The sequence below is a fragment of the Lutibacter sp. genome (assembly GCF_021647475.1).
Taxonomy (GTDB): Bacteria; Bacteroidota; Bacteroidia; order Flavobacteriales; family Flavobacteriaceae; genus Lutibacter.
Window position 1 is genome coordinate 1 of sequence record NZ_JAKIUR010000013.1, and the last position, 57,671, is coordinate 57,671.

At 28.5% G+C, this 57,671-nt stretch carries 46 protein-coding genes and 1 pseudogene (1 of these 47 running past the window's edge); 25 read left to right on the plus strand and 22 right to left on the minus strand.

The annotated features are described in order from the left end of the window. Positions 1 to 546: 546 nt before the first annotated feature. The 3 genes from L3J60_RS04715 to L3J60_RS04725 are packed head-to-tail and all read right to left on the minus strand — an operon-like array spanning position 547 to position 3,824. Complete coding sequence (locus L3J60_RS04715) at positions 547 to 1,737, minus strand: DUF4105 domain-containing protein (RefSeq protein ID WP_291974339.1); 1,191 nt, start codon at positions 1,735 to 1,737, stop codon at positions 547 to 549. A gap of 1 nt (position 1,738) precedes the next feature. Further along, entirely contained in the window at positions 1,739 to 2,803 is a 1,065-nt protein-coding gene (locus L3J60_RS04720) for a PorV/PorQ family protein (RefSeq protein WP_291974340.1), read from the minus strand. A gap of 49 nt (positions 2,804 to 2,852) precedes the next feature. Next, complete coding sequence (locus tag L3J60_RS04725) at positions 2,853 to 3,824, minus strand: alpha/beta fold hydrolase (RefSeq protein ID WP_291974341.1); 972 nt, start codon at positions 3,822 to 3,824, stop codon at positions 2,853 to 2,855. Between the two features lie 67 nt (positions 3,825 to 3,891). On the opposite strand from L3J60_RS04725, the gene L3J60_RS04730 reads away from it, so the two are divergent. Next, the gene (locus L3J60_RS04730; RefSeq protein WP_291974342.1) at positions 3,892 to 4,653 is read left to right on the plus strand and encodes a CDP-alcohol phosphatidyltransferase family protein; all 762 of its coding nucleotides are present in this window, start codon (positions 3,892 to 3,894) and stop codon (positions 4,651 to 4,653) included. On the opposite strand, the gene lptB is transcribed toward L3J60_RS04730, so the two are convergent. From lptB to L3J60_RS04750, 4 genes and pseudogenes are all read right to left on the minus strand, one after another. Continuing rightward, positions 4,650 to 5,384 carry an LPS export ABC transporter ATP-binding protein gene (gene lptB, locus L3J60_RS04735; RefSeq protein WP_291974343.1) on the minus strand — a complete coding sequence of 245 codons (735 nt, stop codon included), beginning with the start codon at positions 5,382 to 5,384 and terminating at the stop codon, positions 4,650 to 4,652. The genes L3J60_RS04730 and lptB overlap by 4 nt on opposite strands. A gap of 9 nt (positions 5,385 to 5,393) precedes the next feature. Next, a pseudogene (locus L3J60_RS04740) lies at positions 5,394 to 5,745 on the minus strand (carboxymuconolactone decarboxylase family protein). Next, complete coding sequence (gene tatC / locus L3J60_RS04745) at positions 5,729 to 6,568, minus strand: twin-arginine translocase subunit TatC (protein ID WP_291974344.1); 840 nt, start codon at positions 6,566 to 6,568, stop codon at positions 5,729 to 5,731. The pseudogene L3J60_RS04740 and the gene tatC overlap by 17 nt, the downstream one beginning before the upstream one ends. Then, positions 6,569 to 7,534, minus strand: a complete 966-nt coding sequence (locus L3J60_RS04750) for a KpsF/GutQ family sugar-phosphate isomerase (protein WP_291974345.1) — start codon at positions 7,532 to 7,534, stop codon at positions 6,569 to 6,571. Between the two features lie 177 nt (positions 7,535 to 7,711). On the opposite strand from L3J60_RS04750, the gene L3J60_RS04755 reads away from it, so the two are divergent. Then, positions 7,712 to 9,910: an ATP-dependent DNA helicase RecQ gene (locus L3J60_RS04755; protein WP_291974346.1), complete on the plus strand. Its 2,199-nt coding sequence runs from the start codon at positions 7,712 to 7,714 to the stop codon at positions 9,908 to 9,910. Here the strand turns inward: L3J60_RS04755 and L3J60_RS04760 are convergent. Both L3J60_RS04760 and L3J60_RS04765 read right to left on the minus strand, forming a co-directional pair. Beyond that, positions 9,907 to 10,578 (minus strand): ZIP family metal transporter, encoded by a 672-nt coding sequence (locus tag L3J60_RS04760; RefSeq protein ID WP_291974347.1) that lies wholly within the window; start codon positions 10,576 to 10,578, stop codon positions 9,907 to 9,909. The two genes, L3J60_RS04755 and L3J60_RS04760, sit on opposite strands and share 4 nt — an antisense overlap. Next, a complete protein-coding gene (locus L3J60_RS04765; RefSeq protein ID WP_291974348.1) occupies positions 10,575 to 11,303 on the minus strand; it encodes a class I SAM-dependent methyltransferase in 729 nt (242 codons plus the stop codon). Before L3J60_RS04765 ends, L3J60_RS04760 begins: the two co-directional genes overlap by 4 nt. A gap of 134 nt (positions 11,304 to 11,437) precedes the next feature. Between L3J60_RS04765 and L3J60_RS04770 the strand changes: the two genes are divergently transcribed. After that, complete coding sequence (locus L3J60_RS04770; RefSeq protein WP_291974349.1) at positions 11,438 to 12,619, plus strand: class I SAM-dependent RNA methyltransferase; 1,182 nt, start codon at positions 11,438 to 11,440, stop codon at positions 12,617 to 12,619. A 375-nt stretch (positions 12,620 to 12,994) separates the two neighbouring features. On the opposite strand, the gene L3J60_RS04775 is transcribed toward L3J60_RS04770, so the two are convergent. Further along, a complete protein-coding gene (locus L3J60_RS04775; RefSeq protein WP_291974350.1) occupies positions 12,995 to 14,056 on the minus strand; it encodes a hypothetical protein in 1,062 nt (353 codons plus the stop codon). Between the two features lie 202 nt (positions 14,057 to 14,258). On the opposite strand from L3J60_RS04775, the gene priA reads away from it, so the two are divergent. The 7 genes from priA to L3J60_RS04810 all read left to right on the plus strand — a co-directional run bounded on the left by priA (position 14,259) and on the right by L3J60_RS04810 (position 24,117). Further along, positions 14,259 to 16,700: a primosomal protein N' gene (gene priA, locus L3J60_RS04780; protein ID WP_291974383.1), complete on the plus strand. Its 2,442-nt coding sequence runs from the start codon at positions 14,259 to 14,261 to the stop codon at positions 16,698 to 16,700. Between the two features lie 260 nt (positions 16,701 to 16,960). After that, on the plus strand, positions 16,961 to 17,302 hold the full coding sequence (gene rpsF / locus L3J60_RS04785) for a 30S ribosomal protein S6 (protein ID WP_291974351.1): 342 nt from the start codon (positions 16,961 to 16,963) through the stop codon (positions 17,300 to 17,302). Positions 17,303 to 17,305: 3 nt separating this feature from the next. Continuing rightward, positions 17,306 to 17,602, plus strand: coding sequence for a 30S ribosomal protein S18 (gene rpsR / locus L3J60_RS04790; protein WP_291974352.1), 297 nt, complete (start codon positions 17,306 to 17,308; stop codon positions 17,600 to 17,602). 13 nt (positions 17,603 to 17,615) lie between these two features. After that, entirely contained in the window at positions 17,616 to 18,068 is a 453-nt protein-coding gene (gene rplI, locus L3J60_RS04795) for a 50S ribosomal protein L9 (RefSeq protein WP_291974353.1), read from the plus strand. A gap of 202 nt (positions 18,069 to 18,270) precedes the next feature. Next, on the plus strand, positions 18,271 to 20,307 hold the full coding sequence (locus L3J60_RS04800) for a M3 family metallopeptidase (protein ID WP_291974384.1): 2,037 nt from the start codon (positions 18,271 to 18,273) through the stop codon (positions 20,305 to 20,307). A 140-nt stretch (positions 20,308 to 20,447) separates the two neighbouring features. Next, positions 20,448 to 23,600 carry a carboxypeptidase regulatory-like domain-containing protein gene (locus tag L3J60_RS04805; protein ID WP_291974354.1) on the plus strand — a complete coding sequence of 1,051 codons (3,153 nt, stop codon included), beginning with the start codon at positions 20,448 to 20,450 and terminating at the stop codon, positions 23,598 to 23,600. A gap of 46 nt (positions 23,601 to 23,646) precedes the next feature. Next, entirely contained in the window at positions 23,647 to 24,117 is a 471-nt protein-coding gene (locus tag L3J60_RS04810) for a DUF6495 family protein (protein WP_291974355.1), read from the plus strand. On the opposite strand, the gene L3J60_RS04815 is transcribed toward L3J60_RS04810, so the two are convergent. Further along, complete coding sequence (locus L3J60_RS04815; protein ID WP_291974356.1) at positions 24,098 to 24,781, minus strand: NAD-dependent deacylase; 684 nt, start codon at positions 24,779 to 24,781, stop codon at positions 24,098 to 24,100. The genes L3J60_RS04810 and L3J60_RS04815 overlap by 20 nt on opposite strands. A 55-nt stretch (positions 24,782 to 24,836) precedes the next feature. On the opposite strand from L3J60_RS04815, the gene L3J60_RS04820 reads away from it, so the two are divergent. Next, entirely contained in the window at positions 24,837 to 25,514 is a 678-nt protein-coding gene (locus L3J60_RS04820; RefSeq protein ID WP_291974357.1) for an RNA methyltransferase, read from the plus strand. Here the strand turns inward: L3J60_RS04820 and L3J60_RS04825 are convergent. Genes L3J60_RS04825 through L3J60_RS04840 form a run of 4 tightly spaced genes read right to left on the minus strand, consistent with a single transcriptional unit; the run spans position 25,507 to position 29,051 of the window. Then, a complete protein-coding gene (locus L3J60_RS04825; protein ID WP_291974358.1) occupies positions 25,507 to 25,875 on the minus strand; it encodes a hypothetical protein in 369 nt (122 codons plus the stop codon). The genes L3J60_RS04820 and L3J60_RS04825 overlap by 8 nt on opposite strands. 1 nt (position 25,876) lies before the next feature. Further along, positions 25,877 to 27,079 carry an alanine dehydrogenase gene (locus L3J60_RS04830; RefSeq protein WP_291974359.1) on the minus strand — a complete coding sequence of 401 codons (1,203 nt, stop codon included), beginning with the start codon at positions 27,077 to 27,079 and terminating at the stop codon, positions 25,877 to 25,879. Beyond that, a complete protein-coding gene (gene tsaE / locus L3J60_RS04835) occupies positions 27,072 to 27,488 on the minus strand; it encodes a tRNA (adenosine(37)-N6)-threonylcarbamoyltransferase complex ATPase subunit type 1 TsaE (protein WP_291974360.1) in 417 nt (138 codons plus the stop codon). The genes L3J60_RS04830 and tsaE overlap by 8 nt, the downstream gene beginning before the upstream one ends. A gap of 12 nt (positions 27,489 to 27,500) precedes the next feature. Then, positions 27,501 to 29,051 (minus strand): bifunctional response regulator/alkaline phosphatase family protein, encoded by a 1,551-nt coding sequence (locus L3J60_RS04840; protein WP_291974361.1) that lies wholly within the window; start codon positions 29,049 to 29,051, stop codon positions 27,501 to 27,503. Positions 29,052 to 29,090: 39 nt separating this feature from the next. Between L3J60_RS04840 and L3J60_RS04845 the strand changes: the two genes are divergently transcribed. From L3J60_RS04845 to L3J60_RS04905, 13 genes are all read left to right on the plus strand, one after another. Next, a complete protein-coding gene (locus L3J60_RS04845) occupies positions 29,091 to 30,323 on the plus strand; it encodes an HD domain-containing protein (RefSeq protein WP_291974362.1) in 1,233 nt (410 codons plus the stop codon). A gap of 30 nt (positions 30,324 to 30,353) precedes the next feature. Then, on the plus strand, positions 30,354 to 31,385 hold the full coding sequence (lpxD, locus tag L3J60_RS04850) for a UDP-3-O-(3-hydroxymyristoyl)glucosamine N-acyltransferase (RefSeq protein ID WP_291974363.1): 1,032 nt from the start codon (positions 30,354 to 30,356) through the stop codon (positions 31,383 to 31,385). Position 31,386: 1 nt separating this feature from the next. Next, positions 31,387 to 32,784 carry a bifunctional UDP-3-O-[3-hydroxymyristoyl] N-acetylglucosamine deacetylase/3-hydroxyacyl-ACP dehydratase gene (locus L3J60_RS04855; protein ID WP_291974364.1) on the plus strand — a complete coding sequence of 466 codons (1,398 nt, stop codon included), beginning with the start codon at positions 31,387 to 31,389 and terminating at the stop codon, positions 32,782 to 32,784. Next, positions 32,781 to 33,563, plus strand: coding sequence for an acyl-ACP--UDP-N-acetylglucosamine O-acyltransferase (gene lpxA / locus L3J60_RS04860; protein ID WP_291974365.1), 783 nt, complete (start codon positions 32,781 to 32,783; stop codon positions 33,561 to 33,563). Before L3J60_RS04855 ends, lpxA begins: the two co-directional genes overlap by 4 nt. Before the next feature lie 50 nt (positions 33,564 to 33,613). Then, positions 33,614 to 34,180 carry an elongation factor P gene (gene efp / locus L3J60_RS04865; protein WP_291974366.1) on the plus strand — a complete coding sequence of 189 codons (567 nt, stop codon included), beginning with the start codon at positions 33,614 to 33,616 and terminating at the stop codon, positions 34,178 to 34,180. A gap of 3 nt (positions 34,181 to 34,183) precedes the next feature. Next, on the plus strand, positions 34,184 to 35,107 hold the full coding sequence (locus L3J60_RS04870; RefSeq protein ID WP_291974367.1) for a UDP-3-O-(3-hydroxymyristoyl)glucosamine N-acyltransferase: 924 nt from the start codon (positions 34,184 to 34,186) through the stop codon (positions 35,105 to 35,107). A 74-nt stretch (positions 35,108 to 35,181) separates the two neighbouring features. Beyond that, on the plus strand, positions 35,182 to 36,054 hold the full coding sequence (gene sucD / locus L3J60_RS04875) for a succinate--CoA ligase subunit alpha (protein ID WP_291974368.1): 873 nt from the start codon (positions 35,182 to 35,184) through the stop codon (positions 36,052 to 36,054). 90 nt (positions 36,055 to 36,144) lie between these two features. After that, positions 36,145 to 36,891 (plus strand): 3-oxoacyl-[acyl-carrier-protein] reductase, encoded by a 747-nt coding sequence (gene fabG / locus L3J60_RS04880; protein ID WP_291974369.1) that lies wholly within the window; start codon positions 36,145 to 36,147, stop codon positions 36,889 to 36,891. Positions 36,892 to 36,903: 12 nt separating this feature from the next. Further along, positions 36,904 to 38,928: a VWA domain-containing protein gene (locus L3J60_RS04885; RefSeq protein ID WP_291974370.1), complete on the plus strand. Its 2,025-nt coding sequence runs from the start codon at positions 36,904 to 36,906 to the stop codon at positions 38,926 to 38,928. Positions 38,929 to 39,250: 322 nt separating this feature from the next. After that, the gene (locus L3J60_RS04890) at positions 39,251 to 39,637 is read left to right on the plus strand and encodes a hypothetical protein (RefSeq protein WP_291974371.1); all 387 of its coding nucleotides are present in this window, start codon (positions 39,251 to 39,253) and stop codon (positions 39,635 to 39,637) included. A 72-nt stretch (positions 39,638 to 39,709) separates the two neighbouring features. After that, positions 39,710 to 44,038 (plus strand): CusA/CzcA family heavy metal efflux RND transporter, encoded by a 4,329-nt coding sequence (locus L3J60_RS04895; protein WP_291974372.1) that lies wholly within the window; start codon positions 39,710 to 39,712, stop codon positions 44,036 to 44,038. 4 nt (positions 44,039 to 44,042) lie between these two features. After that, positions 44,043 to 45,176: an efflux RND transporter periplasmic adaptor subunit gene (locus tag L3J60_RS04900; RefSeq protein WP_291974373.1), complete on the plus strand. Its 1,134-nt coding sequence runs from the start codon at positions 44,043 to 44,045 to the stop codon at positions 45,174 to 45,176. Positions 45,177 to 45,261: 85 nt separating this feature from the next. After that, positions 45,262 to 46,092: a prohibitin family protein gene (locus L3J60_RS04905; protein ID WP_291974385.1), complete on the plus strand. Its 831-nt coding sequence runs from the start codon at positions 45,262 to 45,264 to the stop codon at positions 46,090 to 46,092. Positions 46,093 to 46,127: 35 nt separating this feature from the next. Here the strand turns inward: L3J60_RS04905 and L3J60_RS04910 are convergent, their stop codons facing one another. The 6 genes from L3J60_RS04910 to L3J60_RS04935 form a co-directional block, all read right to left on the minus strand. Continuing rightward, entirely contained in the window at positions 46,128 to 47,258 is a 1,131-nt protein-coding gene (locus L3J60_RS04910) for a glycerate kinase (RefSeq protein ID WP_291974374.1), read from the minus strand. 14 nt (positions 47,259 to 47,272) lie between these two features. Next, positions 47,273 to 48,970, minus strand: coding sequence for a sugar phosphorylase (locus L3J60_RS04915; protein ID WP_291974375.1), 1,698 nt, complete (start codon positions 48,968 to 48,970; stop codon positions 47,273 to 47,275). Between the two features lie 23 nt (positions 48,971 to 48,993). Continuing rightward, positions 48,994 to 50,640 carry a sodium/solute symporter gene (locus L3J60_RS04920; protein WP_291974376.1) on the minus strand — a complete coding sequence of 549 codons (1,647 nt, stop codon included), beginning with the start codon at positions 50,638 to 50,640 and terminating at the stop codon, positions 48,994 to 48,996. A 19-nt stretch (positions 50,641 to 50,659) separates the two neighbouring features. Continuing rightward, complete coding sequence (locus tag L3J60_RS04925) at positions 50,660 to 51,955, minus strand: trehalase family glycosidase (RefSeq protein ID WP_291974377.1); 1,296 nt, start codon at positions 51,953 to 51,955, stop codon at positions 50,660 to 50,662. Beyond that, the gene (locus L3J60_RS04930) at positions 51,945 to 53,297 is read right to left on the minus strand and encodes a glycosyltransferase family 4 protein (protein WP_291974378.1); all 1,353 of its coding nucleotides are present in this window, start codon (positions 53,295 to 53,297) and stop codon (positions 51,945 to 51,947) included. Before L3J60_RS04930 ends, L3J60_RS04925 begins: the two co-directional genes overlap by 11 nt. Before the next feature lie 117 nt (positions 53,298 to 53,414). Continuing rightward, positions 53,415 to 56,111, minus strand: a complete 2,697-nt coding sequence (locus L3J60_RS04935; RefSeq protein ID WP_291974379.1) for a TonB-dependent receptor — start codon at positions 56,109 to 56,111, stop codon at positions 53,415 to 53,417. 162 nt (positions 56,112 to 56,273) lie between these two features. Between L3J60_RS04935 and L3J60_RS04940 the strand changes: the two genes are divergently transcribed. Further along, a complete protein-coding gene (locus L3J60_RS04940; RefSeq protein WP_291974380.1) occupies positions 56,274 to 57,296 on the plus strand; it encodes a LacI family DNA-binding transcriptional regulator in 1,023 nt (340 codons plus the stop codon). Positions 57,297 to 57,316: 20 nt separating this feature from the next. Here the strand turns inward: L3J60_RS04940 and L3J60_RS04945 are convergent, their stop codons facing one another. Then, on the minus strand, positions 57,317 to 57,671 hold the 3' end of the coding sequence (locus tag L3J60_RS04945) for a carboxypeptidase-like regulatory domain-containing protein (RefSeq protein WP_291974381.1). It continues 464 nt past the right edge of the window; only the last 355 of its 819 coding nucleotides appear in the window; its start codon lies beyond the right edge, outside the window — the gene reads right to left on this strand; the stop codon is at positions 57,317 to 57,319.

The window sequence follows — 57,671 nt, forward strand, 5'->3', positions numbered from 1 at the left end:
TTGATCTAATAAATCTAGAGGAACGATAAGTTCACTCCATTCTTTTTTTATCAAAGAAATAAAGATTCTTTGTAATTAACAATTATGTAAATTAAATGTAATATTTTAACTTTGCTAATCTAAAGGAGGAGTAATAACGACGAAGTAATCTGTCACTCTATCGCATCACGTCATTACGAAAGAGGCACGACTGAAGTAATCTCATCAATAGAGCAGCAGATTGCTTCACTACATTTCATTCCGCTCGCAATGACGTTGTTATGAGGAATTTTATACACTTTCTCACATCATTACGAGGAAGAGATAACGACGAAGTAATCTCATCAATAGAAGCAGCAGATTGCTTCACTACATTTCATTCCGCTCGCAATGACGTTGTTATGAGGAATTTTATACACTTTCTCACGTCATTGCGAGGAGTGATAACGACGAAGTAATCTCATCAATAAAAGAAACAGATTGCTTCACTACATTTCATTCCGTTCCGTTCGCAATGACGCTACTGCAGGAGTATTTCACGACAAAGTAATCCCACAACATTGTAACTTATCTTAAAAGCTTATCGAAGTATTGTTTAAAATCAATCAAAAATAAATACCTGGTAATAAGTGCAAAGATAAAAGCTATTAATGCAGTATTAAATACCTGAATTTTAAATATCCAAACAACCAAAGCAATTGCGATAAGTAATAATAAAATTTTATTATAAATAATAATCCAATTTGGTAATTTTGTTTTTAATAAATAAAACGCTATAACTAAATTTGGTGCAAAAGCCCACAAAAAATTGAGATTTTTATACGTTGCCGTGTGCGATGTGGCAAACCATAACAGTAACACCACAATCCCAATAATTCCAGTACTAAAATATAATAGAAAATCTATAATTTTAGTTCTAGTTTTATGTTTATAATTGCTGTAGGTAACAACTATAATTAGTAAACTTATTAAAAGAATGGTATTAAAAGGTGAAAATAAATTATAAGTTTCTTTGATTTTTTTGTTTGAAAGAATAGTCAAAGTTTTTTTAACCAAAGGCTCTTTTTGATTATTTTCTGTAGTAATTGTGGCATTTTTAAAAGTTTCAAAAATATAATCTGGTAAAAAATTATAATCCTTTTTAGCTGCGTTTTTATCAATTACAGAACCTAAAGCCAAGTCAATTCCAAATTTCGCCCATTTAAAATTTTGGGTGTAATCGGTAATTAAATCTCGATGCGTTTTATTAGTTTTAATATAATTATAGCTAAACGTTACTTTATTTTTTAAAACTTGTTGAATAATAGCTTCTAGTTTAGTAGCACAATTATTGTAGAAAAAATCGTATCGATAGTATTTATTCTGTGGCTTTGCATTATTTTCTAAAAAATTAAAAACCTTTTGAACATCAGCGGTTGTGAGATTTAATTCTTGTGCTTTTACCCATCTATTTTCATATTGATATTCTCGTATAAAACGAGTGAAACTAGCAGTAGAAAGTTGATAAATTAATTTACCTTTTGCAAAATTGAAATAAAAATTAGGAGCATTAAAGTCAAAAGTTCCATAGTTATAAACTTTATCTAAATGTAAAACAGGATCGTGAACTCTAAAAGCACTGTGCCCAAAAGCAGAATAAAGTTCACTACCTGGTCCGCAAGTAATAACACTAACGGTTGCACTATCCGATAATTTTTGTGCATTTAGTTGTGGAATAGCGAAACAAAGAATTAAAAGTATTAGGTATATTTTTTTCATTTTATCTAAAATAATCAAAGTCCACTTTTATAGAAAAAACATTAGAATACAACGCATTACCAACGTTTGCAATGTTTGTTAAAGCATAATCTATTTGAATACCATTATATTTAAAACCCACGCCAAAATTTGGTTGTAATACTATATTTTTGCTACCATCAAATTGTGTTTCATTTTGAAAATTACCAACACCACCACGTAAAAAAACTATATCAATGTAGGAAACCTGAAATCCAAATGCTGGATCAACGCTAACAAAACTACTTGAAATTATATCATTAGTTTTAGTAAAACGCATATTTAAATCTAGTTCAGTTAATAAATTTATATCTCGCGTAATTGCAAAATTTCTAGCAATACCAAGTTGTGCTTTAGGCAATGTTAATTCGGTAGTTTCTGGTAACTCTTGATTTTGACCAGGAATGGCATCTTTAATTTTTTCAAATTCCGTAGCATTAATACTCCAAGTATTAAAAGTGGTAGTAATATCACGTAACATTAATCCAAATTTCCAGGAATTAGTTGCATAAGTAAGTCCTGCATCAAAGCCAAAACCCCAAGAAGTTGCAAATTTTCCAATGATTCTATGAACAATTTTTGTATTAAAACCAACATTTAAACCTTCAATATGTAATTGTCTGGCATAGCTAAAATTTAAAGCATAATCTGTAGCAGAAAACAAACTAATTCGGTTGTAGTCTATATTCCCCTCACTATCAATAAGTTCTGTTGTGTTTAAAATATCATCTACGCCAAATCGTATTACTGAAATTGCAAGAGCACTTCTATCATCAATAGGCATAGCAAAACCAGCATAATCATATTTTCCTATACCTGCAAAATATTCGGAATGCATTAAAGAGCCTTGGTAATCTTCTATTCCAATTAACCCCGCAGGATTCCAATATCCAGAATTGACATCATTACTGGTTGCAACTACGGCTTTACTCATTCCAAAGGCAGCTGCATCTACACCAATATTTAAAAATTCATTAGAATATTTTCGAGTAGTTTGTGCTACAATTATGTTAGAGAGGAATAATAATAAGACAATACTTTTTTTCAAGATAATAATTTTATAAAGCGAATGTAAAAAAACTTTGTTAATAAACCTTTCAATTCTGTAAAATGCTAGTTATAAATTGTAAAATACGTTGTTCTCCCCAAGTATTATTTTTAGTTATAAACGAAGTGTTAAAACCAACGTGACCTCCATATTTTGGAGTTTCAAAAGTAACTTGTTTATTGTTTTTACATATTTTATAAGGATAACAGGTTTCTGATAAAAATACATCATCTAAAGCGTTTACTAATAGTGTAGGAGTTTTAATGTTTTTAATAAAGGGTTTACTACTGTTTTTAGAATAATAATCTTCTGCATTTTTAAAATGGAATAAAGGAGCGGTTACTGCATTGTCAAAATCTTCAAAAGTTTTTGAGTTTATAATTTTTTCTTTAGATAAATTTATAGTTGGATATTTATGAATAATTTTAAAGGTTTTATCTTTTAATGTTTTTAAAAATCGATTTAAATAGATTTTATTATGCTTAGAACTGAGAGCTTCAGCAGAACCTTTTAAATCACAAGGAACCGAAAAAGCAATACCTCCTTTAATAATTGGATTTATATTTTCCGTTTCACCTAAATATTTCAACATTATATTTCCTCCCATACTATAACCTAATAAAAATATATTTTTATAGGTATAATTTTTAATAATATAATTAATCACTAAACTCAAATCGTCCGTTTTTCCACTGTGGTAGGAGTAAGGTTGTTTATTTGGTTCACCACTGCAACCTCTAAAATTAACAGCAACAGCATCAATTCCTTGATTGTTTAAATAACTTATAGCCGAAATAATATATTTTGAGGTAGCACTTCCTTCCAAACCGTGTAAGGCAATTACACAAGTTTCAGAATTTTTAGTAGAAAAATCAAGGTCTAAAAAATCGTTATCTGGTGTTTCAATTCTTTCTCGTTTGTAATTAATTTTTTGATGATAAACTAAGGTTTTAAATGCCGTATTTATATGTTTGTTTTTAAAAATAAAGTTTGGAGTGTATTTAGATTCATTTATTGGCATGTGAGTTCTTTAAAATAAAACTGAAAAGTACAAAAAACATTTACTAAATTTACTGAAATTTTTAAAAATGACTTTAAGGAAACAAGTACCTAATTTTATTACTTTACTTAATTTATTATCAGGAAGTATTGCCGTATATTTTGCAGCAAATAATGCTTTAGTATTAGCAGCTTATTTTATATTACTAGGTATATTTTTTGATTTTTTTGATGGATTTACCGCACGTTTATTAAAAGTGCAAGGCGAATTAGGAAAACAATTAGATTCGTTAGCAGATATGGTTACAAGTGGTGTTGCACCCGGAATTGTAATGATGCAGTTACTTTTAAAAGCTTCAAAAAATGAACATTGGGATTATTCAGTACTAACAAATCAGGATGATTTTTCATTTTCCGTACCGTTTTTAATTTCATTAATAGGTTTACTAATAACTTTGGGTGCAGCTTACAGATTGGCTAAATTTAATTTAGACGAAAGACAAACAAGTTCTTTTATTGGTTTACCAACTCCTGCAGCAGCTTTAGTGGTAATTTCGTTTCCTTTAATATTGGCATATTCAGATAGCTATTTTTCAAATATGCTGATTGAAAATACTTGGTTTTTAATTGGAATAACCTTGATATTAACTTTTTTAATGAATGCTGAAATTCCTTTATTTTCGTTAAAATTTAAAAATTTTGAATGGAAGAAAGATGTAATTAAAGTCGTTTTTATTGTAATAACAATACTATTTATTATTATTATAAAATTTATGGCAATACCAATGATAATTTTGGTATATGTAATCCTTTCTTTAATTGAAAATAGTTATAAAAAATTGCATAGTTAAAACTTTTTCTTTTTAAGCTCAAAGTCTTTACCTAAATAAACACGCCTAACAGTTTCATCTTCAGCTAGTTCTTTTGGAGTGCCTTCTTTTAAAATTTCACCTTCAAACATTAAGTAGGTTCGGTCAGTTATTGCTAAAGTTTCCTGTACATTATGGTCGGTTATTAAAATACCAATATTTCTATCTTTTAAATGTGCAACAATACTTTGAATATCTTCCACTGCAATAGGATCAACCCCTGCAAAAGGTTCATCTAATAAAATAAATTTTGGATCTGATGCTAAAGCTCTGGCTATTTCTGTTCTTCTTCGTTCGCCACCAGACAATAAATCACCTCTATTTTTTCTAAAATTCCCTAAACTAAATTCATCAATTAAGGATTCTAATTTTTTCTTTTGTTCGTTTACCGATAAATTCGTGAATTGTAAAACAGATAAAATATTATCTTCTACCGATAATTTTCTAAAAACGGATGCTTCTTGTGCTAAATAACCAACACCTTCTATGGCTCTTTTATACATAGGATAAGTGGTTATTTCTTTATTATCTAAAATAATATGACCTTCATTTGGTTTAATCATACCAACAATCATATAAAAAGAAGTGGTTTTACCAGCTCCATTTGGACCAAGTAATCCCACAATTTCACCTTGTTCAACTTCTAAAGAAATTCCTTTAACTACATATTTACTACCGTATTTCTTTTTGATGTTATCTGCTTTTAAAATCATAGTTGATTTTTATTTTTTATTAGTTTCTAATAGTTCCCAAAACTCATAAGCTCTGCGTAAATGAGGTATTACAATAGTTCCGCCAACTAAAGTTGCAATAAGATAACGTTTCCATTACTTCTTCTTTGGTAACGCCTTCTTTAAAACAAGTTTCTAAATGATATTTAATACAATCATCACAACGTAAAACCGTGGAAGCTACTAACCCCATTAATTCTTTTGTTTTAACAGGTAAATGCCCTTTTTGGTAGGCATTTGTATCTAAATTAAAAATTCGTTTGATAACTTTATTATCTTCAGATAATAATTTATCATTCATTTTTTTTCGATATTCATTAAATTCGTCAAGCTGTTTCCCCATCACTTTCCTTTTTTTTACGTTCTTTTTTTAGCACAATTTTTGAAATATAAATGCTAATTTCATATAATCCCATTATTGGAATAGTAACAATTATCTGACTAATAATATCTGGAGGTGTAATAATGGCCGCTAACATTAATATCACTACTAAAGCATGCTTACGGTATGTTTTTAAAAATTCAGGAGTTACTATGCCCATTTTGGTTAAAAAATACATAACAATAGGTAATTCAAAAATTAATCCACTGGCTAAAACTGTGGAACGCATTAATGAAATATAAGAACCTATTTTAATATTTCTTGCTACTAAATCACTCACTGAATAGTTTCCTAGAAAATTAATTGATAAAGGAGTAATAATAAAATATCCAAACAAAACTCCTACAAAAAATAAAAAGGAAGAAATAATGATAAAAGTTTTGGCTCCTTTTCGTTCTTTTTCATATAAACCTGGACTAATAAATTTCCAAAATTCCCATACAATAAAAGGGAATGCTAATATAATTCCCACAGTAATTGACGTCCAAATATGAACGCTAAACTGTTCACCCATTGCTAAACTTTGAAACTTAAAAGGAATTTCAGTAATACATAAACCATCTGCACCAAAAAACTTAGATACACTACAAAAAAAGCGGTAAGTTATAAAATTAGGATTTTTTGGAGCAAATATAATGTTATCAAAAATAAAGCCTTTCATTAAAAAAGCAATAATACCGAAAACAAAAATTGCCAATGTAGAACGTACTAAATGCCAACGTAATTCTTCAACGTGATCTAAAAAGGACATTTCGTCCTTATCTTTATTTTTTTTATCTTTCATTTAAAATATTCCTTCTTTTAATAAATCGTGTAAATGTACAACACCTACAAAAACGGAATTGTCTTCTACCAAAATTTGAGTTATATTATTTTTTTCCAATGTTTTTAAAGCTTTAACAGCCATTTCATTACTATTAATAGTTTTAGGATTTTTACTCATAATATCTTTAGCTATTAAAGTGCTAATATCGGTATTACTTTCTAACATTCGCCTTAAATCACCATCTGTAATTATTCCAACAATTTTATTATTTTCAATAACCGCAGTTGTTCCTAAACGTTTTTTTGATATTTCAATAATAACATCTTTAATGGGAGTTAAAGGTTCAACTTTGGGCAATTCATTTTTATTTATTAAATCATTAACCCTCAAATAAAGTTTTTTACCTAAAGCTCCACCAGGATGATATTTAGCAAAGTCTTTACTTGAAAAGTTTTTAAGTTCCAATAGGCAAACAGCCAAAGCATCTCCTATAACTAATTGAGCTGTGGTGCTAGAAGTTGGAGCTAAATTGTTTCGGCAAGCTTCTTTTTCTACAAAAGAATTTAAAACAAAATTGGCATTTGTTCCTAAAAACGATTCTAAATTACCAGTAATTGCAATAATTTTATTTCCGTAATTTTTAATTAATGGAACCAAAACTTTAATTTCAGGAGTATTTCCGCTTTTTGAAATACAAATTACCACATCATTATTTTGAATAGTGCCAAGATCTCCATGAATAGCATCTGCAGCATGCATAAAAATAGCAGGTGTACCTGTTGAATTAAAAGTTGCTACAATTTTAGTAGCAATATTAGCACTTTTACCTATTCCGGTAACGATAACTCTTCCTTTAGAATTATAGATAAAATTTACGGCGTTTTTAAAATCGTCATTTAAAAAATTAACTAAATTTGCTATAGCTTTACTTTCTGTAAGAATTGTTTGCTTAGCATTTTCAATAATTGTATTTTTATTTTTCAAAAGTTAAGTATTTGATTTAAAAAAATGTTATACCTTTAATTAGCAAACAAAAATAAATTTATTTAACTAGATATTTGAGTAAACTACTAAAAAAAGTTAAAGTTAACTTTAAAATAAAATTAAAAACAGGACTAGCTACTAAAAAAAGTTAGTAAAAAATAATTTTTAAAAGCAAAAATGAACAGTTCGGAATTAGATTTACACGACGCTTTAAAAAAATATTTTGGATTTGATAAATTCAAAGGCTTACAAGAAAAAGTAATAAAAAGTATTTTAAACCGTAATAACACTTTCGTGGTGATGCCCACAGGAGGTGGAAAATCATTATGTTACCAATTGCCTGCTTTAATGCAAGAAGGTACGGCTATTGTAGTTTCCCCTTTAATAGCGTTAATGAAAAACCAAGTGGATGCTATTAGAGGAATATCTGAAAATCAAGGTATTGCACATGTGCTAAATTCTTCTTTGAATAAAACAGAAGTTAAAAAAGTAATGAGCGATATTGAGAATGGCGTTACCAAATTATTATATGTTGCTCCAGAATCTTTAATAAAGGAAGAATATGCTAATTTTTTAAAAAAGCAAAAAATATCATTTGTAGCTATTGATGAAGCACATTGTATTTCGGAATGGGGACATGATTTTAGACCTGAATACCGGAATTTAAAACATATAATTAAAGAAATAGATGATGTTCCTATTATTGGGCTAACGGCTACTGCAACTGAAAAAGTTCAGGAAGACATTATTAAAACGCTAGGATTAAAAGATCCAAAAACGTTTAAAGCATCATTTAATAGAGCTAATTTATTTTATGAAGTTCGTCCAAAAACTAAAAATATAGAAGCTGATATTATTAAATTTGTTCGCCAATTTCAAAATAAATCAGGTATTATTTATTGTTTAAGTAGAAAAAAAGTGGAAGAAATTGCACAAGTTTTACAAGTAAATGGTGTAAAAGCAGTTCCTTATCATGCGGGTTTAGATGCTAAAACCAGAAGTAAACATCAAGATATGTTTTTAATGGAAGATATTGATGTGGTTGTTGCTACCATTGCCTTTGGAATGGGTATTGACAAGCCCGATGTTCGATTTGTAATTCATCATGATATCCCTAAAAGTTTAGAAAGTTATTATCAAGAAACAGGTAGAGCAGGACGTGATGGAGGTGAAGGTTATTGTTTGGCATTTTATGCATATAAAGACATTGAAAAATTAGAAAAATTTTTAGCTGGAAAACCTGTGGCCGAACAAGAAATTGGAAATGCATTATTGCAAGAAGTGGTAGGATATGCTGAAACATCTATGTCTCGAAGAAAATATTTGTTACATTATTTTGGAGAAGATTTTGATGGAGTTAATGGAGAAGGAGCTTCTATGGATGATAATGTTAAAAATCCAAAGAAAAAATCCGAAGCCAAAGATGAACTTAAAACCCTATTAGAAATAGTTACTAAATCTTTTCAAAAATATAAAGCAAAAGAAGTTGTTAATGTGCTAATTGGAAAGGTTAATGCTTTATTAAAATCGCATAAATCAGATGAAAAACCATTTTTTGGATTGGGTGAAAATCATACCGATAAATATTGGATGGCTTTAATTCGTCAAGCATTAGTAGCTGGTTTTTTAAGAAAAGAAATAGAAGAATATGGAGTTATAAAAATCACGAAAAAAGGAACTGATTTTATAGAAAAGCCTTTTTCTTTTATGATGACAGAAGATCACACTTATGATGATGAAAACGACTCCTCTATTATTACCAATCAAAAATCTGGTGGTGGTGGACTAGACGATATTTTAATGAAAATGCTAAAAAATTTGCAAAAATCTGTTGCAAAAAAGAATGGTGTTCCTCCTTATGCCGTTATTCAAGAAACTTCTTTAGAAGATATGACTTTAAAATATCCGATTTCTATGGATGAATTAAAGAATATTTATGGTGTAGGAGAAGGGAAAGCTCATAAATATGGTAAACCTTTTATTGAATTAATTGCAAAGTATGTTGAAGAAAATGATATTGTTAGACCAGATGATATTGTGGTGAAAAGTACCGGAGTAAATTCTAGTTTAAAATTATTTATCATTCAAAATACAGACAAAAAACTTCCTTTAATGGATATTGCAAAATCAAAAGGTCTTAAGTTTAATGAACTTTTAGAAGAAATGCAACGAATTGTATATAGTGGCACCAAATTAAATATAAGTTATTGCATTAATGAACATTTAGATGAAGAGCAGCAAGAAGAAATATTTGATTACTTTATGGAAGCTGAATCCGATAGAATTCAAGATGCTTTAGATGAATTTGAAGGCGAATATGATGAAGATGAACTGCGATTAATGCGTATTAAATTTATTAGTGAAGTTGCTAATTAAGTTAAAAATGCAACAGCCATTCCTATTAAAATAGCTATAAATTTTAATAAATTAAATTTGTGATCTTTTGAAGATTCAAATAGTATTATAGTAGAAATATGTAAAAATATTCCTATAATAATAGCCATTATTTCAGATTTATAGCGAAGCAAAAACTGACTATTTTCTCCAATAAAACTACCTAATGGCGACATTAATGCAAAAACTAATAAAAACAATATTGCCTGTATTTTTGGAATAGAAGACTTTACAAAAAATGTTCCTAAAATAATAGCAACAGGTATTTTATGAACTACAATTGCCCAAAGTAAATGTTCGTGATGTAAATTATGAGCTAAAGGAATTCCTTCCATAAAGGCATGAATACTTAAACCAATAAATAATGCCCAAGGGAAAATACTGCTATTTTGTACATGAATATGACCATGTTCTGCTCCTTTTGAAAAAAAATCTAATACAAGTTGAAGTAATAATCCTAATAAAATGTATGCACCAATAGTCTTATTATATACGGCATAAACTTCTGGTAATAAATGTAAAATAGAAATGGCTAATAAATAAGCTCCACTAAAAGAGAGCAATAATTGTATGGTTTTATTACCGGGTTTTAAACCATAAACTATAATAATTCCTACTAAAACCGATGCTATTAATACTAAATAAGTCATTCTAAAACTAAAATTAATCTATCTGAAGTTGCTTCATTGAAATCTTCTAATTGATAATTTCCAAATTTATGTTTTATAGTGAATCCAACTGTTTTCATATAAAATTCAGCTTTTTTAAAATCAATAAGTTTAACTTTTTCAATAAACTCATGATTTTTACCATCCGCAAAAAACTTAATTTGTTTATGGACAAAACCATTTTCTATAAATCTATGCATTTTAAAAGTAATTCCGTCAATTGTTTTTTCTTCAAATGGTATTAAATTTTCATTTACTTTTTTAGCATTCATAAAATCTATAATAGCAATTCCATTTTTATTTAATCCATTTTTAATATTTTCCAATATTTTAATGTCTTCAGCATCATCTTCAAAAAAACCAAAACTGGTAAATAAATTAAAAATAGCGTCAAATTTTGATTTGAAAGGAACTCGCATATCATGTTCATAAAAGTGAAGCGTTTTGTTTTCAAATTGCTTGGCGTAAGCAATACTATTGGAAGATAAATCGGCTCCAACAACATTAAAACCTAGTGAATTCAAAAAAATAGCATGTCGTCCTTTTCCGCAACCTAAATCTAATAATTTAGCATTCTTTTTTAAATTTAAAAAAGCGACTATATTTTTCATAAATAATTGTGCTTCATCATCATCTCTATTTTTATATAAAGTGTGATAATACTTGGTGTTAAACCAAGAAACAAACCAGTCTTTAGTAGTTCCCATAAGTTAAAATTGCGTACAAAAATACTAAATTGTTTTAAGTAAAAGTCGTATTTGTTTTAGTAATATAAAGTCATTAATTATTTAAAGGTATTTTATATGATTTATAATAGTATTTTTGCAAATATTTATAAGATATGAATCACGATTTTAAAATGGTTGCTACAACATTATTCGGATTAGAAGAAGTGTTAGCCACAGAATTAAAAAATTTAGGAGCACAAAAGGTAACTATTGGGGTTAGAAGCGTTTCTTTTTTTGGAGATAAAGGCTTTATGTATAAAGCTAACTTAGCATTAAGAACTGCCATTAGAATACTTAAACCTATTAAAAGTTTTAAGGTTTTTGATGAGGATGATTTATATAAAAAATTGCAAGAAATTAATTGGGAACGAATTATGAATGTGGATACCACGTTTTCTATTGGAGCGGTGGTAAACTCTAAACATTTCACTACAAATTCACATTATATTTCATTAAAATCAAAAGATGCTATTGCCGATTATTTTAGACATAAATATCATAAAAGACCCAATGTAGATACCAAACATCCTGATGTTAAAATACATGTACATATTCAAAAAGATTATTGTACAGTTTCATTAGATAGTTCGGGGATGTCGTTACATAAAAGAGGTTATAGAACTGCTACCAATATTGCACCAATAAATGAAGTTTTAGCTGCTGGTTTAGTGTTGCTTTCTGGTTACACGGGCGATTGTAATTTTATTGACCCAATGTGTGGTTCAGGTACCATTTTAATTGAAGCAGCTATGATTGCAAATAATATTCCTGCAAATATAAACCGAGTTGAATTTGCTTTTGAAAAATGGGAGGATTATGATGAAGATTTATTTTACACCATTCAAGATTCGTTGTTGAAAAAAGCAAAAGAATCTCATTTTAAAATTATGGGATTTGACAAGGCTCCTTCTGCCGTTAGAAAAGCCAATGATAATATCAAAAATGCAAATTTAAGCGAATTTATTGGCGTACATCATGTCAACTTTTTTAACTCGGTAAAAGAAGTTTTTGGAAAAACTACCATTTTATTTAATCCACCTTATGGAGAGCGTTTATCTATTGATGTTAAAGAATTTTATAAAAAAATTGGAGATACTTTAAAACATGGTTATCCAGATTCAACAGTTTGGTTTATTACTTCAGATATGGAAGCTTTAAAGCATGTTGGTTTGCGAACTTCAAAAAGAATTCCGCTTAAAAATGCAGATTTAGATTGCCGATTTGTTAGGTATGATATGTATGAAGGAAGTAAAAAGGCTAAAAAAAGAGCTCCAGAAACAAAAGAAGATTTATAGTGAAAGTTATTTTATTTAAAGTCTAGTTAAACCTAACAGGTTTTTAAAACCTGTTAGGTTTAATAATATTTTATTGATTTTTCTTCGGAATTCATTTAAAAAACACCGATTTAGATTGCCGATTTGTACGTTACAATAAAAGCTTTACAGCTAATAATAACGTCAGGTCGAGTAATTTTTGATAAAAAATTGTATCGAGAACTATTTTTTTGACTAAATTTCTATTCTTGATACTAATTTTAAGCCTAAAAAGGCTAAAATTCACTCGAATTGACGAAATTTTATCATAATGAACAATAGATAAGAATACTGTTTTAACACAAAAGAGCTTTACATTGCTGCAAAGCTCTTTTAAAAATTAACTAATTCAAATTATTAACCTCTTCTTTTTCTTGTGTTTACAGTTTTACTATGGTTTCTTTTTAAAGGTTTTTTAATAATAGTTCTACTTATTCCTTTTCGCTCACGAAATTTAACATTATTTCGTTTTAAATTTGTTCTTTTTTTATTAATTACTGCATTAGGTTTTTTATAAGCAGTACGTTTTTTAATTACCGTATTTTTATACTTTCTAACAGGTGCTTTATGAGTATTGGTAATTGTTCGCCTAGTTACATTTCCATGGTTTGTTCGTTTAACAGCGGTATTTCTTCTAATACTATTTGAAGAGTTACTTCTTATATTTTTTCTGTTATACTCATTGTAATCTCTTTTATTACGAGTTGCTATTCGTTCATTTTTTCGTTTCGGAATTCTATTGGTTTGAAACCTTTTTCGAGTGGTATAGGTATTTCTTTTATACCTATTTGAACGATTACTTCTGTTATAATAACTGTGATTATTGTTATACTCATTTTTGTGATAAGCATATCTTGTTGGTCTATAATAATGTCTGTAAGGTTTGTAGCTTACAATTCTAAAATCAAATATTGGTCTAACAAAATAGTTGTGATATGGGTGATAAGCATAATGTCTGTTGTATCGATTTACATATCCAGAATAGTAAGAATAATATCCGTAGTTATTATAAAATACACGTAAACCACCTAACCGTACTAATCTTCCACCATTATATCGAATGTTTACATTTCCAATTTCTGTAACTCTACCATAATAGTCATAATAAATAGGAACATCTTCTACTTGAATTACAGCACCATAATCATCATATTGAACATAAGCATCATAATTATAACCAGAATTAAAACTGATATTTACGTTTCTACTTCTATAGCCAATATCAATACCACTATTTTGTTGATTTAAATAGAAATCAAATTCTCCATTTTGAAAAACGGCAAAAGTTATTCCTCGTTCTACAAATGTAAATTTATCACCATTTTCGTTATAATATCTGTATTCCGCTCCGTTAGTAGTTGCTTTAATGCTAAAGCTCGTTATTAAAAACGCTACTATTAAAAATAATTTACTTTTCATAATTCAAGGTTTTAAAGGTTACTACTATTGTTTGGCAAGTAGTTTCTGATTAGTGAATTACAAACCCCGTGCCAAAAATTAAAATTAATTTTAACGTATTGATAATCAGTATTTTTAAAAAAATAATATTTAAAACTATCATTTAAATAGGATTTAAAAAAGGGTTTTATATATTTTTGTATAACCATTTAAAAACATCGCCATTTATTTTATAAACGTAATATTACCCATTCCTCTTCAAAAGTTATTTACTTATAAAATAACAGAAGCCGAATCAGAATTTCTAAAAAAAGGAATGCGTGTTGCCGTGGAATTTGGTAAATCTAAAATATATACCGCATTAGTATTTTCTATTCATAAAGAAGCTCCTGTTGGGTATGAAGCTAAAGATATTTATCAGATATTAGATGAAAAACCTCTAGTAAATGAAATTCAGTTACAACATTGGGAGTGGATTGCCAAGTATTATATGTGTTCCTTGGGTGAAGTATTTAGAAGTGCTTTGCCTTCAGCATTTTTGTTAGAAAGTGAAACTACAATTTTATTAAATACTTCTTTTAAAAATGAAGATACTCTTTCTGAAGATGAATTCTTAATTTTTGAGGCTTTACAATTTCAATCGCAACTTTCTGTAAATCAAATCATGGAAATTTTAGGGAAGAAAACAGTTTTTCCTATTATAAAAGATTTAATTGAAAAAGAAGTGATTGTAGTAAAAGAACATATTTATGAACAATACAAACCTAAATTAGTAAAATATATTCAATTCACTCAAAAGTGGAATGATTCAGAAAAACTATCAGAATTATTAGAAATGCTTTCAAGAGCAAAAAAACAACGTGAAATCATTTTAGCCTATTTTCAATTAAAAGCTACAAAAAATGAAATAAAAGTGATTGAATTGCAAGAAGATTTTGGAGCATCTTCTGCAGGATTAAAATCATTGGTGGATAAAGGAATTTTAGAATACTATTATATTCAAACCGATAGAATTCATTTTGATGGAAAATCACAAGAAATAAAAAAGTTAACTACTTCTCAAACTACAGCTTTTAAAGCAATTAAATCTAACTTTAAAACTAAACAAACTGTTTTATTAAAAGGAATTACAAGTAGTGGAAAAACAGAAATATATGTTAAGTTAATTAAAGAATTACTTCAAAATAAAAAACAAGTACTTTATTTGTTGCCAGAAATAGCATTAACCACTCAATTAATAGAACGATTGCAATTTTATTTCGGCGAATATTTATCTGTTTTTCATTCCAAATATTCAATGAATGAACGAGTAGAAGTATGGAATAATGTTCTTGAAAAAAAACAAAAAGCACAACTAATATTAGGAGCTCGTTCTTCACTTTTTTTACCATATTCAAATTTAGGTCTTATTATAGTAGATGAAGAACATGAACCTTCTTTTAAACAATTTGATCCCGCACCACGTTACCATGCTCGTGATGCAGCCATTGTATTAGCAAACAAACATAATGCTAAAGTTTTATTAGGTTCGGCAACGCCAAGTATTGAAACTTTTTATAATGCAACTCAAGGTAAATATGGACTTGTAGAACTTAATGAACGTTTTGGTAAAGTATTATTACCTGAAATTTTTTTGGTAGATATTAAAGAAAAACATCGTAAGAAAAGAATGAAAGGTCATTTTTCTGATGATTTAATTTTACAAATTGAAGACGCTTTGAAAAATAGAGAACAAGTTATCCTTTTTCAAAACAGAAGAGGATTTGCTCCAATAGTAGAATGTGAAACTTGTGGAGAATCTCCTCAGTGTCCAAATTGCGATGTTAGTTTAACGTATCACAGTCTTAAAAACGAATTACGTTGTCATTATTGCGGTTATAAACAAGCAATGCCACACAATTGTTTTGCGTGTGGCAGTGAAAAACTAAATACTAAAGGTTTTGGTACTGAGCAAGTTGAACAGGAATTGCAACAGCTTTTTGAAAACGCCAATATTGGCAGAATGGATTTAGATACCACACGTGGTAAATATGGTTATCAAAAAATATTAGGAAAATTTAAAAATCATGAAATTGATATTTTGGTTGGTACTCAAATGTTATCCAAAGGATTAGATTTTGAAAATGTTTCTTTAGTGGGAGTTATGAATGCCGATGCTATGTTGAATTTTCCAGATTTCAGAGCTCATGAACGTAGCTATCAATTAATGGTGCAAGTTGCTGGTAGAGCAGGGCGGGCTAAAAAAAGAGGAAAAGTAATTATTCAAACCTTTAACCCATATCATCAAATATTGCAACAAGTTTCAACACATTCCTTTGAAGAAATGTATAAAGAACAATTAAATGAACGTTGGCAATATAAATATCCACCTTATTATAGAATCATAAAAGTAATTGTTAAACATAAAAATTATACTACTTTAGATGAAGGAGCTCAATGGTTGGGAAAATCATTCAATAATATTTTTAAAGAAAATGCATTAGGTCCGGCAATACCATCAATTTCAAAAATTAGGAATTTATACATTCAACAATTTATTATCAAAATTCCACCTAAACAATCTATTACCAAAACTAAAGATGCTATTTTAAAAGTTAAAAATACATTTCAAGCTATTAGAAATTTTCGTCCTATTAAATTTATAATAGATGTAGATAACTATTAATCCATTGAGTGTGATTTTCATCAGAAAAGATATTGAGCACAATAAAAATTTCATTAAAAATAATTCTCAATACATTTTTTGTTCCGTTTTTCTACATATAAACTACTCAAATTAACATTTTTAATAATTACACTTAATGAGTAAATGTTTATAATAAAACTCAAATTCGAAATGCCAAAAACTTTAATAATAGCTGTTGGTTAGTAATATTAATAATTGTATATTTGCACGCTTAAAAGTAAAACTTAAAATTATTAATTATGAATCATTACGAAACTGTTTTCATTTTGAATCCCGTTTTATCTGATACTCAGGTAAAGGAAACAGTAAAGAAGTTTGAAGACTATCTTGTTTCTAAAGGTGCCGAAGTGGTTTACAAAGAAGATTGGGGCTTAAAAAAATTAGCCTACACAATCCAAAACAAAAAAAGTGGATTTTACCACTTATTTGAATTTAAAGCTGATGGAACTGCAATTGCACCATTTGAACTAGAATTTAGAAGAGACGATAGCGTTATGCGTTATTTAACCGTTAAGTTAGATAAACATGCTGCTGCTTGGGCTGAAGTTAGAAAAGAAAGATATAAATCTGTAAAAAAATAAGCCATGGCAAACATTGAACAACAATCAAAAGGAGGAAAACAAGGCGAAGTTCGTTACTTAACTCCATTAGATATCGATACTAAAAAAGTAAAAAAATACTGTCGATTCAAAAAAAATGGCATTAAATATATTGATTATAAAGATGCTAAATTTTTATTGTATTTAGTAAATGAACAAGGTAAAATTTTACCTCGTCGTTTAACTGGAACATCTTTAAAATACCAACGCAAAGTTTCAGTAGCTATTAAAAGAGCACGTCATTTGGCATTAATGCCTTATGTAGGAGATTTGTTAAAATAAAAGAGGAACAATTATGGAAATTATATTAAAACAAGATGTTGAAACTGTAGGCTTTAAAGATGATATTGTTACTGTTAAAAATGGTTACGGACGTAATTATTTAATTCCTCAAGGATTTGCAGTATTAGCTACTACATCTGCTAAAAAAGTATTAGCAGAAACTTTAAAACAACGTGCTTTTAAAGAAGAAAAGTTAATAAAAGATGCTACTAAAATTGCTAATGCAATTAAAGAATTAGAAATTAAAATTACTGCTAAAACTGGTGATGGATCTAAATTATTTGGTTCTATAAGTAATGCTAATGTAGCTGAAGAATTGGCTAAAGCAGGACAAAAAGTTGATAAAAAATTCATTAAAGTTGAAGGTGGAACTGTTAAAAGAATTGGAAAATACAATACAACAATAAGATTACACCGTGAAGTAATTGTTGAATTGCCAATTGAAATTATTGCAGAAGTTAAATAATAGCTTTCAATTTTAAAAATATAAAAACTCACTTATTTGATAAGTGAGTTTTTTTTTGCAACAAATATTGTTGTGGAATCCTAAAAGCATTCCTAAATTTACCAAACATTTATCAAAATCTTAAAAAATGAAAAAAATATTAATATTGGCAATCCTAGCGATTACTATTTTATCGTGTACACAAAATAAAAAAAAGACCTCCATGCAAAATGACATCAGTAATAATCCATTTTTAAAAGAAAGTGTATTACCATATTACGCACCAGATTTTACTAAAATAAAAAATAAGGATTTTAAACCTGCTTTGTTAGAGGCAATGAAACAGCAATCAACGGCAATAGCTAAAATTGCTAAAAATTCTGAAAAACCTACTTTTGATAATACAATTCTAGCTTTAGAAAAAAGTAGAGCAATGTTAGATCGAGTTGGTAATATTTTTAACGCTTTAACAGGAGCAAACACAAATGACACTTTAAAAAAAGTACAAACTGAAATTTCACCTTTAGAAGCAAAACATTTTGATGAAATATATTTAAACAATCCATTATTTTCAAAAGTTAAAGTTATTTATGATAATCGTGAAAATTTAAAATTAGATGCTGAATCTTTAAAATTAGTAGATTATTATTATAAAAAATTTATTGCTGCAGGTGCAAATTTATCTGATGAAGATAAAGTAAAACTTAAAAGCATAAATGAAAAATTAGCATCACTAAGTACAAAATTCAATCAAACATTATTAGAAGCTGACGCAGCTGCAACCATTGAAATTCATGATGTTAAAAAATTAGCGGGAATGTCAGAATCGCAAATCGCAAATATTAAAGACAAAATAAAAGAAAATACTTGGTTATTGACCATTACCAATACTACGCAACAATCGCAATTACAATATTTAAAAGATAGAGCTATTAGAAAACAATTATTTGAAGCTGGTTGGAATAGAACTAATGGCGGAAAATATAATACAAAAGGTATTGTAACAAAAATGGTTGAATTAAGAGCTCAAAAAGCAAAAATACTTGGTTTTAAAAACTTTGCATCTTGGAGATTGCAAAACACCATGGCTAAAAATCCACAAGCAGTTTTAAATTTATTTGCAAAGTTAGTTCCTGCTTCAACTTCAAAAGCGAAAAGAGAAGCTGCTGAAATTCAAAAAATGATTAAAAAAGAAGGTAAAACTTTTAAATTAGAACCTTGGGATTGGAACTTTTATGCAGAAAAAGTGCGTAAAGCAAAATATAATTTAGATGAAAATGAAGTAAAACCTTACTTTGAGTTACACAATGTTTTAGAAAAAGGAGTCTTTTTTGCTGCAAATAAGTTATATGGAATTACCTTCAAAAAACGAACAGACATTCCTACTTACCAAAAAGATGTAATGACTTATGAATTGTTTGATAAAGATGGTTCTAAATTAGGATTGTTTTATGCAGATTATTATGCTCGCCCTTCTAAAAGTGGTGGAGCTTGGATGGATAATTTTGTAACACAATCAACTTTATATAACAAAAAACCAGTAATTTATAATGTTTTAAATATTGCTAAACCTGCTAAAGGAGAACCAACTTTATTAACTTTTGATGAAGTAACAACTATGTTCCATGAATTTGGACATGCATTACACGGCTTTTTTGCTAGTCAGCATTATCCAAGTTTGTCGGGAACTGCCGTATCCAGAGATTTTGTAGAGTTCCCATCTCAATTTAATGAACATTGGGCGTTATACCCTGAAGTTCTTAAAAATTATGCACTTAATTATAAGGATGGAAGTAAAATTCCTCAAGAATTAATTACTAAAATTAAAAATGCAAGTACATTTAATCAAGGATATAGTTTAACCGAAGTTTTAGCAGCTTCTAATTTAGATATGCTTTGGCATACTATTTCGGCAGATAAAAAAATTACAGATGTAAATCAGTTTGAAAATGATGCTTTAAAATCAGTTCATTTATTAATAAAAGAAGTTCCTACTAGATACCGATCTACTTATTTTGCACATATTTTTAGCGGAGGATATGCTGCAGGATATTATTCTTATTTATGGACAGAAGTTTTAAGTGATGATACTTTTCAATATTTTACAGAACATGGAGGTTTAACTAGAGAAAACGGACAACGTTTTAGAGATATGGTACTATCTCGTGGAAATACTTTAGAGTTAGAAAAAATGTATGAAAATTTTAGGGGATCTGCTCCTAAAATTGAACCCATGATAAAAGATAGAGGATTAAATTAAGTTACTAAAATTCAATAAGTTTATACCTAAAAGTTTTTAACACTATTTCGTTAATAACCTAACTATAAGCTCACCTAAATGGTGGGCTTTTTTAGTATATTTGTTTTGAACAAACAAATCTTAATTTAATTTATAATCATATGAAAAAAAGACTATTATTTTCATTTTTTATTACAGTTTTTGCTGTAATTACTGGTTTTTCTCAAGTAACAACCTCAAAAATACAAGGTATTGTTACCGATGAAAATTCAGAAGGACTTTATGGAGCAAATGTTATAGCAAAACATTTACCTACCGGAACAGTATCAGGAACCATGACACTTGAAAGTGGACGATTTTCACTTCAAAATTTACGTGTTGGTGGACCTTATACTATTACTATTAGCTATTTAGGCTACAAAACAGTTGAATATAAAGATGTATATTTATCTTTAGGAACTGCATTTGATGTTAACGCAAAAATGGTTAGTGAAAGCCAACAATTAGGTGAAGTTGTTATTACAGGTGGTAGAAATACTACATTTAATAACAATAGAACTGGAGCAGAAACTAATGTTGGAACAAGAGAATTAACTAAATTACCTTCTATTTCAAGGTCTGCTTCTGATTTTACTCGTTTAGATCCTTCAGCATCTTCTAATGGTTCTTTTGGAGGTAGAAATGATCAATATAATAACTTTACTTTAGATGGATCTATTTTTAATAATCCATTTGGACTAGATGCTGCAACACCAGGCGGGCAAACAGATGCTCAACCAATCTCACTAGATGCTATTGAACAAATTTCTGTTCAAACTGCTCCTTATGATGTAACTTTATCTGGGTTTACAGGTGCTTCAATTAACGCAGTTACCAAAAGTGGTACAAATAAAATTAAAGGTACTGTTTATGGATATTATAGAAATCAGGATTTAACAGGTAGTAAAATAAAAGGACAAAAAATATTTGTACCAAAATTGGATCAAACTCAATATGGATTTAGTGTTGGTGGTCCAATTGTTAAAAATAAACTGTTTTTTTTCACAAACTTTGAAAAAGATGATAGAACCGATCTTGGGGAAGACTGGTTGCCAAATACAGGTACAGGAGATATAAATGAATCTCGTGTTGCTTTACAAGATTTATTAGATGTGCAAACAGCTTTAAGAAATTTAGGTTATGATCCAGGGGAATTTCAAGGATTTACGCATAAATCAGAAAGTACAAAAGGAATTGTAAAATTAGATTGGAATATTAATGACAATAATAGACTAGCAATTATTTATAATTTTTTAAATGCTTCAAAAGATAAAAATGCACATCCAACAGCATTAGGATTTAGAGGTCCAAATTCACAAACGTTACAATTCCAAAATTCAGGATATCAAATTAATAACAATATTCAATCCTATTTAGCTGAATTAAATTCAACGTTGGCAGATAATGTGAGTAATAAATTTCAAATAGGTTATACTCATTTTAATGATTTTAGAAACCCAATGTCAACACCTGCTCCAATTATAAATATATATAAAGATGGTACTCCATATATTATTGCAGGTCATGAACCATTTTCAATAAACAATAAATTAGATCAGAAAGTTTTTCAATTTTCTGATAATTTAAATATTAGTAGGGGAAATCATAATTATACATTAGGGGTTTCATTTGAAAAATTCAAATTTAAAAATTCTTTCAATTTAGTTAATTATGAATCTTTTACATATGGAGTATTCCCATATTTTGGAATATTTTCACCGTATGCAAGTGTTCAAGATTTTTTAAATAATGCACAACCAGGAGGAGTTGTTAGTCAAGATTTGGCAGCAACACAAAATGTTTTTGATTCCTCAAATGCAGCTGGAGCTGGAAATGATGGAGGTTGGAAGTTAGCAGAAACAACTGTTGGTCAAATGGCATTTTATATGCAAGATGAATGGAATGTAACGGATAATTTTAAATTATCATATGGCATTAGATTTGACAAACCATTATTTTTTAATACTTCAGATTTAATTCAAAAATTTATTGATACAGATAATGGATCTACAAGAGACAATAGTATTCAATATTTTGACCCAAAAACTGGAGATGCAGTTTATTTAAATTCAACAAAAATGCCTAATAATCAATTTATTATGTCTCCAAGAATTGGTTTTAATTGGGATGTTAATAGTGATAAAAAAGTACAATTTAGAGGTGGAACAGGTATATTTACTGGTCGTTTTCCGTTTGTTTGGTTAGGAAACCAAGTAAGTGGAGCCGATGATGGTTTTTTCCAAATGATTGATCCAGACTTTAAATTTCCTACAGTATGGAGAACTAGTTTAGGATTAGATTATAAACTAGAAAATGGAGTTACATTAACTACTGATTTATCTTATACTAAAGATATAAATGGTGCTCAAGTACAAAACTGGGGATTAAAAACTCCAACAGGTTCATTAAACGGAGTGGATAACAGAGCTATTTATTTAGCTTCAGATAGAGGGGCTAATAATGCTTACGTATTTACAAATTCAGATAAAGGAAGAACTTTTAATGCAACTTTTCAAGCTAAAAAATCTTTTGAAAATGGTTTATTTGTAAGTTTAGCTTATAACTATTTAGATTCAAAAGATGTAAACTCTATTGAAGCTGAAATTACAGGTGATGCTTTTGCAGCAAATCCCGTAGTAGGTAATGCAAATACTGCAGTTTTAGGTCCATCAAAATATGGAGATAAGCATAGAATTATTGGTGTTATTTCAAAATCATGGAAATATGGAGCTAATGATAAATGGAGCACTTCTTTAGCATCTTTCTTTGAATATGCACAAGGAGGTAGATTTTCTTATACTTATGGAGGAGATATCAATAATGATGGATCTGGTTTAAATGATTTAATTTATGTTCCTACTACTTCTGAAATTAGCCAAATGACATTTTCTGGAGCAGGACAAGGAGCTGCTTTTGACCAATTTATTGCTCAAGATAATTACTTAAGTGGAAGAAGAGGAAAATATGCAGAACGTTATGGTGCAGTTTCTCCTTGGAGAGGAAAATGGGATATGAAGTTTATTCAAGAATTAAAAGTATCAAAAGATAATTCAATTCAGTTTAGTATAGATATTTTAAATATTGGAAACTTAATCAACTCTGACTGGGGATTAGTTCAACAACCAAATGCAATTCAACCTATTGGAGTGAGCGTTGACGGAACTGGGAATCCAACTTATACTTTTGATCCAAGTCTTCAAAAATCATTTGTTTATAGTAGTTCATTACTATCAAGATGGCAAATGCAATTTGGCTTAAGATATATATTTAATTAAAAATTTTATTTATTTTTGAACCGCCCAATTGGGCGGTTTTTTTATTATGAAATATAGACCATTAACCAAAGAACAACTGCTAGAATTACCTTTAGAATTTGCTAAGTTTTTAGCTACTCAACAAATTGATAAAGCAAAATGGAAACAGCTTAAAATTAATAAACCAAAAATTACTGAAGAAGAACTAGCTATTTTTAGTGATTTAGTTTGGGAAAATGTACTTAATAAAACCAATTATATTGAACATATTTCTGAACATCATCTAAACGTTTTTAAATGTAATTCAAAAGAAATAATTCGAATTTATGTAAAATGGGAGGATTCTTCAAAAAGTTTTTTAAATGAAGAAGATTTTCAATGGTTTTTAAACCATCCTTTGAATGAAAAAATAGAATATTTTAAAGCTTCAAAAAAATATACTTCTGAAAGAAATATGGAGTTATTTAAACTTATTGAAATGGGCGGACAAATAAGTGATAGTAAATTATTTGATAATCTTATTCAATTAATTGATTAACAAGTTTTGGCACACCAAAAGTTGCTTTTTTAGATATATTTATAATATTTAAATTTTGGTATTTATTTAAAACTTCATTAGGGTTTATAAAATATATTGGTATTAAAGGTTTTGTATAATGAACTAAACTTGCTGCAGGATATACTTGCATAGAAGTTCCTATAACAATTAAGATGTCTGCTGCTTTTACCATTTCTATTGCGTTTTGTAATAAAGGAACAGCTTCACCAAACCAAACAATATGCGGACGCAATTGAGTATTTTCTTCACATAAATTCCCAATATTTAAGTCCTTTTTCCAAGAATAAATTAAGTTTTTATTTTTGCTGCTTCTTACTTTTAATAATTCTCCGTGCAAATGCAAAATATTTGAACTCCCAGCACGTTCATGTAAATCATCTACATTTTGTGTTATTATTTGTACTTCAAAATATTTTTCAAGTAAAACCAATGCTTTATGAGCCTTGTTTGGTTTAACTTTTAGTAATTGTTTTCGTCGTTGGTTATAAAAATTAAGAACCAATTTTTTATTTTTATTCCAACCAATTGGTGAGGCAACTTCCATAATGTCATGTCCTTCCCATAAACCATCAGCATCTCTAAAAGTTTTAATGCCACTTTCTGCACTAATTCCTGCTCCAGTTAAAATTACTATTTTTTTCATAAAAACTAATTCTAATTCAAAAGTAAAATTTTATCTTTGATTTAATTCAATTGAAATGATAGATTATAATTTAATTACCTATTTAGAACAGTTTGTTTCAGAAAGAAGAAGGGAACTATTTAAACAAGTTTTAGAAGAAAGAACTCGGCATTTTACAGTGGCTATTGAAGATATTTATCAATCTCATAATGCAAGTGCAGTAGTTAGAAGTTGTGATGTTTTTGGAATTCAGGATGTACATATTATTGAAAATAAATATAAGTTTAGTACTTCAAAACAAGTTTCAAAAGGAGCTCAAAAATGGTTAGATTTTGAATATTACCGACAAAAAGATATAAATAATACTTTGGATTGTATTAAGAATTTAAGAAATAAAGGATATCAAATTGTTGCAACAACACCTCATAATGATTCTTGTTACTTGCAAGATTTTGATGTGTCTAAAAAATCAGCATTCTTTTTTGGAGTTGAAAAAGCTGGACTATCAAAAGAGGTACTTAATAATGCCGATGTAAATTTAAAAATACCAATGGTTGGTTTTACAGAAAGTTTAAATATATCTGTTGCCGCAGCAATAATACTACAAAGTACAACGGAAAAATTGAAAAAATCAAACATTAAATGGCAATTATCTTCTGCTGAAAAAGAAGAAGAATATTTAAAATGGCTAGAAAAATCTATAAAAAGTATTAAAAAAATTAAGGAATATTTTTACTCAAAAACAATTACTTAATACTAATTTTTTCTATATAAGCAATTGATTTGCATCTTTTTACAGATAATGTAATGTTTTTTAAACTATCTTCTCCTTGTATATTATATTTTATGCAAGAATCTAATTTAACCTTATTCCAAATATCAACATCTCCATCCTTTAAAATTTGAGCAATACTTACAGAATCTATTTTATTTGAATCTAAAAGTAGTATCACTTCTGGCGAAAATACTATAGGTTTATTTCTAATACTTTTTAAAACCCGTGCATTTGGCAAATAATCAAATTCCACCTTCTTTTTATTAAGAAAAAAAACGACAATAACAATTCCAAAAAAAAGTCCAACTAAATAATAGGGTAAACGTTGTTTAACAGTCATATTATAAAAATAGTAAATTAATATCTCTAAACGGTAAATTAAACCAATCGGCAACCGTTTTATTGGTTAATATTCCGTGGTAAAAATACATTCCATTTCTCAAAGTTTTATCAAATCGAGCTGCATTTTCAAATCCGCCTTCTTCAGCAATATTCATTAGATAAGGTGTAAAAATATTACTTATGGATACAGAGGCTGTACGTGCATATCTAGAGGGAATATTTGGGACACAATAATGTACAATTCCTAATTTTTTTATGGTTGGATTTTCGTGTGTAGTTACTTCAGAAGTTTCAAAACAACCACCACGGTCAATACTTACATCAACTATTACAGCACCATCTTTCATGTTTTCTACCATTTCTTCAGTTACAATAACTGGCGATCTAGATTTTCCTCTAATGGCTCCAATCGCAATATCGCATCTCATTAATGCTTTTATCAACGTTTTAGGCTGAATAGTGGAAGTATAAATGGGATGTTTTAAATTATTTTGTAAACAGCGTAATTTGGTAATAGAATTATCAAAAACCTTGACTCTTGCACCTAATCCTAAAGCAGTTTTGGCTGCAAATTCACCAACGGTTCCTGCTCCTAAAATAACAACATCAGTAGGAGGAACGCCACCAATATTTCCAAATAATAAGCCATTTCCTTCACTATTATTGCTCATTAATTCGGCTCCGATTAAAATAGAAGCTGTACCGGCAATTTCACTTAATGATTTCACCACTGAATAAATACCTTGTTCATCTTTAATATAATCAAAAGCTATAGCCGTAATTCTTTTTTTAGCTAAGGCTTCAAAATATTTTTTAGATTGTGTTTTTAGTTGTAAAGCAGAGAATAAAACACTTTGAGGATTTATATCTTTAATTTCATCTATAGTAGGAGGTTCAACTTTAAGTATAATTTGACATTCAAAAGTCTCTTTTGCACTGTAAGCAATTTTTGCCCCAGCTTCTGAATAATCTTTATCACTATAATTAGCTCCTTTTCCTGCATCAGTTTCAATAACAAATTGATGACCTTGTGCTGTTAAAGCAGCAACTGCATCAGGTGTTAAACAGACTCTCTTTTCTTGATAATAGATTTCTTTTGGAATTCCTATAACTAATTTCCCTTTTTGTCTAGCTATTTCTAACGTTTCTTCTTGAGGAATAAGCTGTTGTTTACTAAAGGGAGATTTTATTTTTTTACTCATTGTTTTTTAATTCGATGGTTCTTTGCTGGTTGTTGTTAATAGTAATTGTAATAAAAGTGGACTTTAAAGGTAGTAAATTTTCCACTTTATTTGGCCATTCAACTAAACACCAATTATTACTGTAAAAATATTCCTCAATTCCTATATCTAAAGCTTCCTCTTCAGATTGTATTCTGTAAAAGTCGAAATGATAAATAGTATCCATAGTTTTTGAATAATATTCATTAACCAATGAAAAAGTAGGTGAACTTACAATATCTGAAGAACCTAATTGTTTAACAATTTCTTTAATTAAAGTAGTTTTGCCAACTCCCATTTCTCCGTAAAAAAGTAAAATTTTAGAATCTGCATTTGCTATAACATCTTTAGCAATTTTTTGCAATTCATTTAAAGTGTATTTTTTTACCATATGCTTTAAATATTATTTTGGTACAAATATAGCACATGGAATTATCATTTCCTCTAATGAAATTCCTCCATGTTGAAAGGTGTTTTTATAATATTTTACAAAATGATTGAAATTGTTGGGGTATGCAAAAAAATAATCTTCTTTAGCAAAAATAAAGGAACTATTAAATGCCACAGTTGGTAATCCAATTTCTTTAGGATCTTTAACTGCAAATACATCTTTTTCATTATAAGTTAGGCTTCTTCCTGTTTTGTAACGAAGATTAGAACTTATATTTTTATCACCAATAACTTTAGAGGGTTCTTTAGCATTTATAGTTCCGTGGTCTGTAGTAATAATTAACTTTAAGCCCAGTTTTTGTGCTTTTTGAATCATTTCTAGTAGTGGAGAATTTAAAAACCAGCTTTTTGTTAATGATCTGTATGCCTTGTCATCATTAGCTAATTCTTTTATTACTTCCATTTCAGTTTTAGCATGTGAAAGCATATCTACAAAATTGTAAACTATTACGGTTAAATCATTTTCTTTAATGCTATTAAAATTATCTGCAAGTTGTTTTCCACTTCGTAAATTGGTTATTTTAAAATAGGAAGTTTTTATATTTTGATTCAATCTTTTTAATTGTGCTTCTAAAAAATCTTCTTCATATAAATTTTTACCACCTTCATCTGTGTCATTTTTCCAATAATTCGGGAATTTTTTCTCCATTTCTAAAGGCGTTAAACCTGAAAAAATAGCATTACGAGCATATTGTGTTGCTGTGGGTAAAATACTGTAATATGGTTTTTCTTCCTTTTTTTTATAATAGTTGCTAATTGTTTGCTCTAAAACATAGAATTGATCGTAACGTAAATTATCTATTACAACCAATAAAGTTCCTTTGTTTTTATCTAACTCAGGAAGCACAGCTCTTTTAAATAAAGTATTGGACATAATTGGAGCATCTTCGGTTTGCATCCAATCTGTATAATTTTTTTTAATAAATTTAAAGAATAATGAATTAGCTTCTTTTTTTTGGCTTTCCAAAATTTCTATCATTCCAATGTCGCTAATGTTTTCTAACTCTAATTCCCAATAAACTAATCTTTTATAAATATCAATCCAATCTTCATAAGTGTTAACCATGGCTAAATCCATGGCTATTTTTCTAAACTCCTGCTGATAATTAGAAGTCGTTTTTTCAGAGATTAATCTAGAATGTTCTAAGTTTTTCTTTAAGCTTAATAAAATTTGATTCGGATTTACAGGTTTAATTAAATAATCGGCTATTTTATTTCCAATAGCTTCTTCCATAATATATTCCTCTTCACTTTTAGTAATCATAACTATTGGTGTGCTAGGTTGAATTCCCTTAATCTCCAACAATGTTTCTAGCCCACTTAACCCAGGCATATTTTCATCCAAAAAAATGATATCAAAAATAGTTTCTTTACACATTTCAATAGCATCAGCACCATTTGTGCAGGGTACAACGTTATAATTTTTTTTTTCTAAAAAAAGAATATGTGGTTTTAATAAATCAATTTCATCATCTACCCATAAAATGTTTAATTTGCTATTCATATTGTTATCTTTGTTGAATTAGTTTTAAATGTAATTATTTTGACCAGAAAAAAATCAAATAAGCTTAAAATATTAAACGATCCAATATATGGCTTTATTATCATACCCAGTGCATTAATTTTTGACTTAATTGAGCATCCTTATTTTCAGCGATTAAGGCGGATTTCACAAATGGGATTATCCTATTTAGTTTACCCAGGAGCTCATCATACAAGGTTTCATCACGCTATTGGATGTATGCATTTAATGCAAAAATCAGTCCAGTTATTACGATTTAAAGGTGTTGCTATTTCAAAAGATGAAGAAACAGCCCTTTATGTTGCTATTTTATTGCACGATATTGGTCACGGTGCATTTTCACATGCTTTAGAACATAGTATTGTTTCTGGAATTAATCACGAAACTATTTCATTAAAATTTATGGAAGTTTTAAATAAAGAGTTTAATGGTAAACTTTCTTTGGCTATTGAAATTTTTAAAGGAAATCATCCAAAAAAATATTTATACCAGCTAATTTCTAGTCAGTTAGATATGGATCGATTAGATTATTTAAAACGTGACAGTTTTTATACTGGTGTTGCAGAAGGGAATATAAATTCGGAACGTTTAATAACGATGCTTAATGTGGTTGATAATCAGCTTATTATTGAAGAAAAAGGAATTTATTCTGTAGAAAAGTTTTTAATATCTCGCCGATTTATGTATTGGCAAGTCTATTTGCATAAAACTGGAGTTGTTGCAGAAAAATTATTGGAAAAGGTTTTAAAAAGAGCTAAAGAGTTGGCTTTACAAGGAGTTAAACTCCCAGCTAGCAAATCATTTTCCTATTTTTTATACAATCAGATTAATGCTGACAATTTTACAGATGAAACTTTAAAAATATTTGCGAAATTAGATAATTACGATGTGTTTTCTTCTATTAAAGAATGGATATCAAATGAAGATTTTATTCTTTCAAAACTCTCTGAAAGTTTAATTAATAGGAAGTTACCTAAAGTAATACTTCAGAATAATCCTTTTACAGATATGGAAATTGAAAATGCTAAAAATGAAGCACAAAAAAAATTAAAATTATCAGATGATGTATTAGATTATTTTGTTTTTCAAGGAAAAATAAGTAATCAAGCTTACAATACAACTGATGATGCCATAAATATTTTATTTAAAAATGGTGAAGTAGAGGATATTACAAAAGCATCCGATCAACTAGATATCCAATCTCTGTCTATTACTAAGTATAAATATTTTATGTGCTTTCCTAAAAATAGGTAGTGTACAAGTTTTTTTTTACTTTTGTAGGCAATGAAATTTACAGCAAATCAAATAGCAGAAATTTTAGAAGGTACTGTAGTTGGCGATGCTAACATAGAAGTGGATAAACTTTCTAAAATTGAAGAAGGTCAAAAAGGTTCGTTAACCTTTTTATCTAATCCAAAATACACACATTTTATTTATTCTACAAATGCTTCCATAGCAATAGTAAATAATGAATTTATTCCTGAAAAAGAAATTAAAACAACCTTAATAAAAGTTGAAGATGCTTATAAAGCATTTTCAAAATTGTTAACTTATTATAATGAAATTCGTTTAAATAAATCGGGTATTGAAAATCCACATTTTATAAGTGAATCTGCTACCTTAGGAGAGGATGTTTATATAGCAGCCTTTTCCTACATTTCTGATAATGTAAAAATTGGAAATAATGTGAAAATTTACCCCAATGCATTTATTGGAGATAATGTTCAAATAGGGGAAAACACAATAATTATGACTGGAGTAAAAATTTATTCCGATTGTATAGTTGGTGATAATTGTGTGTTACATGCTGGTATAGTTATAGGAGCAGATGGATTTGGTTTTGCCCCAAATGAAGAAGGAATTTATAGTAAAGTACCTCAAATTGGAAATGTTATCATTGAAGATAATGTAGATATTGGAGCTTGTACCACTATTGATAGAGCTACATTAGGATCAACTATAATTAGAAAAGGAGTTAAATTAGACAATCAAATTCAAATAGCTCACAATGTTGAAATTGGAGAAAATACCGTTGTTGCAGCCCAAACTGGTATTGCAGGATCAACAAAAATTGGCTCAAATTGTATGCTTGGAGGGCAAGTAGGAATAGTTGGGCATATAACTATTGGAAATAATGTTAAAATTCAAGCACAATCTGGAATTTCTAAAAATGTTAAGGATAATGAAGTTATACAAGGATCACCAGCTTTTGGTTATGGCGATTTTTATAAATCATATGTATATTTTAAAAAACTACCAGAATTAGTGGCTACTATTAATTCACTAGAAAAAGAAATTAAAAAATTAAAAGATTAAAATGAGTACCAATCAAAAAACTATTAAGTCTGAAGTTTCATTATCTGGGGTAGGACTGCATACTGGAAATCCAGTAACTATGACCTTTAAACCAGCTTCAGAAAATCATGGAATATCATTTGTACGCGTTGATTTAGAAGGCTTGCCTAAAATTGAAGCTAGTGCTGAATATGTTGTAAATACCCAAAGAGGGACAAATTTAGAAAAGAGAGGCGTTAAAATTAATACCTCAGAACATGTATTAGCTGCTGTAACATCTTTAGATATTGACAATATAATCATAGAAATGAATGCTGCCGAGCCTCCAATTATGGATGGTTCTTCAATTCATTTTATTGAAGCACTTGAAAAAGCTGAAATAGTTGAACAAAATAAAAAAAGAGATGAATTTATAGTAAAGGAAATTATTTCATATAAAGATGATGAAACTGGAAGTGAAATAATTTTAATGCCAAGTGATGAATATCAAATAACCACAATGGTTAATTTTGGAACTAAAGTGCTTGGAACACAAAATGCTACACTTTACTCTTTAAAAGATTTTAAAAATGAAATTGCCGCTGCAAGAACTTTTAGTTTTTTACATGAACTAGAAACACTACTTGACCATAACCTTATTAAAGGAGGCGATTTAAATAATGCTATTATTTATGTAGATAAAGAAATCTCTGATGAAACAATGGCAAAGCTAAAAAAAGCTTTTAAAAAAGAAAATATATCAATAACTCCAAATGGCATTTTAGATAATCTAACGTTGCGTTGGCCTAATGAAGCTGCCCGACATAAATTACTTGATGTAATAGGAGATCTTACACTAGTTGGTACAAAAATTAGAGGTAAAGTTATTGCAAACAAACCTGGCCATAAGGTAAATACTGTATTTGCTAAAAAATTGCAAAAAATAATAAAGCACGAAAAGAGAAACAACGTGCCAAAATTTGATTTGAGCAAACCTCCTTTGATGGATGTTAATAAAATAATGAGTATTTTACCTCACAGACCACCTTTTTTATTAATTGATAGAATTCTAGAACTATCTGATACACATGTTGTTGGAATGAAAAATGTAACCATAAATGAACCATTTTTTGTAGGTCATTTTCCTGAAGCACCTGTAATGCCAGGAGTTTTACAAATTGAAGCAATGGCTCAATGTGGTGGAATATTGGTATTGAGTTCTGTTCCAGATCCAGAAAATTATTTAACGTATTTTATGAAAATGGATAATGTTCGTTTCAAACAAAAAGTATTACCTGGAGATACTTTAATTTTTAAAGCCGAATTAATTTCTCCAATCCGTAGAGGAATTTGTCACATGCAAGCTTGTGGATATGCTAATAACAAACTTGTTGTAGAGGCAGATTTAATGGCACAAATTGTAAAAAAAGATAAAAAATGAATCAACCATTAGCGTATGTACATCCAGGAGCAAAAATAGCAACCAATGTAGTTGTTGAACCTTTCACCACAATTTATAATGATGTTACTATTGGTGCCGGTACTTGGATTGGATCTAATGTTACCGTAATGGAAGGTGCACGAATTGGGAAAAATTGTAGAATTTTTCCAGGAGCGGTAATTTCTGCAATCCCACAAGATTTAAAATTTGAAGGAGAGGATTCTTTGGCAATTATTGGAGATAACACCATTATACGAGAATGTGTAACAGTTAATAGAGGTACTAAAGCTTCTGGTAAAACACAAATAGGAAATAATTGTCTTATTATGGCAACTTCGCATATAGCTCACGATTGTAGAATAGGAAATCACTGTATTTTAGCAAACGGTTCTGTAATTGCAGGCCATGTAACCTTAGGAGATTATGCAATTTTAAGTGGCTTGGTTGCGGTTCATCAATTTATTCATATAGGATCGCATGCACTAGTCTCAGGAGGCTCATTAGTTAGAAAAGATGTTCCACCATATACAAAAGCAGGTAAAGAACCTATTTCATATATTGGGATAAATTCAATTGGACTAAGAAGAAGAGGATTTTTAACAGATAAAATCAGAGAAATTCAAAATATATATCGAATTTTATATCAAAAAAATTACAATACCACACAAGCTTTAGAAATTATTGAAGCTGAAATGGAGGCAACCAAAGAAAGAGATCAAATAATTCTCTTTATTAAAAATTCTCAAAGAGGTATTATGAAAGGGTATTTAAGTATTTGATAATTAAATAGTTAAATAAACATATTTAAATTAATTTATAAAGAAATATAATGGCAACAACATCAGATATTAGAAATGGATTATGTTTAAAATATAATAATGACATTTTTAAAGTAATTGAATTTTTACACGTAAAACCAGGTAAAGGACCTGCGTTTGTTAGAACAAAACTAAAAAGTTTATCTACTGGTAAAGTATTGGATAATACATTTCCTGCAGGTAGAAAAATTGAAGATATAAGAGTTGAAACACAAAAATTTCAGTATTTATATCCAGAAGGAGATTTATTTCATTTTATGAATACTCAAGATTATAATCAAATAACATTGCAAAAAGCAACTTTAGATGCTCCGGAGTTATTAAAAGAAGGTGAAATTGTTACTATTATCATTAATACAGAAGATGAAATGCCTTTATCTGTTGAAATGCCTAATAGTGTAATTTTAGAAATAGCTCATACAGAACCAGGTGTTAAAGGAAACACAGCAACCAATGCAACTAAACCTGCAACAACAGAAACAGGAGCAACAATTAATGTTCCCTTATTTATTAATGAAGGAGATAAAATAAAAGTTGATACTGCAAAAGGAGCATACTTAGAACGTGTAAAAGAATAAATAATGAAATTACCTCGAATATATTCTTTAGAAGAAATTGCTAAAATTACTGGAGCAACAATGGTTGGTCCTACAAATTTTCCAGTCACTGGTTTTAATGAAATTCATGTTGTTGAATATGGTGATATTGTATTTGTAGATCATCCAAAATATTACGATAAAGCTCTACAATCAAATGCAACAGTGGTTTTAATTAATAAAAAAGTTAAATGTCCACAAAATAAAGCTTTATTAATATCAAAAGATCCTTTTAGAGATTTTAATAAATTATCAGCCTATTTTAATCCTTTTAAAAAAGCAAGTAAAACAAAAGCTGCTACTGCAAAAATTGGTAAAAATTCAATTATTCAACCTACAGTTTTTATAGGAAATAACGTCAGTATTGGCGATAATTGTTTAATACACGCAAATGTTACTATTTATGATAATGTTGTAATTGGAAATAATGTCACTATACATTCAGGCACTATTTTGGGTGCTGATGCTTTTTACTATAAAAAAAGACAAGATGGCTATGATAAATTAATTTCAAGTGGAAGTGTTTTAATTGAAGATAATGTAGATATTGGTGCACTTTGTACTATAGATAGAGGTGTTTCAGGTATAACTACTATTAAAAAAGGAACTAAAATTGATAATCAAGTTCAAATTGGTCATGATACGGTTATAGGTGAGCAATGTTTAATTGCTTCTCAAACAGGTGTAGCTGGTTGTGTGGTTGTTGAAGATAATGTAACACTATGGGGGCAAGTTGGGACTAATAGTGGTATTAGAATTGGAAAAGGAGCTGTTATTTTAGGTCAAACTGGAGTTACTAAATCTGTTAAAGGCGGAAAAACATATTTTGGAACACCAATAGAAGAATCTCGGACAAAATTGAAAGAATTAGCAGGATTAAAACAGTTATTAAAAAATCAAAAAAAGTAATTAATTTTAGTAGTGTAAACAGAATAAAAATTAACTTTGTAACAAGTTATAAACTTTAATTTAAATATACATCAATGAGTGTTTTAGTAAATAAAAATTCAAATATAATAGTACAAGGCTTTACAGGTAGTGAAGGAACTTTTCATGCGGGTCAAATGATTGATTATGGCACTAATGTTGTTGGAGGAGTAACACCAGGAAAAGGAGGTCAAATGCACTTAAATAAACCAGTATTCAATACAGTACAAGATGCTGTTGATCAAGTTAAAGCAGATACCTCTATTATTTTTGTTCCGCCAGCATTTGCTGCTGATGCAATTATGGAAGCTGCAGCTGCAGGTATTAAAGTTATTATTTGTATTACTGAAGGTATTCCTGTAGCCGATATGGTTAAAGTTAAAGCTTATATAGAAAATAAAGATTGTAGATTAGTTGGCCCTAACTGTCCAGGAGTTATAACTCCAGATGAAGCTAAAGTTGGTATTATGCCAGGTTTTATATTTAAAAAAGGAAATATTGGTATTGTTTCTAAATCTGGTACATTAACTTATGAAGCTGCCGATCAAGTAGTAAAAAATGGTTATGGTATTTCTACTGCTATTGGAATTGGTGGAGATCCAATTATTGGAACAACTACAAAAGATGCCGTAGAAATGTTTATGAATGATGATGAAACTGATGCTATTGTTATGATTGGTGAAATTGGAGGTCAATTAGAAGCTGAAGCTGCAGAATGGATTAAAAAAACAGGAAATAAAAAACCTGTAATAGGATTTATTGCTGGTCAAACCGCTCCTAAAGGAAGAACTATGGGGCATGCAGGGGCAATAGTTGGCGGTAAAAATGACACGGCTCAAGCTAAAATGGAAATATTAAGAGAAAATGGAATTTACGTGGTTGAATCTCCTGCTAAAATAGGAGCAAAAGTTGCTGAAGTTTTAGGTTAATTTCTCTAAAATAAAATATTGAGAGCTTCCTTAAAAAGGAGGCTTTTTTTATCTCAAATTTGTATATTTGAATCTATTAAAATTAAATACATGAAACTTTTAGAAAATAAAAATACATTAATTACTGGAGCAACTCGTGGTATCGGAAAAGGAATTGCTATAGAATTTGCTAAACAAGGCTCTAATATTGCTTTTACCTATAATGCTTCTGTTGAAGCTGCCAAAAGTTTAGAAACCGAATTAAGTTCTTATGGCATTAAAGCTAAAGGATATCAATCTAATGCTGCAAATTTTGATGCTGCTCAGGAATTAGCTAAAGAAGTTTTGAAAGAATTTGGTTCTATTGATGTATTAATTAATAATGCCGGAATTACAAAAGACAATTTGTTAATGCGTATTTCTGAAGAAGATTTTGATAAGGTAATAGAAGTAAATCTTAAATCTGTTTTTAATTTAACTAAAGCAGTAATTAGACCTATGATGAAACAACGTTTAGGCTCTATAATTAATATGACTTCTATAGTTGGAATTAAAGGAAACGCAGGGCAAACAAATTATGCAGCTTCTAAAGCAGGAATTATTGGTTTTACTAAATCCGTTGCTTTAGAACTTGGATCAAGAAATATACGTTGCAACGCTATTGCTCCGGGCTTTATAGAAACTGAAATGACTGCTAAACTAAATGAAGATGTTGTGCAAGGTTGGAGAGATGCTATTCCTTTAAAAAGAGGAGGAACTCCAAAAGATATTGCAAATGCATGCGTATTTTTAGCATCTGATTTGAGTTCGTATATTACAGGACAAACACTAAGCGTTGATGGTGGTATGCTTACCTAAATATCAAATATTTTGAACACTAAAACAGCTTTATTTATAATTATAGCATTCTGTATTGCTTTATTACTAGCTGTATTCCAATATATTTTTAAATCAAAAAACGAAGGGAAAGTTAAATATTGGCTTTCTCTTTTACGTTTTTTAAGTGTTTTTTTAATATTAGTTGTATTTATAAATCCATCTATAAATAAAATAAGCTATCAAATAGTAAAACCAAAACTTTTTGTAGCCATTGATAATTCTCAATCTATAAAATTTAATAATAACGATGCTATTGTAACTAACTTGGTGAAACAAGTGAAAAACAATAAATTATTAAATTCTAAATTTGATATTAATTATTATAGTTTTGGTGATAAAGTTAGCGTTTTAGATAGTTTGACTTTTAATGGAGCTACTACTAATTTATCGCTTCCAATACAAATTATTCCTGAAACAGACTTAATTTCTAAGACTCCAATAGTTTTAATTACCGATGGAAATCAAACGGAAGGATCTTTAGATTATACAAGTTATAAAAATGCTATTTATCCAATAATTGTTGGCGATACTAGTACTTTTGAAGATATTAAAATTAGTAATGTTAATGTAAATACAACCACTAATATTAATAATAATTTTCCTGTAGAACTGTTTGTAAATTATGATGGAAAATTACCTATTCATAAAAAATTAACTATTTATAATAATAAAAAATTAGTATTTAATAAAAGAATAGATTTATCTAAAACTAATACTACTATAAATTTACTAATTTATTTGAAAGCTGATAAAGAAGGAAATCAATATTATACCGCTGAGATTGAAGCTTTAAAAAATGAAAAAAACAGGCTTAATAATAAGGTTTATTTTAGCACTAAAGTAATTGATAACCCAATAAAAATTGCTATAATTTCTACTATAAATCATCCAGATATTGGAGCGTTAAAGGAAGCTATTGAAAGTAAAAAACAATTAAAAGTTGATTTGATAATCAATTTAGATAAAGATATTGAATATAAAGATTATCAGTTATTTATAATCTACCAACCAACCGTAAAAGTAAATGAAATATTTAAACAAATTAATAATTTAAATAAAAATTATTTTATAATATCTGGTTTACATACTAATTGGAATTATTTAAACTCAGCTCAAAATTATTTCACAAAAAAAGATCTTCAAAATAGTGAAAAATTTGAATGTTTTTTAAATACAGATTACAGCAAATTTTTTGTTAAAAATCTAGATTTTTCAAGTTTACCACCGTTGATTTCTAATTTTGGAAAATTCACTTTTAATCAACCTTATGAAACCTTATTGTATAAAAAAATAAATGGAATAAAAACAAATCAACCGTTATTAGTAACATTAAATGATAATAATAGAAAAATTGCATTGATGAGTGGTGAGAATATTTGGAAATGGAGAATGCAAAGTTTTGCTAAAAATAAATCGTTTTTAAATTTTGATAATTTTATTGCTAATTTAATTCAATATTTGTCATCAAAAAATAGTAAAAACAGACTGAAAGTAACAGCAAAATCTATATATTATTTAAATGAATCTATTGAAGTAAGTGCTACTTATTTTAATGAAAATTCAGAGATTGATGTACGAAATAAATTATGGTTGACGCTATATAATAAACAACATAAATTCATTAAAAAAATTCCTTTTACGGTTAATCAAAATCAATATAAAGTTAATGTATCTAATTTAGATACAGGTGTTTATCATTATGTAATTAGTGATAAAAGCCAAACAGTATATTATAAAAATAGCTTTAAAATCACTGCTTTTAATTTAGAAAAACAATTTAAAAACTCTAATTATAAAAATTTACAAATTATTGCAAATAACTCAAGTGGAAACTTGTTTTTTCAAAATAATTTACGAAAATTAGAAAAAAGCCTTATTTCCAATCCAAATTTTAAATCTATTCAAAAAAAAGAAATAGTTAAAGAATCTATAATTAATTGGAAGTGGCTACTATTTCTTATTACTTTATTTTTAAGTGGAGAGTGGTTTTTAAGAAAATATATCGGAAAAATGTGATTTAATGTATGTAAGTTTTTATCAATTTTTAAACGGTAATATTCAACAAATTATATTAAGTAATAACCTGAGTTCTATATAAAGATTTAGTTGTTCAAAACGCTATTCTCGATACAATTTTCTATTGAAAATTACTCGAATTAACGTGTTTTGTTTGCAAATTACGTCAGATTGAGTGAAATTCTGAAAGAATTTTGTATCGAAATCAAGTAATTTGCTTACATCGAACTCAGGTTAATAAATAAAATTGATAATTAAATTAATAAAAACAATAAAATTTAATCACAAAATAGTCCAAAAGATTTCATATTTGCAATATCAGATGAAGAAAGTATTAGTAACCATATTATCATTTACTATTCTATTTCAAAGTTTTAACTTTCAATTAGAAGATATTACTAAGATACCAACTCTTGTGAATCATATTGCTGATCATTTTGAGAATGGAGATAGTTTTATGGATTTTATTTCAATGCATTATGGAAGTCAGTATGAAATTCATAAAACAAAGCATAAAGAACATCAAAAATTACCACTTAAACAATATTTGCTAGATCTACATTTTCAGGTTTATATTTCTGTATATACTAAAAATTTAGTAGTAAATTCTTTTAAAGAAATTAATTTAGATAAAAAAGTATATGCTTATACAGAACTATCTTCAAACTTTCTTTTAACTAAAATTTTTCAACCTCCAAAGCACACATAATTCAATTATTATTTTACAATTAGAAAGTCATATTATTGATTTTCAACACTATAAACTATAATTAATTAAATTATGTTACAAAAAATCATTAAGATAAGTATTGAAAATAAACTTATCGTTTTATTAATTACCGCAGCAATATTTGCATTTGGTTTATTTTCATTAACACAAATACCAATAGGTGCTGTACCCGATATTACAAACAATCAAGTACAGGTTATAACAACTTCAAGAAATTTATCTACACAAGATGTTGAACAATTTATTACCTATCCTATTGAGTTGGAAATGGCTAATTTACCTGGAGTTCAAGAGATTAGATCTATTTCGAAATTCGGATTATCTGTTGTTACAATTGTATTTGATGATGATATAGGAACTTATTTACCTCGCCAATTAATTGCTGAAAAAATTAAAACAGCAGCTGAAAAAATACCTAAAGGATTTGGAACCCCAGAAATGGGGCCAATTACTACGGGTTTAGGGGAAATTTATCAATATATTTTAGATACAAAACCTGGATATAAAAATAAATATTCTCCAATGGAACTTAGAACTATCCAAGATTGGGTTGTAAAACGTCAATTATCTGGAATTCCAGGAGTTGTTGAAATAAATACCTGGGGTGGATATTTAAAACAATATGAAGTTGCTTTAAATCCTGAAAAATTAAAATCAATGAATATTGAGATTACTCAAATTGTTGATGCCTTGGAAAAAAATAATAGTGTTGCTGGAGGAGGATATATTGAAAAAACCAATGAAAGCTACTTCGTTAGAGGAGAAGGGATGATTAAAACCTTGGAAGATATTGAAACAATTGTTATAAAAAATATTGAAGGCGTTCCAGTTTTAATAAAAGATGTTGCAGAAGTTAAATTTGGTTTCGCAAACAGATTTGGGGCAATTACAGGTAATGGTGAAGGAGAAAAAGTATTAGGACAAGTAATGATGCTTAAAGGTGGCGACTCAAACGAAGTTATTAAAGCCGTAAAACAACGTGTGTCCGAAATACAAAAAACACTACCAGAAGGTGTTTTTATAAATGGTTTTTTAGAACGAAGTGAATTAATAGGTAAAACTACTTTTACAATTGCTGAAAACTTAATTTTAGGAGTTCTCATCGTAATTTTTGTTGTGATTTTACTTTTAGGAAGTTTTAGATCAGGATTAGTTGTAGCATCTGTAATACCATTATCACTTTTGTTTACATTATCATTGATGTACATTTTTGGAGTTGATGCTAATTTAATGAGTTTAGGAGCGATAGATTTTGGTATTATTATAGATGGAGCCGTAATTATTGTTGAATTTATTGCCTTTAAAATAACAAGCAATAGAAAGGAATTAATGCTTTTATCAGAAGCTGACAGGCAAGATAGTATTGATGAGATTACCTATAAAAGTAGTTCCAAAATGATGACATCAGCAGTATTTGGTCAACTTATTATATTAATTGTATTTATACCAATTTTATCACTCAGCGGCGTTGAAGGAAAAATGTTTAAACCAATGGCTATGGCATTTAGTTTTGCATTAATAGGAGCCATGTTTTTATGTTTTACTTATGTACCTGTAATTTCTTCGATATTTTTAAAACCTGAAAAAGTAACTAAAAACAACATATCAAAACGTTTAATGTCATTTTTCAATATGTTGTATGAGCCAACAATTAAATGGGCATTAAAAAATAAAAAAAGTGTAATTGGAGCTTCTATTGCATTATTAATAGGAACAGGTATTCTTTTTAGCAAAATGGGAGGAGAGTTTATACCAACGTTAGATGAAGGAGATTTTGTAATTCAACCTGTTTTAAAAACAGGAACTTCTTTATCAAGAACAGTAGAAATTACAACACAGATTGAACAAATTTTATTAGATAATTTTCCAGAAGTAGACCAAGTAGTTTCACGTATTGGTGCTGCTGAAGTTCCTACTGATCCTATGTCTATGGAAGAAAGTGATGTAATTATTAAATTAAAACCAAAAGGAGAATGGGTTTCTGCAAATTCAAAAGATGAATTAGCCGATAAGTTTAAAGAAAAATTATCTATAATTCCAGATGTAGATTTTGAATTTACACAACCTATAGAAATGCGTTTTAATGAGTTAATTACAGGTGTTAGAGCTGATGTTGCAATTAAAATATTTGGCGAAGATTTAACTATTTTGGCAAGTAAAGCAAATGAAATAAAATCTAAAATTGCTAATGTTGAAGGTGCAGCTGATATTATTGTTGAAAAAATTGATGGTTTACCACAAATGACAGTTAATTATGATAGAAAAAAAGTAGCACGTTATGGTTTAAATATTCACGATTTAAATCAAGTAGTTTCTATGGCTTTTGCAGGGCAAATAGTAGGAAATGTTTTTGAAGGTGAGCGTAGATTTGATTTAGTAGTGCGTTTTCAATCTGAATATAGAAAAAATATTGACGATCTTAAAAACTTATATGTTGATGCTCCTTCAGGAAATAAAATTCCATTGCATGAATTAGCCACCATAGAATATACAAAAGGACCAGCAAAAATATCTAGAGATGATACTAAAAGACGTATTGTAATTGGTGTTAATGTAAGAAACAGAGATATGGAATCTGTTGTGAAAGATGTTCAGAAAATTATAAATGAACAAGTAAAATTACCTGTTGGCTATACCATTTCTTATGGTGGGCAGTTTGAAAATTTAAATAGTGCCAAAGCACGTTTAAAAATTGCTGTACCAATAGCTTTATTACTCATATTCATACTATTACATTTTGCGTTTAAATCTATAAAAGAAGCTCTAATGGTATTTTCTGCTATTCCATTATCGGCTGTTGGTGGTGTGCTTTTTCTTTGGATAAGAGATTTGCCATTTAGTATATCAGCGGGTGTTGGATTTATAGCTTTATTTGGTATTGCTGTTTTAAATGGAATTGTACTTATTGAGCATTTAAAAGAGTTGAAAAAAAGAGGAATGGATGATATCAATGAACGAATAATATTAGGAACAAAAGAACGCTTAAGACCCATTATTTTAACGGCAGCTGCAGCCGCACTTGGTTTTTTACCAATGGCAATATCAACCAATGCAGGAGCAGAAGTTCAAAGGCCACTAGCTACGGTTGTTATTGGTGGTTTAGTAACAGCAACAATTTTAACCTTGGTAGTACTACCCGTTTTATACGCCATTTTTGACACTAAAGAGTTTAAAATTAAAAGAAAAAATAAATTTAAAATAACTATATTTTCTTTACTTATTTTGAGTCCAATAATAGCTTTCTCACAAGCAAAACCAATAGCTTTAAATGAGGCTATTTCTTTAGCTGTCAACAACAATAAAGAACTTAACATTAGGCAATTAGTAGTTAATAAAGATAAAAAATTGGTTAATGGTGCTTTTGAGATTGAAAAAACAAAATTATATTATACTTATGACGAAACTAATTTAGGCATAGATGGTAAACCTTTTGAAACTTTTGGTATTGATCAAACCATAGAATTTCCTACGGTTTATTTTGCGAAAAGTAAAGTAGTAAAAATCAATGCTAATTTATCTAATTTAAATTATAAAATAGCAAAAGAGAACCTAATAAAAGAGGTGTCAAAATTGTATTATACAATTGTTTATTTGAATCAAAAAAAGAAATATTTAGCTCATATAGATAGTTTGTATAAGGATTTCTCAATAGCAGCAAAGCGAAAATTTGAATTGGGAGAGTCTAATTATTTAGAAATGATTATTTCTCAATCAAAACACAAGCAATTTGAAGTACAGTATAATCAGCTTCAAAATGATATAAATATTGTGTATGAAAGTTTTAACTTATTACTTCAAACAGATAAGGTAACGAGAGTAAAAGATATAAGATTAGCAAAAGTTAAATTAAAGTATTTAGATTTAAGCTCACATCTGGTTAATAAATATTATACTGAAAACTCAAGATTGTTTAGAGCTAAAAAAAGATTGGAAAAACAACAATTATTACCTGATTTGCATTTTAATTACTTTAATAATAAAGATTTAATAGCAAATACAACTGTAAATAGTTTTCAGGCAGGAATATCAATACCACTCTTTTTTATGGGTAAATCAGCAAAAATTAATGCAGCCAAAATACAGGAAGATATTTCAAATGAAACAGCAATTAATTCAAGTATTAAACTGAAATCAAAATATATAAATTTATTAGAAGAGCTTAAAAAGAATGAATTTCAATTAGATTATTACCAAAATAATGGTAAGAAGCTAGCATCTGAAATTTTAAAAACCGCTATTCTAAGTTATAAAAATGGTGAAATAGACTTTTTTCAATATATACAAAGTATTGAAACAGTAAATAAAATTGAAATGAATCACCTAATTAATTTGAATACATACAATCAAATTGTTTTAGAAATAAATTATTTAAACTTATAAAAAAATGAAAAAAAAAATATCAAAAATAATAGTACTGCTGCTCTCGATTATTACAATTTCTTGTAATACTTCAAAGACAGAAGAAGCTACGGTTAATCCTATAAAAGAAGATAATAACCTTGTTGAGATTACTTCATCTCAGTTTGAAAATTCAAAAATGAAATTAGGAAAAATTTCAAAACAACTTTTTACAGAAAGTATTAAAACCAATGGTTATATAGATGTTCCGCCAGCAAATAGAGCCAAAGTAAGTGCAATAATTGGAGGATATGTTAAGAAATCACCATTATTAGTAGGTGATAAAGTAAAAAAAGGACAATTATTGTTAACCATTGAAAATCCAGATTTTATTGAGATACAACAAAATTATTTAGAGGTTTCTGAAAAATTAACTTACTTAAAGTCTGAGTATAATAGACAAAAAACATTATTCAAAGAAAAAATTACTTCACAAAAAAAATATTTAAAAGCGGAAAGTGATTATAAAAGTGCTCTTGCTTCATTAAATGGATTGTCTCAAAAGTTGAAAATGATTAATATCAATCCGCTAAATGTAAAAGCAGGCAAAATAACGTCAATTGCACCAATTTATGCTCCTATTGGTGGCAGTGTAACTGCTGTTTACACAAATGTAGGAGAATTTATGAATGCATCAGATGTTTTATTAGAAATAATAAATAACGAGCATAAACACCTTGAGTTAATTGTATTTGAAAAGGAGATTTTAAAAATTAGAGAGAAACAACCTATTTTATTTAAAATTCCTGAGTCTTCTACAAAAAAATATAAAGCAGAAGTTTACCTAGTAGGAAAGTCAATTGATAAAAATAGAACAGTTAGAGTACACGGACATTTAGAAGACGAAGATGTACCCTTTATAGTAGGTATGTTTGTAGAAGCTGAAATTATTACTAACTCTGTTCAAAAACAAGCATTGCCTATTGAAGCTGTTCTTGAAAAAGATAATGAATATTTTGTTTTAGTGCTGAAAGAAAAAAAGAATAAGGTCTATCAATTTGAAAAAGTTAAAATTAATGTTGGTATAAAAAATGAAAATGGGATTGAAATAATTGGTAAGAATTTAGAAAACAAACAAATTTTAATGAAAGGAGCTTTCTTACCGTTAGAGAATGGGTAAACTGATTATTGTTACTAAATAGTATTTAAAATTAAATTTAATGAATTCTATTTTGTATTTTTGGCTAAATCAAAAAAAAACAAAAATGAGCAATAACGGACAATTACAATTACCAAAATCTTTATTACCAATTATTTTTTTAGTTATAATTGGAATTATTTTTATTTCAAAATCAACAGTTAATATTGATGCTGGAGAAGCAGGCGTGTTATGGAAAAGGTTTGGTGGAGGAGTAGTAACTAATCAACCACCATTAGGTGAAGGATTTCATCTTGTAGCACCTTGGAATACCGTTACAATATATAATGTTAGGCAACAAGAATTGTTTGAAAAAATGAAAGTATTATCCTCAAACGGATTAGATATTTTATTAGAAGTTTCTGCTTGGTATCAACCAAATTATAATGAATTAGGAAAATTACATAAAGAAAGAGGAGAACAATATAAAGAAAATGTACTTATGCCAGCTTTGCGTTCTGCCGCCAGAAGTGTTGTTGGACGTTATACTCCTGAACAATTATACGCAAGTAAAAGAGACGTAATTCAATTAGAAATTTTTGATGAAACTAAAGCAATACTTGATGACCAATTTGTACAACTAAATCAAGTATTAGTACGCGACGTAACTTTGCCACCAACAATTAAAAATGCTATTGAGACCAAGTTAAAATATGAACAAGAGTCTTTAGAATACAAATTTAGAATTGAAAAAGCCCAAAAAGAAGCAAAACGTCAAGTTATTGAAGCTCAAGGTAAAGCTGATGCAAACCGTATTTTAAGTGCCTCATTAACCGATAAAATACTTAGAGATAAAGGTATTGATGCTACTATTCAATTATCTAATTCTTCTAATAGTAAAGTTATTGTTATAGGTTCTGGAAAAAGTGGATTGCCTATTATTTTAGGAAATCAATAATAAAAAATTAGTTTTAAAATTAAAAAAGCCAACTTCTAGTTGGCTTTTTTTAGTGTTTTAAATGTTGAATATACCAGATCTTCAATATAGATAGCTGCATTTTTTATAGCTTCTTTTGTAGTTATATTTACTTCCATAACCTCGCTCATGGCTAGCGGATTTATATTTTTTAAAATGCTTTCTTTGTCTTTAATAATTCCAGCAACTATGTATATAGGAACTTTATATTGTTTGGATAAATCGCTAACTCCTTTAACCACTTTTCCTTCAAGTGTTTGTTTATCAACACTTCCTTCACCAGTAATTATTAAATCTATTTTATCTTTAAAATACTTTTTAAAATTTGTTTTTTCCAATATAAAATCTATTCCTGAAACCATTTTAGCATTTAAAAAACTTACTGCTCCTGCACCCAATCCACCTGCGGCTCCTGAACCTTTAATATAAGCTACGTACTTGCCAAAATGTGCTTTTATCTGGCTATCAAAATTTATTAATCCACTGTTTAAAATTTCTATTTCATTTTTTGATGCTCCTTTTTGACTTGCATACATAAACGCTGCACCATTATTTCCGTACAAAGGGTTTTTAACATCATATATTACAGTGAAATTTATTTTATTTAAATCAAATTTTAAATTTTTAGAATCAATTTTGTTAATATTTATTAATTCTTTTCCAATTGGTTTAATTTTTATTCCTTGCTTATTATAAAATGAATAACCTAACGCACAAGCCATCCCAATTCCAGCATCATTTGTAGCACTTCCACCAATAAATAACACAATATTTTTAAATCCTTTTTCAATAGCAGCCAATATTAATTCACCAGTTCCAAATGATGAAGTGTAAAAACAATTTTGTTCTTTTTTACTTAGCAATTGCAAGCCAGAAGCCTTTGACATTTCAATATATGCAACATCTTTAGAAACCTTATAGTTTGAATATATTATCTTAAAAAGTGGGTTGTGAACCTTTACATCAATTGTTTTTAATTTAAAATAGTAATCCAAAATATCTAAAGTTCCTTCGCCACCATCTGCTATAGGATGCTTTATAACTTCAATGGATGGATCTGCTTTTTTTATACCTTTTTCTACAGCATTACAAACTTCAATAGCTGTTAATGAACCTTTAAATTTATCTGGTGCTATAATAACTTTCATAATTGCAATTATATTTAACTGTTTTTAAGCCAAAGGAAACTATATGCATTTATTTTCCAATAAGCATTAGAAATATTTTTATGTTTTATTAAATCATAAACTTCTTTAGATAAAGCCTTAATTTTAATGGATTTACCACTGAAATTAAATAAGGCATATAAAACATCATCTTTAAATGTCCTTTTTATGACAAAAACAGAATTTTTAAAAGCAAAATATTTGGCATTTCCAAAAGGATTAAAAACTTGTTCTTTTGTTCTTATGGCTAAAAGTTCTTTATACTTGCCAAATACTATTTTTCTTATAGAATTTTCGGTTTCAAGTTCCTTCTCAACAGCATTATACGTTAATTTTTCGCGATTTATTCTTCTTTTAATTCCTGATTTTTTAACACCTTCATAATCATTTTGAGAACCAATTAAGGAGTGGATATAAATTCCTGGAATTCCAGGCATAGCAATCATTACAGATTGCGTAAGTAACATTTTAGCTGCTCGAGTTTGATTATTATCCTCTTCATCACTTAAAATATCTAAAAAATTACAATTAAGTTCGTAAGGAGATTGCGATCCGTCTTCATTATTTTTGTAAGAAACTTCGCCATTATGACTCAATGTCCATGCTGCTAATTCATTAATTTCAGTATCAGAAATAATATTTTGTAATGGGCGAACACCAATACCATCATGACTTGCTGTAAAATTGAACATACAAACTTTGTTACTTGGTAATTTTATAGAGGTAGCCCATTTTGTAAGAACTTTAACATCCTTTTTCATCATAGCATAAACTAGTAAAGGAGCTAAAGTAAAATTGTAAACCAAATCTGCTTCATTAAAACCATTTCCAAAATAAGAAATGTTTTCTTGATGAGGTACATTAGTTTCAGTAATAAAATAAATATTAGGATTTATAACTTTAGTAATCTTTTTATAAAGCTGAATTACACTATGTGTTTCAGGTAAATGAATACAGTTTGTTCCAATAGTTTTCCATAAAAAAGCTACCGCATCAAAACGAATAAACTTAGCTTGTTTACTAGCATAAAATAGCAGTACTTCAAGTACTTTAATAAAAACCTGTGGCGATTTAAAGTTTAAATCTACCTGATCTTCACTAAAGGTTGTCCAAATATATTTTTCATTTCCTTTTTCATCTTTAAAAGGATTTAACAAAAGTGATGCTCTTGGACGTGTTACCTTAGAAACATCTGTTTCAGAATCTACTTCTATGAAAAAATCTTGAAAATCCTTTTCTCCTTTCAAAAAAGACTGAAACCAATTTGAAGATTTAGACATATGATTTACAACGGCATCAAACATTAAATTACTGTTTTTTGCTATTTCAGAAATATCTTCCCAAGAACCTAAGTCAGGATTTACTTTAAAATAATCTGTAATAGAAAAACCATCATCAGAAGTGTAAGGGAAAAATGGAAGTATATGGGTAGTATTAATTTCAGGAAGACTGTACTTATTTATAAATTTATTTAGGGTTTGTAAATATGAACTTCCCTTTTGTTGAATGGTGTCTCCGTACGTAATTAAAATAACATCTTTTTCATTTAATAAGTTATTTTTAAATGAATTTAAAGGTGCATATTTTGATAGTAATTTGTCTATGTTTTCTAATAGCCAATCAACTTTATCACCGTATAAAGAAGTTAATTCTTCTTTTATCAATTCTTTATCTTTGGGTTTTATCATTTTCATAATTATTATATTAATACATTAAATTATCCTAAAAGCATTGGAATGAAATAGCTTAAAATTAAAATGGCTATAAAAAACAGGACTAAAATGTAAACCTCTTTAATTAAAAAATCTGATTTTTTAATAGTAATACTCATGCCAGAAATATTTTTAATAGGAATATCTTTTGTTAATGCACTTACTAAATAGGCCACGCCAACCGCTATTGCAATACCTGTAAAATTGAGCCATATCCAAAAAACCTCAATTCCTAAATCGATATGAAACATTTCTTGAATGGTTTTTGATAAGACTAGATTAATTAAAACAGCTACTATAATTCCCGTATTCATACCAATGTAATTTACTTTTTTAGAGAAAAAAGCCAATAAAAAAGTAGCTAATACAGGTCCGTAAAATACCGAGCCTATGGCGTTTATAATTTCAATAACGGCACTTTGACTTCCCCCAAATAGAAAGGAACTCGCAACACAAATTGCTCCCCAAAAAATAACGGCAGTTTTAGAAATAAACATATATTTTTTAGGTTCAAGTTTTTTAACACCTCTATTAAAAAAATCTTCAACCGTTACGGCAGAAAGTGAATTTACGGTAGAACTAAGAGATGACATGGCTGCGGACAAAATACCAACCATTAATAAACCAATAAGTCCGTTTGGAAGGTATTTAACAATAAACACCGGTATCATTAAATCTGGTTTTAATCCATATTTTGCATATTCTGCTGGAAAATATTTCATGGTTGCATGTGCTATATCCGCAGAAAAATCTGGAGCTAAAACAACCAAACCTCCAATTACTAATCCCATAAAACTATAAATAAAAACTACAGGAAAACGGAATAATCCATTAGCCATTAATAAAGTTCTTATAGTTTTTTCATCTTTAGCCGATAACAATCTTTGGGCTTGGGTTTGATCACATCCGTAATAAGAAACATATAAAAAGAAACCACCAACAATCATTGGTAAAAGACCGTATTCGCTATTTTTTCCTATACCTAAATTATAATTGATTACTTGTAAACGATCTGGTTCAAAACCATTTGGTAATCCACCATATTCATTCAGCAAGTGCCAACCATAATAAAGACTTACTATAAGTCCAGCGAATAGAATAATCATTTGAATGGCATCACCCCAAACAACAGCTTTCATACCACCTTGCCAAGAATATATAATGGTAATAACACTAATTATTAATATAGTATACGCATAATCAATATCTAATACGGATTGCAAAATAATAGCAACTGTGTACACCATTACCCCAGTACCTAACGCCCTACTTATTTGAAAAACAACGCTTAAAATTAACCGTGTAGAAACGCTAAATCGTTTTTCAACATATTCATAAATACTTACAACACCCGATCTAAACAATGGCGGAATTATAAAAACCATGATAAAAATCATAGCTAAAGGAACGGCAAATTCAAACGATAACCATTTCATTCCGCCACCCAATTTTAAACCAACAAAAGCAGGAGCAGAAATAAAACTTATTGCAGATAATTGAGTTGCCATAGTTGATAAGCTTAAAGGAAACCAACTCATGCTTCTTCCTCCTAAAAAGTAATCTTTAGAATTTTTATTTTCTTTAAAAAAGAAACCTAATCCTAGGAATGAAATTATATATATAATTATTATCGTATAGTCTAACCAATTCATATAGTAGTTTTAAGATTTATTAATTATTTATTAAATCGAGAAAAAGGGATGCACTCCAAGAAAAATCAGAGCCTCCATATCCTTTTATGTTTTTGTTATATTCAGATTTTCTAGGATCAAAATATTCGTAAAATCCAACTTTTTCCAAAATTTCAATAGTATCAGATTTAATTTTTTGAGCTAAATCATGATACCCATAATCTTGAAGACCATAATATAAAAGCCAGTTTAAATTTATCCAAACAGGACCTCTCCAATATTTTTTAGGATCAAATTTTTCACTTGTTGGATCAAATGATGCACATAAATATAAGTCTTCTCCTCCAAATTTTGTAGTCAAAGTATTAACTAATTGAGCAGCTTGTTTTTTAGCTGGTATCCCAGCATATAAAGGAGCAAAGGAGGATGAACTTATCACATTAATAGGTTTATCATTCCTTAAATCGTAATAAATATACGCTCCTAATTCTTTATTAAATAATTTATTGTTAAATGATGTGATACTTTTTTCTTGCCATTTTTTAAGCTGTTCAACTTTAGTTGAATTTCCTCCAATGAGTTCATACAATTTTATTAATGAGTTATTTGACTTAATTAACATGGAGTTATATAATGGATCTTGAACCAAAAAAGGAGAAATTTCAGCAATTTTTGCATCGTTATAATTCACACTTTTGGCAAGGTCAATCATATATAAATAATGGTCATATTCTCTTTTAGTTGGTCTTTGTTCAGGATTTACATGAGTTGTATCTCTTCTTTCAAATGAATATTCTGTTGGATTCATAGTTTCCCATATAGCATCCCAGGCAGGAGAATTATCTGTGCCAGATTCCCAGTTATGATAAATATAAAGTAATCCTTCATTATTTAAATCCCTATTTTCATATAGATATTGATGGTTCAAATACACCTTATCAATAACTGTTTTGATGAAATTTAAAACGCCCTCATTATTGTTAGCTATTTGATAAATTTTTTCTAAAACAAATCCTAAAATAGGTGGTTGGGTAAGCCCCGTTGAAGGATAATCTTTGTTAGAATTTGGATGTAAAATTGCACTATGAAAATTTGGACCTGGAAAATAGGTTTCACTTTTTTTATGAAATATCATATGCGGAATAAAACCATTTTTCCATTGAGCATTTAATAAGGTTTCTAGCTCTTTTTTTGCCTTTGACATATCGTAATGTGCATATCCAATTGCAATTAATCCAGAATCCCAAAGCCATTGAAAAGGATACAAATCTTTACAAGGAACAGTATAGCCATCTCTCCAATTATCATTTAGTATTTGTTTAGCCTTATTTTTCATTTTCTAAAATTGATTTTAATTTCGTTTCTAAAGTTTCTAATGATAAATTTTGTCTTCCTATGTTGTAATTTTTATTAACAGCAAGCGAATATTTAGCTTTACTTAAAAGAATATCTATGGTTTTATTTGATGCATTCTCAATAATTTTAGGTAAAACGGCTGCTAATCCATCTTCTTTTAGGGTATGCATATTTCCTAAATCAATAGTATTAAAATTAAGTGGAAGAATATCCTTTTCAAAAACTGGATATTGATAACTAATAATTATTTTTTTTGCGACCAATGCTTCTATAAATTGATTTCCCCAACCTTCTAATAGGCTTGTATAAGTTACCATATCACAATTGGCATAGGCATCCCACAATGAATATTTTTTTACATTGTTCATAAATGATCTTTCATGGTCAATATAATTGCTCACAATTTTTAAGGTCACATTCTTTTTCTTTGCATATTTTACAATTTGATTAAAATAAGATTCGTCTTCATTTAATCCTGTCCATAAAAATATTATGGAGCTTTTTTCATCAAAAATTTTATTATTATATAATTTTTTACCAATTAGTTGATGTTTGTTAGTTGTTAATTCAGAAACAAAATCTATAGCCAATTCAATGCCTTTCCGTTTTACAATTCTTGTTGCTTGTAAAATTATTAAGTCGTTATTTTTAATTCCAAACGAAGCTCTAAAATCTTCATTATAATTATCTATTTTCCAATCATTATCAAAATTAAAAACATTTGGAACAATGGTACTTTCTATATTTTTCCTTCTTTTTAATTTATTTTTTGCAATGCTGTTAATTACAACGTGCTTAATTCTTGGATGAATAGGTGGAAAATATTCATCTAAATAATCTTGAACAAATGAACAAGTTGGGTTGCTGTATTTTTCTCGTTCCCAGTAAAAATCGTGATGATGACAAATACATTTAACGGAAGTTTTTTTAATAGCGTTGTAAAAGCCTATTCCTGCTGCTAAATTCCATCCTAGCGAGAATATGTTGTTTACTATTAAAACATCAATATTATTTTTATTGATAATAGCTATCAATTTTTTCTCTACTGATTTTGCATACTTTCCAATAGATTCTTTAAAAGACCATTCATCAGGAAAAGAATGAAATTTCACATACGCATTTTCTACATGCATATTATTGATAGCATTGTTATAATGAAGCTCCTCAATTATATGCACATCACTTAATAAACCTTCTGAGCCTGCAATATAATGGGTTTGATATCCCATTTTTTCTAAAACGGCTTTCCATTTGTCCATTTCTAAAGAAACCCCATCGGTTTCTCCAACTCTAAAGTGACAAAGTGCAATAGTAAGGTTCATTTATAAAAAATTTATATAGGTAATTGAAGATCTATATTTTGTAATAAAATTAACAATTAAAAAAAACTCACCATCCAAATTTAATTAGATGGTGAGAAACATTAATTAAATCAAATTTTAAAATTTAAAAGTTGCATTTATGAAAGTTCTTCTTGGTAAAATTGGTCTACCATTAAAAAATTCTCCAGTACTAGATTGAGCAAAAGCTCTTGGATTTCCTTCTGATAATCCTTGACTATTAGACAAGTTATAAACTGAAAAACCTAACCTTAAGCTATTATTTTCATTAAATGGAATTGTATAACCTGCTCCAATTCTTATCACAGTAAATCCATCTAATTTAACTAGATTTGCGTCATCATTAAATTGACTTCCTCTTACATTTGCAGAAACAAAACTATCAAATTTGCTATTGTCATAATCTAATCTAAGTAATGATAAAACTCGTGGTTGTCTTCTTAATTTGTTACCCACATTTGCACCATTAGTTACTGTACCAGCAACTAAAGCAACACCATCAACTGTACCTGATTGAAGTACTGTTCTTTCATCTTTATTAAGTTCATGACCTTGAAAAGTGAAGTTTCCATTGAATGATAAATTATTAGCAAATTTCCAATTCCAAGAAGTTTCAACTCCAATTGTTTTAGTATCTTGAATTGTTTTGATTCCATCAACAGTACCAATACTTCCACCATAATTCAGTCTTTGAATTGCAACTCTATCCGTTAGGGTTGTGTAATATCCTGCAAAAGTTCCAGAAAATTTTGAAGTACCAAATTTCAAACCCATTTCAGCTTGATAAATGTCTTCAGGTTTATAATCTCCAGCAACAACATTATTACTAACTACGTTTATACTTCTTACTAAAGGAAAGAAATATCCTTTTGAAAAGTTAGCATAAGCATTTAAATTATCATTAATAGTATATAATGCGGCTAATGATGCTGCAAAACCAGTAGTGTTAACCTTAGCTCTTGTAAAGGCACCAGTGGCATATTTAACATTTTGCAGACTTGAGGTTAACGTTGGATTGGTATAAACTTGAGCAGATGCTAAAGCCCCGTTTTCTCTTCTAGCTTTTTGATTTTCTAATCTAAATCCAACATCTATTCTCCATTTATTTAAAATCATTTCATCCGTAAAATAAAAAGCAGCTCTTTCTTGACTTAAAAATTTATTTGCGGTCATTCCAATTCTATCAGTTAATCCTGTATCAGAAAAAGTTACATCATTCCCTAATTCATCTGTAAAAGAAAGATTTACCATTTGAGGATCATTATTCCAAGCTGATAATGTTCTAAATTGATAGTTATTATCTTCTCCTTCAGTATAAGCTAAATAGGTTCCTGCAGTAATATTATGTTCAACTTGATCTCCTACTTTTTTTTTTGTTACGCTAAATTCACCTGTATAATCTGTAATAGGACGATTTCTATCCACTTGTAAGTTGTCAATAACTCTATCATTAGCACCTAAAGCAGTACCTCCTACATAAGAAGCATTTACATTGGTAGCATTTGGATAACCATGTATTGTTAAATAATCATTTAAGGATACAGGAGTATTAGCACTTCCGTTTGCTCCAACATATAAAGAAAAATCACTTACATAACTAGAAGCTTTCATTTTTGCTTTCATTTTCCAATTATTTTCTAAATTATAATCAAAAACACCCATGGCATAAAATCCTTTAGTATGGATACCATCTGCAATAGGACTTCTGTATTCTCCTGCAGGTGTTAAGAAACTAGTATTTCTTAAATACTCCGAGTTTAATTGATAAACTATATTACCATCATTTCCAGTTATTCTTTCTCTTGAAGTACCATCTAATGGAAGACCTAATAGAAATTGTTGTTTATCATTAATGAATTGGGTGTAAAAAGTAAATGAACCATTTTCAAATTTCTTTTTTAAATTAGCTCTAAATTGGTATCCTTCAGAAGGCACTCCAAAATTTAATGGTCCATCATCTTTACGTAACCATCCAGACAATGCGTAATAAGTATTAGAATCTTCGCTTCCTAATTTACCACCTGTATAAAATTCCGTTTTTAATCTACCACCATCAGCTTCTTCAATATTAATTATATTTTCATCATTGGTATCTCCAGTTTTTGAAATATAGTTGATAATACCTGCAGTAGAACCTGCTCCATAAAGAATTGAAGATCCACCTCGTACAAATTCAACTCCTTTTACACCTTGGTCTACTCTTGCATAAACATCACCAGCCGTAGAACTTAATCCATAACCAGCTAATGTAAACCCATCAAACTCAATAGGTGAAAAGTCATTTTGACCACCAGAAGGCAAACCTCTTATAAAGATGTTTGTTGCACCTTCTCCACCGCCACCATCGGCTACAACACCTGGTATATTATTAACAATATCTGCCATACTATTTGCATTTAATCTTGTAAGTGCTTTAGCTTTGAAAGATGAAATAGATAAAGGAGATTGTTTTTGAGATCTAAATGTAGAAGTTGCGGTTAATACAACGGCATCTAAACTTTCTACACTCTCTTTTAAAGAAAAATTAACAGAAGTGTTTTCTGATAAATTTACTTTTTTGGATGCTGTTATAAAGCCAACATACATTGCTTTAATTTCTTGCATGCCACTTTGATTTGTAGAAAGTTCATATTTCCCATCCATAGAAGTGGTTGTTCCTTCCGTTGTATTTGTAATTACAACATTTACTCCAGGTAATGGATTACCTGATTGATCTGTAATAGTTCCTTGAATAACTGTTTGTGCAAAGCCTAAAGAACCTATTAATAATAAAAGTACTGTTAAGTATTTTTTCATAAGTGTGTAGTTTGAATTAATATTCTGTTAATATTTTAATCAAAATTATATTAATATTAAATAATTGTAATCACTAATTTAGATGTTATAATACGCAAACGTTTTCGCAAACGGTTGCATAATCAAAAATAGTTATACCTTTGTAAATATAAGTTTACTAAAATGTCAAAAAAAAATGTAACCACCCTAAAAAAAATCGCAAACGAGTTGGGTATTTCAATTTCAACAGTTTCAAGATCATTAAATAACCATCCAGATATAAGTGAACAAACTAAAACAAAAGTTTTAAATATTGCAAAAAAATTAAATTATGTTCCTAATTTATTTGCCAAGGGCTTTAGAGCTCATAAAACAAACATAATTGGGGTAATTGTACCAGATATTTCACATTATTTTACGGCAACTTTACTTAAAGGAATTATTAGAGAAGCTGAAATTGAAGGGTTTAAAGTTATCATCTCTGAATCTAGGAATAATGAAACTAAGCAGACTGAAATGTTGCAAACTATGATGCAATTTGGAGTTGATGGAATTTTATTATCCTTAACTAGGAAAACAGTTGAAGTAGATGAAATTATAAAAATTAGAGAACAAATACCATTAGTGCTTTTTGATAAAGTTTCTAAAAAGGTGCCTTGTACTCAAGTTGTAATTGATGATGAAGACGCTGCTTTTAGAGTAGTTGAACATTTAATTAATTTAGGAAAAAAGCGAATTGCCATTATTAAAGAATTTGAAAATTCATTAATATCTGAATTAAGGTTTAATGGATATTTAAGAGCCTTAAAAACATACAAATTACCTGTAGATGAAAAAATTATTTTAAGTGCTTCGGATATATCTATGCATCAAGGTAAACGGTTTACAAGTATTTTGTTGAGCCTTAAAGAAAAGCCTGATGCAATTTTTGCAATTACAGATGGAACAGCAATAGGTGTTATAAAAACTCTAAGAAATCACGGAATAAAAATTCCAGAAGAAATTGCAGTTGCGGGATTTAGTAATTCAGAAAATTCCATTATTATTGAACCTAAATTGACCACAATTGACCAACCAGGAAATAAAATTGGTAAAACTGCTGTGAAATATTTAATTGATGAAATTAATAATGAAAATGAAGTTATTAATAAAACTGTGGAAATTAAAACAAATTTAGTAGTTAGAGAATCTACATTAAGGTCCTAATTATTAACTATTTATTTTTTTTAATTTTCTTTCTTTATAGTGCTTCCTTTTTTAATTGCCTTATAATTTTCGTAACAAAGTAGTACAGCTTCAATAAGTTGTAAGTCACTGGCTGATTTAATAAAATAATCAGAATAATTACATTGGTTTAATAAATCATTTAGCTCGGTAGCATCCATATCTAAATATTCCATCATTAGTTCTCTATTAAATTTAGCTTCTAACATAGAACGTAAATGGTCATCATTTTTTAGCTTTCTCAATTTTTTAAGTTGTTTAGGTTTTTTACCAAACAAATTATATACAAAATCTATTGGCTTAAATAAGGCATCTACTGGAGAATTAAACTCTTTACTATGTCTAACACCAACTTCA

Excerpts from the sequence above, each read along its gene's own strand:
- L3J60_RS04715 (WP_291974339.1), bottom strand. The coding sequence starts at position 1,737 with ATGAAAAAAATATACCTAATACTTTTAATTCTTTGTTTCGCTATTCCA.
- L3J60_RS04725 (WP_291974341.1), bottom strand. The coding sequence starts at position 3,824 with ATGCCAATAAATGAATCTAAATACACTCCAAACTTTATTTTTAAAAAC.
- L3J60_RS04730 (WP_291974342.1), top strand. The coding sequence starts at position 3,892 with ATGACTTTAAGGAAACAAGTACCTAATTTTATTACTTTACTTAATTTA.
- lptB (WP_291974343.1), bottom strand. The coding sequence starts at position 5,384 with ATGATTTTAAAAGCAGATAACATCAAAAAGAAATACGGTAGTAAATAT.
- tatC (WP_291974344.1), bottom strand. The coding sequence starts at position 6,568 with ATGAAAGATAAAAAAAATAAAGATAAGGACGAAATGTCCTTTTTAGAT.
- L3J60_RS04755 (WP_291974346.1), top strand. The coding sequence starts at position 7,712 with ATGAACAGTTCGGAATTAGATTTACACGACGCTTTAAAAAAATATTTT.
- L3J60_RS04760 (WP_291974347.1), bottom strand. The coding sequence starts at position 10,578 with ATGACTTATTTAGTATTAATAGCATCGGTTTTAGTAGGAATTATTATA.
- L3J60_RS04765 (WP_291974348.1), bottom strand. The coding sequence starts at position 11,303 with ATGGGAACTACTAAAGACTGGTTTGTTTCTTGGTTTAACACCAAGTAT.
- L3J60_RS04770 (WP_291974349.1), top strand. The coding sequence starts at position 11,438 with ATGAATCACGATTTTAAAATGGTTGCTACAACATTATTCGGATTAGAA.
- L3J60_RS04775 (WP_291974350.1), bottom strand. The coding sequence starts at position 14,056 with ATGAAAAGTAAATTATTTTTAATAGTAGCGTTTTTAATAACGAGCTTT.
- rpsF (WP_291974351.1), top strand. The coding sequence starts at position 16,961 with ATGAATCATTACGAAACTGTTTTCATTTTGAATCCCGTTTTATCTGAT.
- rpsR (WP_291974352.1), top strand. The coding sequence starts at position 17,306 with ATGGCAAACATTGAACAACAATCAAAAGGAGGAAAACAAGGCGAAGTT.
- rplI (WP_291974353.1), top strand. The coding sequence starts at position 17,616 with ATGGAAATTATATTAAAACAAGATGTTGAAACTGTAGGCTTTAAAGAT.
- L3J60_RS04800 (WP_291974384.1), top strand. The coding sequence starts at position 18,271 with ATGCAAAATGACATCAGTAATAATCCATTTTTAAAAGAAAGTGTATTA.
- L3J60_RS04805 (WP_291974354.1), top strand. The coding sequence starts at position 20,448 with ATGAAAAAAAGACTATTATTTTCATTTTTTATTACAGTTTTTGCTGTA.
- L3J60_RS04810 (WP_291974355.1), top strand. The coding sequence starts at position 23,647 with ATGAAATATAGACCATTAACCAAAGAACAACTGCTAGAATTACCTTTA.
- L3J60_RS04815 (WP_291974356.1), bottom strand. The coding sequence starts at position 24,781 with ATGAAAAAAATAGTAATTTTAACTGGAGCAGGAATTAGTGCAGAAAGT.
- L3J60_RS04820 (WP_291974357.1), top strand. The coding sequence starts at position 24,837 with ATGATAGATTATAATTTAATTACCTATTTAGAACAGTTTGTTTCAGAA.
- L3J60_RS04825 (WP_291974358.1), bottom strand. The coding sequence starts at position 25,875 with ATGACTGTTAAACAACGTTTACCCTATTATTTAGTTGGACTTTTTTTT.
- L3J60_RS04830 (WP_291974359.1), bottom strand. The coding sequence starts at position 27,079 with ATGAGTAAAAAAATAAAATCTCCCTTTAGTAAACAACAGCTTATTCCT.
- tsaE (WP_291974360.1), bottom strand. The coding sequence starts at position 27,488 with ATGGTAAAAAAATACACTTTAAATGAATTGCAAAAAATTGCTAAAGAT.
- L3J60_RS04840 (WP_291974361.1), bottom strand. The coding sequence starts at position 29,051 with ATGAATAGCAAATTAAACATTTTATGGGTAGATGATGAAATTGATTTA.
- lpxD (WP_291974363.1), top strand. The coding sequence starts at position 30,354 with ATGAAATTTACAGCAAATCAAATAGCAGAAATTTTAGAAGGTACTGTA.
- L3J60_RS04855 (WP_291974364.1), top strand. The coding sequence starts at position 31,387 with ATGAGTACCAATCAAAAAACTATTAAGTCTGAAGTTTCATTATCTGGG.
- lpxA (WP_291974365.1), top strand. The coding sequence starts at position 32,781 with ATGAATCAACCATTAGCGTATGTACATCCAGGAGCAAAAATAGCAACC.
- efp (WP_291974366.1), top strand. The coding sequence starts at position 33,614 with ATGGCAACAACATCAGATATTAGAAATGGATTATGTTTAAAATATAAT.
- L3J60_RS04870 (WP_291974367.1), top strand. The coding sequence starts at position 34,184 with ATGAAATTACCTCGAATATATTCTTTAGAAGAAATTGCTAAAATTACT.
- sucD (WP_291974368.1), top strand. The coding sequence starts at position 35,182 with ATGAGTGTTTTAGTAAATAAAAATTCAAATATAATAGTACAAGGCTTT.
- fabG (WP_291974369.1), top strand. The coding sequence starts at position 36,145 with ATGAAACTTTTAGAAAATAAAAATACATTAATTACTGGAGCAACTCGT.
- L3J60_RS04890 (WP_291974371.1), top strand. The coding sequence starts at position 39,251 with ATGAAGAAAGTATTAGTAACCATATTATCATTTACTATTCTATTTCAA.
- L3J60_RS04895 (WP_291974372.1), top strand. The coding sequence starts at position 39,710 with ATGTTACAAAAAATCATTAAGATAAGTATTGAAAATAAACTTATCGTT.
- L3J60_RS04900 (WP_291974373.1), top strand. The coding sequence starts at position 44,043 with ATGAAAAAAAAAATATCAAAAATAATAGTACTGCTGCTCTCGATTATT.
- L3J60_RS04905 (WP_291974385.1), top strand. The coding sequence starts at position 45,262 with ATGAGCAATAACGGACAATTACAATTACCAAAATCTTTATTACCAATT.
- L3J60_RS04910 (WP_291974374.1), bottom strand. The coding sequence starts at position 47,258 with ATGAAAGTTATTATAGCACCAGATAAATTTAAAGGTTCATTAACAGCT.
- L3J60_RS04915 (WP_291974375.1), bottom strand. The coding sequence starts at position 48,970 with ATGAAAATGATAAAACCCAAAGATAAAGAATTGATAAAAGAAGAATTA.
- L3J60_RS04920 (WP_291974376.1), bottom strand. The coding sequence starts at position 50,640 with ATGAATTGGTTAGACTATACGATAATAATTATATATATAATTTCATTC.
- L3J60_RS04925 (WP_291974377.1), bottom strand. The coding sequence starts at position 51,955 with ATGAAAAATAAGGCTAAACAAATACTAAATGATAATTGGAGAGATGGC.
- L3J60_RS04930 (WP_291974378.1), bottom strand. The coding sequence starts at position 53,297 with ATGAACCTTACTATTGCACTTTGTCACTTTAGAGTTGGAGAAACCGAT.
- L3J60_RS04935 (WP_291974379.1), bottom strand. The coding sequence starts at position 56,111 with ATGAAAAAATACTTAACAGTACTTTTATTATTAATAGGTTCTTTAGGC.
- L3J60_RS04940 (WP_291974380.1), top strand. The coding sequence starts at position 56,274 with ATGTCAAAAAAAAATGTAACCACCCTAAAAAAAATCGCAAACGAGTTG.